General features: G+C 63.7%; 63 protein-coding genes and 1 pseudogene (1 of these 64 running past the window's edge). 11 read left to right on the top strand and 53 right to left on the bottom strand.

Annotated elements, in window-relative coordinates:
• A protein-coding gene (gene pmbA, locus AAGA68_08775) for a metalloprotease PmbA (protein MEM9385141.1) crosses the window boundary here: on the bottom strand, nt 1-1,130 show its 5' portion. The gene continues 241 nt to the left of window position 1, outside the view; only the first 1,130 of its 1,371 coding nucleotides appear in the window; its start codon is at nt 1,128-1,130; its stop codon lies off the left edge, out of view.
• A gap of 16 nt (nt 1,131-1,146) precedes the next feature.
• On the opposite strand from pmbA, the pseudogene yjgA reads away from it, so the two are divergent.
• The 3 genes and pseudogenes from yjgA to AAGA68_08760 all read left to right on the top strand — a co-directional run bounded on the left by yjgA (nt 1,147) and on the right by AAGA68_08760 (nt 3,333).
• Nucleotides 1,147-1,641: pseudogene (gene yjgA, locus AAGA68_08770) on the top strand (ribosome biogenesis factor YjgA).
• 93 nt (nt 1,642-1,734) lie between these two features.
• Entirely contained in the window at nt 1,735-2,238 is a 504-nt protein-coding gene (purE, locus tag AAGA68_08765; GenBank protein MEM9385140.1) for a 5-(carboxyamino)imidazole ribonucleotide mutase, read from the top strand.
• 3 nt (nt 2,239-2,241) lie between these two features.
• Nucleotides 2,242-3,333, top strand: coding sequence for a 5-(carboxyamino)imidazole ribonucleotide synthase (locus AAGA68_08760; GenBank protein MEM9385139.1), 1,092 nt, complete (start codon nt 2,242-2,244; stop codon nt 3,331-3,333).
• A 3-nt stretch (nt 3,334-3,336) separates the two neighbouring features.
• Here AAGA68_08760 and AAGA68_08755 read toward each other — a convergent pair whose 3' ends face one another.
• On the bottom strand, nt 3,337-3,513 hold the full coding sequence (locus AAGA68_08755) for a hypothetical protein (GenBank protein ID MEM9385138.1): 177 nt from the start codon (nt 3,511-3,513) through the stop codon (nt 3,337-3,339).
• 170 nt (nt 3,514-3,683) lie between these two features.
• Here AAGA68_08755 and AAGA68_08750 point away from each other — a divergent pair, with 170 nt between their 5' ends.
• On the top strand, nt 3,684-4,481 hold the full coding sequence (locus AAGA68_08750; protein MEM9385137.1) for an alpha/beta fold hydrolase: 798 nt from the start codon (nt 3,684-3,686) through the stop codon (nt 4,479-4,481).
• Between the two features lie 29 nt (nt 4,482-4,510).
• On the opposite strand, the gene AAGA68_08745 is transcribed toward AAGA68_08750, so the two are convergent.
• Together AAGA68_08745 and AAGA68_08740 are read right to left on the bottom strand one after the other, a co-directional pair.
• Nucleotides 4,511-4,957, bottom strand: a complete 447-nt coding sequence (locus tag AAGA68_08745; GenBank protein MEM9385136.1) for a PDZ domain-containing protein — start codon at nt 4,955-4,957, stop codon at nt 4,511-4,513.
• Between the two features lie 75 nt (nt 4,958-5,032).
• Nucleotides 5,033-5,986: a pirin family protein gene (locus AAGA68_08740; protein ID MEM9385135.1), complete on the bottom strand. Its 954-nt coding sequence runs from the start codon at nt 5,984-5,986 to the stop codon at nt 5,033-5,035.
• 180 nt (nt 5,987-6,166) lie between these two features.
• On the opposite strand from AAGA68_08740, the gene AAGA68_08735 reads away from it, so the two are divergent.
• From AAGA68_08735 to AAGA68_08725, 3 genes are all read left to right on the top strand, one after another.
• Entirely contained in the window at nt 6,167-7,399 is a 1,233-nt protein-coding gene (locus AAGA68_08735) for an FAD-binding domain-containing protein (protein ID MEM9385134.1), read from the top strand.
• Between the two features lie 9 nt (nt 7,400-7,408).
• A complete protein-coding gene (locus AAGA68_08730; GenBank protein MEM9385133.1) occupies nt 7,409-8,560 on the top strand; it encodes an AraC family transcriptional regulator in 1,152 nt (383 codons plus the stop codon).
• Nucleotides 8,561-8,626: 66 nt separating this feature from the next.
• The gene (locus tag AAGA68_08725) at nt 8,627-10,123 is read left to right on the top strand and encodes a S41 family peptidase (GenBank protein ID MEM9385132.1); all 1,497 of its coding nucleotides are present in this window, start codon (nt 8,627-8,629) and stop codon (nt 10,121-10,123) included.
• A gap of 9 nt (nt 10,124-10,132) precedes the next feature.
• On the opposite strand, the gene tldD is transcribed toward AAGA68_08725, so the two are convergent.
• The 10 genes from tldD to lptE form a co-directional block, all read right to left on the bottom strand.
• The gene (gene tldD, locus AAGA68_08720; protein MEM9385131.1) at nt 10,133-11,575 is read right to left on the bottom strand and encodes a metalloprotease TldD; all 1,443 of its coding nucleotides are present in this window, start codon (nt 11,573-11,575) and stop codon (nt 10,133-10,135) included.
• A gap of 25 nt (nt 11,576-11,600) precedes the next feature.
• Entirely contained in the window at nt 11,601-15,647 is a 4,047-nt protein-coding gene (locus AAGA68_08715) for a YhdP family protein (protein MEM9385130.1), read from the bottom strand.
• Nucleotides 15,648-15,677: 30 nt separating this feature from the next.
• Entirely contained in the window at nt 15,678-17,162 is a 1,485-nt protein-coding gene (gene rng, locus AAGA68_08710; protein MEM9385129.1) for a ribonuclease G, read from the bottom strand.
• A gap of 82 nt (nt 17,163-17,244) precedes the next feature.
• Complete coding sequence (locus AAGA68_08705; GenBank protein ID MEM9385128.1) at nt 17,245-17,853, bottom strand: nucleoside triphosphate pyrophosphatase; 609 nt, start codon at nt 17,851-17,853, stop codon at nt 17,245-17,247.
• A gap of 28 nt (nt 17,854-17,881) precedes the next feature.
• The gene (gene rlmH, locus AAGA68_08700) at nt 17,882-18,379 is read right to left on the bottom strand and encodes a 23S rRNA (pseudouridine(1915)-N(3))-methyltransferase RlmH (protein ID MEM9385127.1); all 498 of its coding nucleotides are present in this window, start codon (nt 18,377-18,379) and stop codon (nt 17,882-17,884) included.
• A 3-nt stretch (nt 18,380-18,382) separates the two neighbouring features.
• Nucleotides 18,383-18,745: a ribosome silencing factor gene (rsfS, locus tag AAGA68_08695; GenBank protein MEM9385126.1), complete on the bottom strand. Its 363-nt coding sequence runs from the start codon at nt 18,743-18,745 to the stop codon at nt 18,383-18,385.
• Entirely contained in the window at nt 18,739-19,431 is a 693-nt protein-coding gene (nadD, locus tag AAGA68_08690) for a nicotinate-nucleotide adenylyltransferase (protein MEM9385125.1), read from the bottom strand. Before nadD ends, rsfS begins: the two co-directional genes overlap by 7 nt.
• Complete coding sequence (gene holA, locus AAGA68_08685) at nt 19,428-20,435, bottom strand: DNA polymerase III subunit delta (protein MEM9385124.1); 1,008 nt, start codon at nt 20,433-20,435, stop codon at nt 19,428-19,430. The genes nadD and holA overlap by 4 nt, the downstream gene beginning before the upstream one ends.
• A gap of 69 nt (nt 20,436-20,504) precedes the next feature.
• Nucleotides 20,505-20,918, bottom strand: coding sequence for a hypothetical protein (locus AAGA68_08680; protein MEM9385123.1), 414 nt, complete (start codon nt 20,916-20,918; stop codon nt 20,505-20,507).
• A 79-nt stretch (nt 20,919-20,997) separates the two neighbouring features.
• The gene (lptE, locus tag AAGA68_08675; protein MEM9385122.1) at nt 20,998-21,489 is read right to left on the bottom strand and encodes an LPS assembly lipoprotein LptE; all 492 of its coding nucleotides are present in this window, start codon (nt 21,487-21,489) and stop codon (nt 20,998-21,000) included.
• A gap of 375 nt (nt 21,490-21,864) precedes the next feature.
• Here lptE and AAGA68_08670 point away from each other — a divergent pair, with 375 nt between their 5' ends.
• A complete protein-coding gene (locus tag AAGA68_08670; GenBank protein MEM9385121.1) occupies nt 21,865-23,049 on the top strand; it encodes a GGDEF domain-containing protein in 1,185 nt (394 codons plus the stop codon).
• 58 nt (nt 23,050-23,107) lie between these two features.
• Here AAGA68_08670 and AAGA68_08665 read toward each other — a convergent pair whose 3' ends face one another.
• The 10 genes from AAGA68_08665 to AAGA68_08620 form a co-directional block, all read right to left on the bottom strand.
• Nucleotides 23,108-23,398 carry a hypothetical protein gene (locus AAGA68_08665; GenBank protein ID MEM9385120.1) on the bottom strand — a complete coding sequence of 97 codons (291 nt, stop codon included), beginning with the start codon at nt 23,396-23,398 and terminating at the stop codon, nt 23,108-23,110.
• A gap of 26 nt (nt 23,399-23,424) precedes the next feature.
• Complete coding sequence (locus AAGA68_08660; protein MEM9385119.1) at nt 23,425-26,370, bottom strand: S8 family serine peptidase; 2,946 nt, start codon at nt 26,368-26,370, stop codon at nt 23,425-23,427.
• A gap of 153 nt (nt 26,371-26,523) precedes the next feature.
• A complete protein-coding gene (lnt, locus tag AAGA68_08655) occupies nt 26,524-28,068 on the bottom strand; it encodes an apolipoprotein N-acyltransferase (protein MEM9385118.1) in 1,545 nt (514 codons plus the stop codon).
• A 7-nt stretch (nt 28,069-28,075) separates the two neighbouring features.
• Complete coding sequence (locus AAGA68_08650; protein MEM9385117.1) at nt 28,076-28,945, bottom strand: transporter associated domain-containing protein; 870 nt, start codon at nt 28,943-28,945, stop codon at nt 28,076-28,078.
• Nucleotides 28,946-28,951: 6 nt separating this feature from the next.
• Complete coding sequence (gene ybeY, locus AAGA68_08645; protein MEM9385116.1) at nt 28,952-29,452, bottom strand: rRNA maturation RNase YbeY; 501 nt, start codon at nt 29,450-29,452, stop codon at nt 28,952-28,954.
• Nucleotides 29,449-30,510 carry a PhoH family protein gene (locus AAGA68_08640; GenBank protein MEM9385115.1) on the bottom strand — a complete coding sequence of 354 codons (1,062 nt, stop codon included), beginning with the start codon at nt 30,508-30,510 and terminating at the stop codon, nt 29,449-29,451. Before AAGA68_08640 ends, ybeY begins: the two co-directional genes overlap by 4 nt.
• On the bottom strand, nt 30,507-31,868 hold the full coding sequence (miaB, locus tag AAGA68_08635) for a tRNA (N6-isopentenyl adenosine(37)-C2)-methylthiotransferase MiaB (GenBank protein MEM9385114.1): 1,362 nt from the start codon (nt 31,866-31,868) through the stop codon (nt 30,507-30,509). Before miaB ends, AAGA68_08640 begins: the two co-directional genes overlap by 4 nt.
• 213 nt (nt 31,869-32,081) lie before the next feature.
• On the bottom strand, nt 32,082-33,794 hold the full coding sequence (locus tag AAGA68_08630; GenBank protein MEM9385113.1) for a bifunctional sulfate adenylyltransferase/adenylylsulfate kinase: 1,713 nt from the start codon (nt 33,792-33,794) through the stop codon (nt 32,082-32,084).
• Nucleotides 33,795-33,867: 73 nt separating this feature from the next.
• Nucleotides 33,868-34,356, bottom strand: coding sequence for a single-stranded DNA-binding protein (ssb, locus tag AAGA68_08625; protein MEM9385112.1), 489 nt, complete (start codon nt 34,354-34,356; stop codon nt 33,868-33,870).
• 317 nt (nt 34,357-34,673) lie between these two features.
• Nucleotides 34,674-35,888 (bottom strand): MFS transporter, encoded by a 1,215-nt coding sequence (locus AAGA68_08620; protein MEM9385111.1) that lies wholly within the window; start codon nt 35,886-35,888, stop codon nt 34,674-34,676.
• Nucleotides 35,889-36,079: 191 nt separating this feature from the next.
• Between AAGA68_08620 and uvrA the strand changes: the two genes are divergently transcribed.
• The 3 genes from uvrA to AAGA68_08605 all read left to right on the top strand — a co-directional run bounded on the left by uvrA (nt 36,080) and on the right by AAGA68_08605 (nt 41,329).
• A complete protein-coding gene (uvrA, locus tag AAGA68_08615; GenBank protein ID MEM9385110.1) occupies nt 36,080-38,947 on the top strand; it encodes an excinuclease ABC subunit UvrA in 2,868 nt (955 codons plus the stop codon).
• A 132-nt stretch (nt 38,948-39,079) separates the two neighbouring features.
• Entirely contained in the window at nt 39,080-39,496 is a 417-nt protein-coding gene (locus AAGA68_08610; GenBank protein MEM9385109.1) for a hypothetical protein, read from the top strand.
• 54 nt (nt 39,497-39,550) lie between these two features.
• Nucleotides 39,551-41,329, top strand: coding sequence for an SLC13 family permease (locus AAGA68_08605; protein MEM9385108.1), 1,779 nt, complete (start codon nt 39,551-39,553; stop codon nt 41,327-41,329).
• A gap of 200 nt (nt 41,330-41,529) precedes the next feature.
• Here the strand turns inward: AAGA68_08605 and rplQ are convergent, their stop codons facing one another.
• The 29 genes from rplQ to tuf all read right to left on the bottom strand — a co-directional run.
• The gene (gene rplQ, locus AAGA68_08600) at nt 41,530-41,928 is read right to left on the bottom strand and encodes a 50S ribosomal protein L17 (protein MEM9385107.1); all 399 of its coding nucleotides are present in this window, start codon (nt 41,926-41,928) and stop codon (nt 41,530-41,532) included.
• A 22-nt stretch (nt 41,929-41,950) separates the two neighbouring features.
• Nucleotides 41,951-42,952, bottom strand: coding sequence for a DNA-directed RNA polymerase subunit alpha (gene rpoA, locus AAGA68_08595; GenBank protein ID MEM9385106.1), 1,002 nt, complete (start codon nt 42,950-42,952; stop codon nt 41,951-41,953).
• Between the two features lie 8 nt (nt 42,953-42,960).
• A complete protein-coding gene (gene rpsD / locus AAGA68_08590; protein MEM9385105.1) occupies nt 42,961-43,581 on the bottom strand; it encodes a 30S ribosomal protein S4 in 621 nt (206 codons plus the stop codon).
• Between the two features lie 13 nt (nt 43,582-43,594).
• On the bottom strand, nt 43,595-43,978 hold the full coding sequence (gene rpsK, locus AAGA68_08585; protein MEM9385104.1) for a 30S ribosomal protein S11: 384 nt from the start codon (nt 43,976-43,978) through the stop codon (nt 43,595-43,597).
• Between the two features lie 14 nt (nt 43,979-43,992).
• Nucleotides 43,993-44,349, bottom strand: coding sequence for a 30S ribosomal protein S13 (gene rpsM / locus AAGA68_08580; protein MEM9385103.1), 357 nt, complete (start codon nt 44,347-44,349; stop codon nt 43,993-43,995).
• 69 nt (nt 44,350-44,418) lie between these two features.
• Nucleotides 44,419-44,535: a 50S ribosomal protein L36 gene (gene rpmJ / locus AAGA68_08575; protein ID MEM9385102.1), complete on the bottom strand. Its 117-nt coding sequence runs from the start codon at nt 44,533-44,535 to the stop codon at nt 44,419-44,421.
• A 10-nt stretch (nt 44,536-44,545) separates the two neighbouring features.
• A complete protein-coding gene (secY, locus tag AAGA68_08570; GenBank protein ID MEM9385101.1) occupies nt 44,546-45,910 on the bottom strand; it encodes a preprotein translocase subunit SecY in 1,365 nt (454 codons plus the stop codon).
• Between the two features lie 96 nt (nt 45,911-46,006).
• Nucleotides 46,007-46,456 carry a 50S ribosomal protein L15 gene (gene rplO / locus AAGA68_08565; GenBank protein ID MEM9385100.1) on the bottom strand — a complete coding sequence of 150 codons (450 nt, stop codon included), beginning with the start codon at nt 46,454-46,456 and terminating at the stop codon, nt 46,007-46,009.
• Nucleotides 46,457-46,488: 32 nt separating this feature from the next.
• Nucleotides 46,489-46,683: a 50S ribosomal protein L30 gene (rpmD, locus tag AAGA68_08560; GenBank protein MEM9385099.1), complete on the bottom strand. Its 195-nt coding sequence runs from the start codon at nt 46,681-46,683 to the stop codon at nt 46,489-46,491.
• Between the two features lie 16 nt (nt 46,684-46,699).
• Nucleotides 46,700-47,203: a 30S ribosomal protein S5 gene (rpsE, locus tag AAGA68_08555; GenBank protein ID MEM9385098.1), complete on the bottom strand. Its 504-nt coding sequence runs from the start codon at nt 47,201-47,203 to the stop codon at nt 46,700-46,702.
• Nucleotides 47,204-47,248: 45 nt separating this feature from the next.
• Nucleotides 47,249-47,602, bottom strand: coding sequence for a 50S ribosomal protein L18 (rplR, locus tag AAGA68_08550; protein MEM9385097.1), 354 nt, complete (start codon nt 47,600-47,602; stop codon nt 47,249-47,251).
• A 42-nt stretch (nt 47,603-47,644) separates the two neighbouring features.
• Nucleotides 47,645-48,172, bottom strand: a complete 528-nt coding sequence (gene rplF, locus AAGA68_08545; GenBank protein ID MEM9385096.1) for a 50S ribosomal protein L6 — start codon at nt 48,170-48,172, stop codon at nt 47,645-47,647.
• A gap of 47 nt (nt 48,173-48,219) precedes the next feature.
• The gene (gene rpsH, locus AAGA68_08540) at nt 48,220-48,618 is read right to left on the bottom strand and encodes a 30S ribosomal protein S8 (protein ID MEM9385095.1); all 399 of its coding nucleotides are present in this window, start codon (nt 48,616-48,618) and stop codon (nt 48,220-48,222) included.
• 14 nt (nt 48,619-48,632) lie between these two features.
• Nucleotides 48,633-48,938 carry a 30S ribosomal protein S14 gene (gene rpsN / locus AAGA68_08535; GenBank protein ID MEM9385094.1) on the bottom strand — a complete coding sequence of 102 codons (306 nt, stop codon included), beginning with the start codon at nt 48,936-48,938 and terminating at the stop codon, nt 48,633-48,635.
• An 18-nt stretch (nt 48,939-48,956) separates the two neighbouring features.
• A complete protein-coding gene (rplE, locus tag AAGA68_08530) occupies nt 48,957-49,496 on the bottom strand; it encodes a 50S ribosomal protein L5 (GenBank protein MEM9385093.1) in 540 nt (179 codons plus the stop codon).
• 10 nt (nt 49,497-49,506) lie between these two features.
• Nucleotides 49,507-49,836 carry a 50S ribosomal protein L24 gene (gene rplX / locus AAGA68_08525; protein ID MEM9385092.1) on the bottom strand — a complete coding sequence of 110 codons (330 nt, stop codon included), beginning with the start codon at nt 49,834-49,836 and terminating at the stop codon, nt 49,507-49,509.
• A 25-nt stretch (nt 49,837-49,861) separates the two neighbouring features.
• Nucleotides 49,862-50,230, bottom strand: a complete 369-nt coding sequence (gene rplN / locus AAGA68_08520; GenBank protein ID MEM9385091.1) for a 50S ribosomal protein L14 — start codon at nt 50,228-50,230, stop codon at nt 49,862-49,864.
• A 116-nt stretch (nt 50,231-50,346) separates the two neighbouring features.
• Nucleotides 50,347-50,595, bottom strand: a complete 249-nt coding sequence (rpsQ, locus tag AAGA68_08515; protein MEM9385090.1) for a 30S ribosomal protein S17 — start codon at nt 50,593-50,595, stop codon at nt 50,347-50,349.
• A 42-nt stretch (nt 50,596-50,637) separates the two neighbouring features.
• Complete coding sequence (rpmC, locus tag AAGA68_08510) at nt 50,638-50,841, bottom strand: 50S ribosomal protein L29 (protein ID MEM9385089.1); 204 nt, start codon at nt 50,839-50,841, stop codon at nt 50,638-50,640.
• A gap of 10 nt (nt 50,842-50,851) precedes the next feature.
• Entirely contained in the window at nt 50,852-51,265 is a 414-nt protein-coding gene (gene rplP / locus AAGA68_08505; protein MEM9385088.1) for a 50S ribosomal protein L16, read from the bottom strand.
• Between the two features lie 6 nt (nt 51,266-51,271).
• Complete coding sequence (rpsC, locus tag AAGA68_08500) at nt 51,272-51,967, bottom strand: 30S ribosomal protein S3 (GenBank protein ID MEM9385087.1); 696 nt, start codon at nt 51,965-51,967, stop codon at nt 51,272-51,274.
• 16 nt (nt 51,968-51,983) lie between these two features.
• Entirely contained in the window at nt 51,984-52,319 is a 336-nt protein-coding gene (rplV, locus tag AAGA68_08495) for a 50S ribosomal protein L22 (protein ID MEM9385086.1), read from the bottom strand.
• A 14-nt stretch (nt 52,320-52,333) separates the two neighbouring features.
• The gene (gene rpsS, locus AAGA68_08490; GenBank protein ID MEM9385085.1) at nt 52,334-52,606 is read right to left on the bottom strand and encodes a 30S ribosomal protein S19; all 273 of its coding nucleotides are present in this window, start codon (nt 52,604-52,606) and stop codon (nt 52,334-52,336) included.
• Nucleotides 52,607-52,618: 12 nt separating this feature from the next.
• A complete protein-coding gene (rplB, locus tag AAGA68_08485; protein ID MEM9385084.1) occupies nt 52,619-53,446 on the bottom strand; it encodes a 50S ribosomal protein L2 in 828 nt (275 codons plus the stop codon).
• A 37-nt stretch (nt 53,447-53,483) separates the two neighbouring features.
• Nucleotides 53,484-53,783 carry a 50S ribosomal protein L23 gene (rplW, locus tag AAGA68_08480; protein MEM9385083.1) on the bottom strand — a complete coding sequence of 100 codons (300 nt, stop codon included), beginning with the start codon at nt 53,781-53,783 and terminating at the stop codon, nt 53,484-53,486.
• Nucleotides 53,780-54,388: a 50S ribosomal protein L4 gene (rplD, locus tag AAGA68_08475; protein MEM9385082.1), complete on the bottom strand. Its 609-nt coding sequence runs from the start codon at nt 54,386-54,388 to the stop codon at nt 53,780-53,782. Before rplD ends, rplW begins: the two co-directional genes overlap by 4 nt.
• Nucleotides 54,388-55,035 (bottom strand): 50S ribosomal protein L3, encoded by a 648-nt coding sequence (rplC, locus tag AAGA68_08470; GenBank protein MEM9385081.1) that lies wholly within the window; start codon nt 55,033-55,035, stop codon nt 54,388-54,390. The genes rplD and rplC overlap by 1 nt, the downstream gene beginning before the upstream one ends.
• A 304-nt stretch (nt 55,036-55,339) precedes the next feature.
• On the bottom strand, nt 55,340-55,660 hold the full coding sequence (gene rpsJ, locus AAGA68_08465) for a 30S ribosomal protein S10 (GenBank protein ID MEM9385080.1): 321 nt from the start codon (nt 55,658-55,660) through the stop codon (nt 55,340-55,342).
• Nucleotides 55,661-55,699: 39 nt separating this feature from the next.
• A partial coding sequence (gene tuf / locus AAGA68_08460) for an elongation factor Tu (GenBank protein MEM9385079.1) occupies nt 55,700-55,838 on the bottom strand: 139 nt, incomplete at its 5' end.

Raw genomic sequence — 55,838 nt, 5'->3', positions numbered from 1 at the left:
AAACCACGATCCATACGCGCCAGGAGCGCCTCGAAGTCGAGCTCCTCTCCCTCAGCGGTAGCCGCTGGAACCAGGGTGTTCCACGCGCCACCGCAGTGGCCTGTAGTGTGCAATCCCAGCTTACGTGCGGAATAGCTGGAGAGCAGGTAGCCCATCACCACCCCATCGCTAAGCAAGTCTCGATCGCGAGTAGCGACGCCCTCTTGATCGAAGCTTGCGCTGGCCAAGGCGCCCGGTAGGTGAGGCCGCTCCATCATCTGCACGAAGGCGGGGAACACCTGCTCGCCCGCAGCGTCGAGTAGAAACGATGCTTCGCGGTACTGGGCGCCGCCCCGAAGGGCGCCGAGGAACGAGCCGATCAAACCGCGCGCGTGCTCTGGCGGCAGCAGCACCGGCGCCTTGGTGGTGGCGATCTTGCGGGCCCCCAGGCGGCGGAGCGTGCGCTGCGCCGCCCTGAGCCCCACAGCTTCCGGCGACTCCAAGTGTTCCGGCGCCCGCGCCACCGAGTACCAGTAGTCCCGCTCCATGTTGCCGTCACTGCTCGCGAGCACGCTGCAGCTGAGCGAGTGGCGAGTGCTGGTTCCGCTGCCGACAAACCCCCAGCTGTTGCCGTAAACGCGGCAGCCGCGGCTCGTGTGCACGGACCCTCCTTCGGAGTTGTCGACTCGATCGTCCGCCTCCAGGGCAGCCGCCTCGCAGCGCCGAGCCAGCTCGATCGCCGCATCCGGCTCGAGGGACCAGGGGTGATCGAGGCCTAGATCAGGGGACTCGACAGCCATCAACTCTCGATCGGCCAGCCCCGCACACGGGTCCTCAGCGGTGAACCCAGCGATGCTGCACGCCTTGCCCACCGTGTCTTCCAAGGCCGCGTCGGCGAAGTCGGCGGTGCTGGCGGTGGCCTTGCGTTGGCCGAAGTAAACCGTCACCGCGACACCGCGGTCGCGAGTTTGCTCGAGGGTCTCCACCTCCCCGAGCCGGACGGTCACACCTAAGCCGGCGCCGGCGCTGGCAGCGGCCTCTGCTTGCGAGGCGCCACGCGCAACCGCCATCTGCAGGACTCGTTCGACGACCCGCTGCAACTCATCGGCATCCGCCGACGGTTGCGTGACAGCCAGGGCGGTTTCGTTCATACGGTTCTTCCCAACGATGCGGACCGGTAGGATTCTACCCATGGAGGACCTTGAGCACGACGACGGACCTAGCAAGTCGCAGCGCAAACGGGACGCGCAGGCGCTGCAGGCGCTCGCCGTGTCGCTGGTGGAGCTTTCCGACGAGCAGCTGGCACGCATCCCGCTGCCGGAAAAACTCTACGACGCAATTCGGGCGACGCGACGCATCACCTCCCATGGCGCGCTACGTCGCCAGCGCCAGTATCTCGGCAAGTTGATGCGCCGCGCCGACCACGAACCGATCCGTGAGGCCCTCGCCCAACTGGAGCGTGAAGCGAACGGGCAGACCCAGCATTTCCACACCCTTGAGCACTGGCGCGACCGTCTTCTAGCCGAGGGTGACGTGGCGATCGACGAACTCCTAGCGAGCTTCCCTCACCTCGAGCGGGCGCCCTTGCGGCATTTTGTGCGCCAAGCACGACAAGAGCGTGAAGCGCACCTTCCACCGCGGTCTGCCCGAGCCCTCTTCCGCCACCTGCGCGAGCGCATCACACCGCCAGCGCCAGAACAGGACGAGAGCGCCCCCCTGCCTGAGACGCCCATTGCTGGTGCTACACTTCAAACGATGCAAGCACGAGTAGGCATCATCATGGGATCGCGCTCCGACTGGGAGACCATGCGATCGGCCAGCGAGACGCTGAGCGCCCTCGGCGTGGCCCACGAGAGCCGTGTGGTCTCCGCCCACCGCACACCGGACTTACTTTTCAAGTACTGCGAGCAGGCGCGCGGGCGCGGACTCAAGGTGATCATCGCCGGAGCGGGCGGCGCTGCCCATCTACCTGGCATGGCCGCCGCGAAAACCGAGCTGCCGGTGTTGGCAGTGCCGGTGATGTCGAAGGCCTTGGCAGGAATCGACTCCTTACTCTCCATCGTGCAAATGCCTAAGGGCATCCCCGTCGGCACGCTCGCCATCGGCCCAGCCGGCGCCCAAAACGCCGCTTTGCTAGCCGCCGCCATCCTCGCCAACGAGGATGACGAAGTGCATACAGCGCTCACTGCGTTCCGTCGTCAGCAGACCGAACGCGTGCTTGCTGACCCAGATCCCAGCCAACCACCCCCCGCGGACTGACCCATGAAAATAGGAATCGTCGGCGGCGGTCAGCTCGCCCGAATGATGGTGCTTGCCGGCTATTCGCTGGGCCAAGAGTTCCTGATCCTAGACCCCAACGAACGCACGAGCGGCGGCCAGGTCGCGCCTATGATGCTCGGCAACTACGGCGATCCCGAACGCCTCAGGGCTATGGCAGGCCGGGTCGACGTGCTCACCTTCGATTTGGAGAATGTGCCGGCCCCCGTGCTTCGCCAGGTGGCGGCCCCGCACCTCTACCCTCCCGTCGACGCACTCGAGACCTGCCAGGATCGCCTGAACGAGAAAACACTGTTCGACGAGCTTGGAATCTCGGTGGCAGGCTACCGCCCGGTGAATGAGCTCGACGAGCTGTTCGATGCCGTGAGTGAGCTCGGCTTACCCCTGGTGCTAAAAACGCGTCGCCTCGGCTACGACGGCCGCGGCCAGCGGGTGCTGAGGGAAATCGACGACATCGAGCCGGCCTGGCAAGCCTTGCGCGGCGTGCCCTTGCTCGCGGAGCAGTTCGTTCCCTTCGATGGCGAGGTGTCCATCGTCGGCGTGCGCAGTAGGCAGGGCGAGATCCTGACCTACCCCCTAAGCCTGAACAAGCATCGCGATGGCATCTTACGTACGTCGATCGCTCCGGCTCCCGTAGACCCAGCGCTAGAGGTAACCGCTCGGGAGCAGCTAGAGCGGGTAATGACCCGCTTCGACTACGTGGGCGTACTGACGATAGAGTACTTCGTCAAGGATGGGCAGCCGCTCGCCAATGAGATGGCACCGCGAGTGCATAACTCAGGCCATTGGACTATCGAGGGGGCAATTACCAGCCAATTCGAGAACCATATCCGGGCCGTCGCCGACCTACCTTTGGGCAGCGTCGCCTTGCGCTGTCCGAGCGCCATGGTCAACTTCATCGGCACCATGCCCGCCCCGGATAAGGTGCTGGCTATACCAGGCGCCAACCTGCACGACTACGGCAAGTCGGCTCGCCCGGGGCGCAAGCTGGGCCATTGCACGGTCATCGGCGTGGACGAAGCCGAGCTGCACGAGCGCCTAGCGCGAGTGGAGGGACTAATCGCTGATCAGGCCTAGCCGCTAGGCACTCTCATCACCTAACGCTTTCTTTTGCTCTACCGATAAGGAGTACACGGAACGCGGCCCCTTGCGATGCTCGACCTTTAGGGCCCTAAGCCAGCGCGTGTAGGCAGACCACCCATCGCGCGCGCTACCGACAGTGCGGCAGGCGTGGCCGTTGGGCGTGAAATCAAACACCGTTTCTTCCTTGCTTTGGTCTTCCAATTGCCCTGAGTCCCTTGGTGTGCCTGTGCGATGTTACTAGAGACTAGCGTTGCCGCGGCGCGGACACTGTGAGGTTCATCACAAGGCCGCTCGTAGCGCAGCGCACAACTCAATCAGCGAAAACGTGTTCGAGGAGAAGCCTCATGGGCGTTCACCGTTACTCCGTACCATCGCCAACGCTAGTTGAGCTCGAAGTCGATGCGCGTGGCGTAGGGGATGATGCCGTCCTGCTGCTGCCATCCCTCGGCCGCGGTCGCGGTGACTTCGATGGGCTCGTCGAAGCATTGACTCGCGAGGGCTTTCGCACCTTGGCACTAGACCCTCGCGGAATAGGTCATAGCGACAAGGCCACCTTCGAACACCTCACTTTGCATAGCCTGGCAGACGATGCGGTGGCCGCGTTGGATGCGCTCGCCATCGAACGCGCGCACGTGATCGGTCACGCCTTCGGCAATCGAGTCGCGCGCTGTGTGCAAGCCGATCACCCCGACCGGGTGCGTTCGCTGATCTTGCTGGCGGCTGGCGGAAAGGTGCCACCGGTGGAGGAAGCCGTGGACGCCTTCCGTCGCTTCGTCTCTACGCCCTTAGCGCCAGACGCCTTTTTGAGCGAGGTGGCGCAGGCCAACTTCTCACCGGCGGGTGACCCCAGCGCGTGGGCCGACGGATGGTGGCTGGAGACGGCGCGTGGCCAGGCGACGGCCGCCGGCCGCGCGTCGCTCGAGGATTGGTGGCTACCGCGCGGCGAGGTGCAGGTGTTGATCGTGCAGGGGCTTGACGACCGAATGGCACCCCCGGAAAACGGCCGTTCGCTACGCGATAGCCTTGGCGCGCGCGCACGTTTGGTGGAAGTGGAGCGGGCAGGCCACGCCCTACTGCCGGAGCAACCTGCCAAGGTGGAAGCAGCGGTGCTCGCGTTTCTGCACGGTCAGCGACCTAGCTGAGGCGACCGGGTCAAACCCCCAGAGTGGATTTACTGGCTGCGCGGGCGTGGCGCCGCTGCGGGTTGGCACAGGTCTCCGACCAACTTGCCCAAAACCCCCCGGGCGCGCAGGAACTCTCCGCGCCGGTAGATCTCGATCTCTACGCGCTCGCCGATCTGCAACTCCCGCACGCGCGACACGAGCTCGCCGGCCAGGTAAATGGCTCGGCCGTCCATTGAGACGATGAAGTCACCAATGCGCAGGCCAATCAACGCCGCCGGTGACCCACGGTTTACGTTAACCACCGGCACGCCATTTTTGACGCCCTCGTACTCCCAACTCCCAGCCGCGTTCCCAAAGATCACGTCTTGCAAGTCGCGTACGTTCACGCCGAGGCAAGGCGTCGGGGGATCGGCGTCGAAGTCCTGCGCGAGTACGGCACAGCTGAGGAACATAAGCCCGAGGGGGCTCCACAAGCGGTAGCGCTTCGCGCTCATCGAACAGTCTCCTTCGCACGGGATTTGGCCGGGGAGGGGCAGCCCACCTGTCGCAAGACCCTAGTGTAGGACCGATTACGTCGGCAAAGGAATGAACTCCTGGTCATCTCCCGGCACCTTTTCGAAACGACCGTCGCGCCAATCGCGCTTAGCTTGCTCGATGCGGTCGGGATCGCGGGCGACGAAGTTCCACCACAGGTGGCGGGGGCCGAGTGGCGATCCGCCCACCACGATCAATCGAGCGCCGTGCGCTCTCCCACGCACGGCTAGATCGGCGTTCTCAGCAGTCACGCCCATCACGCCGTCGGCGATCTCATCCTGCTCGTCCACGGTAATCGCACCTGATGCCACGTAGACGGCAAGTTCTTGTGCCTCGCGGGGGATGCTAAGGGCTTGGTCCGCCGCAAGCGTCACATCGAGGTAGAGCGTCGGGGATAAGGTGCGCACGGGGGACGTAACTCCCAGGGCGTCTCCCATCACCACCCGGACCGTCACGCCAGCTACGTCGACCGAGGGAATCGTCTCGGCAGGGTAGTGGTCGAAGGCGGGGTCCGCCTCCTCGTGCGCATCAGGCAAGGCCATCCACGTTTGGATACCGTCCAAGCGCGAAGGCTCCGACAGATCGGGCCCTGCCCGCTCCGAGTGCACGATGCCACGCCCCGCGCGCATCAGGTTGACCGCGCCCGGGCGAATCAGCTGCGCGTAGCCGAGGCTATCGCGATGCATGATCTCGCCTTCGAACAGGTAGGTCATGGTAGACAGACACACGTGGGGATGAGGGCGTACGTTGATCCCCTTGCCTGGGGCGAAGTTGGCCGGCCCCATGTGATCGAAGAAGATAAACGGCCCAACCGATCGGCAGCGACCCGCCGGCAGCACCCGTCGTACCTCGAACTCACCGATATCCTTTGCCTTCGGGCGAATGAATCGGCTGAGCGTGTCACTGCGCGGCGTCGCGGAATCGTCTGGCGATGAGCAGGAATGAGCGGTCATGGCGAGGATGTCCGAGCGTTGTGCGTACGTAGTCATGACCGGATTGACCGGTCACCCTGAAACAGGTCACCAGGCTACCGCTCACCGCGTGTCTCGAGGCTACCCTAAGGGCCGGTCACCGTGTCGCGTGACGCGGCACCTCGTGTGCCCGCGGGGACTCCGCCGCCACGTGCCGAACGAAAGCTCTTCAGCAGTAGCGACCTCGACGGTGTTTGGATGATCCCTCTTTCCTGGCAACCCACCCAGCAGGCGGCCCGCGAGGGGCTCGCCCGCTTTATGCCCAACGCAGGAACGCAGTACGCGCGCCTTCGCAACCACGATGAAGGTCCTGAACAGCGCCGCAATGTCTCCGGCCTGTCGCCGTGGCTACGTCACCGCCTGGTGCTGGAACAGGAGGTCATCAAGGCGGCCGTGGCCCGCCATGGGCTGGGAGATGCGCAGAAGTTCGTGCAAGAGGTCTACTGGCGCACCTACTTTAAGGGATGGCTCGAACAGCACCCCGACACATGGACCAGGTGGTTGGCCCAGCTGACGGAGGATCAAGCAGGTCTCGACGCCGATCGGGCCCTGCGCGAGCGCTACGTGCAAGCGCTATGCGCGCGCACCGGAATTGACTGCTTCGATGCCTGGGCGCAGGAGCTGGTGCAGACCGGTTACCTACACAACCACGCGCGCATGTGGTTCGCGTCGATTTGGATCTTCACCCTCCAGCTGCCGTGGTCGCTCGGCGCAGCTTACTTCTACGAGCACCTGCTGGATGGGGACCCAGCCTCGAATACGCTCTCCTGGCGCTGGATCGCCGGCCTGCACACGCGCGGCAAGCACTACCTGGCGCGGCCGGACAACATCGCCAAGTACACGGGCGGCCGCTTCAACCCGTCAGGCCAGCTGAACACCCACGCGCAGGCACTCGAGGAATCGGATGAGGAGCGTCCACAGCGGGTGCCGCTCACCCTCGCGCCGACACCGCCAGCCCGAGATGTTCGCCTCGCGCTACTGGTTACCCAGGAAGACTGTCACCCCCAATCTCTGCCATTGCCCAGTCAACCCATCGCTATTGGCGCGTTGCCGGTAAGCGCTGGCGCGGCCTCGGCACCGCCTCGAAGTCCCGAGCAACTCGCCTTCAGCAAAGGCGCCGTCGCCGAGGGCTTGCGCGCTGGGGCCGACCACTACGGGCTCGAAGCCATGACCTTCGATTCGAAGGATTGGTCGAGAGGTGTCCTATCCTGGGCGCAGGCACATTCGCTGCAGGCCGTGGTCACTGCCCACGCACCGATCGGACCCACGCGCAGCGTGCTGGACAACCTCACGAAAGAGTTAGCAGCGGCCGACATTGCATTGATCCAACTGCGGCGCGACTACGACACGCTCGCTTGGCCTCACGCGAAGGCGGGATTCTTCGGATTGAAGAAGAAGATCGCCAGCTTGATCGACGCGCTTCCCGCCTAGGGCGACCCCGTGGACGGCTCGGCACAACCGCTCATCATGAGCTGGCGCAGCACTGCCCTAGCGCTGCCCCTGTTGTGTGGCGCCGTGTGCCTAGGGCACCTCTATGCGAGAGAGCTAGAGCGGCGTTCCGTCGGCTGGCTGATGGTCTTTTTCGCTTGCGCCACCGTGACGGTGATACCTCAGATCATTGGCTTCGCTGGCGCTTACGATCGATGGCCCGACCTTACCTTCGCGCCGCTCGATTTGGCTATGTGGTTTGGTCCCACGCTGTACCTGCACGCCCACAGCCTCGTCCACCGCAAGCCCCCGCCGTGGCATTGGTGGCTGTTCGCTCCAGGCGCCGCCTATGTTCTCTACCAGAGTTGGGCCTTCCTACTGCTGCCCGACGTACCGACCAAATGGGCCTTCAACGACGCTGTGCACGAGCCCTACGTGCTGCCCATGGTATTCCTCGGGGCGCTCGCCCTGGTGATCTTCGCACTGGTACAGATCTGGAGGCTGCGGCGAAGCTACCTGCGCTGGTTGGCGGATCATCACTCCGACGGCGATCGCTTCGAGCCACGCTGGCTCCTGCGCTTCGTGCTTGTCGGCACGCCACTGGCGGTGGTGTGGGCGCTGGAGTACGTGCTCGGCAGCGCCTTCGGACTGGACTACTTCGAGCGCTACTGGGGCAACTTCGCTGCCGTCGTCCTGCTGTTCCTTCTCTGCAGCGAAGCGCTGGCACGCATCGACGCGCAGTTTCCAAAGATCGACACCAAGCAGGCAAGCGCCCCGCCAACCAGCGAGGAAACTAGAGACTGGCAGGCCGAGGGGGAACGCTTGCGCGAGGCCGCCTTGGCCCAGGGGTGGCATCTGCAGGCGGGTCTCTCGCTGCAACGCCTGTCGCGACTATTTGGCATGAACCAGTCCTACCTCTCGCGCACGCTCAATCAAGGGCTGGAGCAAACCTTCTCCCAATTCGTGAACGGCCTGCGCGTGGAGCATGCGAAATCCCTGCTGAGCAACCCCAACCTGTCTTTGCTCGAGATCGCCCACGACAGCGGCTTCGGTTCGAAGGCCAGCTTCAATCGTGCCTTTCGCGAGCATGCAGGCACCACACCTAGCCAAATGCGCCAAGAGTTGACGTCTCAAAGGAGCGAAACGCGTCCGAATACCGGGTGATGCGGCGCCTTGACCGTGGCACTCGAGTGAGAGTCACGGGGTACTCGCCACTTGGATGACTCTCCCATGACGCGTCGTTCTTCCCCTAGCGCGCTGCGCACGGTGCTACTTTGCTTGGCCTTAGTCGGCATGAACCACCTAACCGCCACGGCGGACATTCCTGGCGATAGGCAACTAAGTGCGGATCAAGTCGTGGCCGACGTCGCCCTAGCCGAGCGCGCTTACGCAAGGGTTCATCCGGGATACACACGGTATGCGGATGAGGACACGCTAGCGGATGCGTGGGAGGCGCTGCGCGTCCACGCCCAAAAGGAAGGCGGCATGCGCACCTCCGCGCTCTACCTGGCTATCTCGCGCATCCTGCCCCTGATCCGCTGCGACCACACTAAAGCGGAGCTGCCCGTTGCCCTGCGCGAGGGGCGATCCGCAGCTCCCTTGTACCTACCGCTGCGCTGGCAGTGGGTCGATGAGCGGGCGCTGGTGCGCTACGCGCCACCAACCCTCGGCATCGACGCGGGGGATGAGCTGCTCGCGATCGATGGCGTACCCATAATCCAACGCGTGGCCGAGGTGGCAGCCCTTGTGCCCGTGGACGGCTACACCGACCACGCGCGCGCCGGCGAGATGGGGGCGTCCTTGGAGTTCATGGGAGGCGCGGTGGAACACTTCGGAGCCCTGCTGCGCCCCCCTCAGGTCACCGCGCGGTTGACCGTGCAAGGCCCTGAAGGGGTTGAGCGCACGGTAGACGTGGCACGTGTCGATCACAGCGCCTGGACCGCCATCGGCACGGCGCAAGGCCGCGCACGCAACTTTAAAGATGCGGTCACCTTCGAGCGTATCGGAGACACTGCGGCGTACCTGCGCGTCGACACCTTCGTCAACTACCGCGACCCCGTCGATCCACACTCGCTATACGCACCGATCTTCCGATCGCTCGTGGATGAAGCGCGCGAGACCTTGATACTCGACCTCAGGCGCAACGGCGGTGGCTCCAACGACGCCGCACAGGGCCTGCTCGCCTACCTGATCGAGAGCCCCATGCGCATGCACACGGACATGCGGGTGGCGACCCTCGATCTTGACGATCTACGCGACCACCTGAGCACCTGGGACAAGCGCGCCCTTAAGCCGAACCGCTTGGGCTTCCGCAAGCGGGAGGACGGCACTTACTCCCTGCGCACCTTTGTCTCCGACGACCTCAAACGCATCAAGCCGCGTCGACCCTCCTTTAGAGGAAGGCTCCTGGTGCTGATCGGCGCGGACAATTCCTCTGGTAGCACCAACCTGTCGGCGATCCTCGCCGAGCAGGACCGCACGACGCTCATCGGCGAAGCCACGGGGGGCAGCGCGGAGGGACCGACGGCGGGACTGCTATTCACTCTTACCCTACCGAATAGCGGCATTCGCACGCGCCTGCCGTTCTTCCGCTACAGAAACAACGTCAGCAGCTTTGAGCCTGGCATGGGACTGGCGCCAGACATCGCGGCTCCACAGACCTTCGCGATCGCGCGTGCGGGAGGCGACCCGGCGATGGAGGCCGCCCTAGAGCTCATCGAGCGCTGAGCGTTTGCATTAGCCCGTCCCACCCACGGTTAGACCATCGATCTTCAAAGTGGGTTGACCCACGCCGACGGGCACGCTTTGCCCTTCCTTTCCACACACGCCCACACCACGATCGAGGGCCATATCGTTACCCACCATGCTCACCCGCGTCAGCACGTCCGGGCCGTTACCGATCAGGGTTGCGCCCTTCACGGGGCGAGTGAGCTTGCCGTCTTCGATCAGCCAGGCCTCGCTGGCGGAGAAGACGAATTTGCCCGAGGTAATGTCCACCTGACCGCCGCCGAAGTTGCTGGCGTAGAGGCCGCGATCGACGGAGGCGAGGATCTCCTCAGGATCGTGTTTACCGGAGAGCATAAAGGTGTTGGTCATGCGCGGCATGGGCACGTGCGCGAAGGACTCGCGGCGTCCGTTCCCCGTCGGCTTCATGCCCATCAGGCGCGCGTTCATCTTGTCCTGCATATAGCCGCGCAGAATGCCGTTCTCGATCAACACGGTTTCGCCGGTTGGCGTTCCTTCGTCATCGACATTGAGAGAGCCGCGACGATCGGGGATGTTGCCCTGATCCACCACGGTGCACAGGGGAGAGGCGACCTGCTCGCCGAGACGACCAGCGAAGGCTGAGGTTTTCTTCCGGTTGAAGTCGCCTTCCAGGCCATGCCCAATCGCTTCGTGCAGCAGCACGCCCGGCCAGCCTGGGCCCAGCACCACGGTCATGGTGCCCGCAGGTGCCTCCTCGGCCTCGAGATTCACCAGCGCCTGCTCTACGGCACGGCGCGCGTAGTCCATGGCGCGATCGTCGGTCACGAAGTAGTCGTAGCCAAAACGTCCACCACCGCCGGCACTGCCGACCTCTCGCCGCCCGTCGCTCTCGGCGATGACGGTGACGTTGAAGCGCACCAGGGGTCGGACATCCGCCGCAAAGGTGCCGTCGGTGGCAGCAACCAACATGGTCTCCAACTCGCCGGATAGGCTCACCATCACCTGCCGCACGCGCGGATCCAGAGCTCGGGTACGCTTGTCGATGTCCTCGAGCAAGGCCACCTTGGCATCGTCCGAGAGCGTATCGAGGGGATCGACGGGCACGTAGAGCTGCGGACGATCGGGCGAGCGCCACGCCTGCACGGCGCCGGCGTCGCCCGCTGCGGCAATGGCGCGGGCCGCGCGTCCAGCCTGCTCCAGCGCCTTCGGCGCGATTTCATCCGAATAGGCAAAGCCGGTCTTCTCCGCGCTCACTGCGCGTAGTCCCGCGCCGTGATCGATGCTGTGGCTGGCGTCCTTGACCATGCCGTCCTCAAGCGACCAACCCTCGCTACGCGAGGCTTGCAGGTACACATCGGCGTAGTCCACCTGCCGATCTAGCATGCCTCCCAGCAGCCTTTCTAGCCGGGTCTCATCGAGGCCGGACGGCGCCAGCAGCGTGCGCCGTGCGGTCTCCAGCGTAGCGTCAGTCATCGTGTCCTCACTTAAGTCAATTCCATCAGCGGCCGCGTGGCCTGGGCGCCACTGGGCTCTCATCCGCTTCGCGCCGCGCGGCCTCGCCGCGCGCGCTTGGCAGCGCCACCCGCTGCACGGTCGGCTCCGCCCAAGGGCCGGTGATCCGGTACTCCGTACGCGACAGATCCTTCAGGGGCTCTTTCATCAGCTCGGTGAAGATGAGAAGCGCCGCACCGACCACCGGGCCACCGGCGAGAGCGCCGGCGACCGGTAGGGGCGATCCCACGTTGGCCACCACCACTGCAGTCTGATCATAGTCTCGACTGACCAGGCCCGTCCGCCCGCTGATGCGCACATCAGCGGTTTGCCCGAGCAGCTGAAGGTCGTCGGTATAGGCATCGCCGTCGGCGATCGTGAAGGTGCCGGAGATCTCGTCGAAACCGAGACCCTTATCGAACACATCCCGAAAATCCAACTCTAGGCGCCTAGGTAAGGCGGCCACGCTCATCAGGCCGAACACCTTGCCCGCCCCCGGACGCACATTCATGAGCTGACCCGATTCGATCTTCACCGCGATTTCACCGGCCAGCCCATCATCCAGAGCCAAACGCGGTGGGCCGGTCCAGCGGAAGTTCGCATCCAAACTCGCGGCACTCGCGCTCATCGATCCGGCGAAACCGAGCCGCTCGAGGGTTGACAGGAGATCGGTGCTACCGATGGCGAGCGTCAGCGATGACGCTTGCTTGCTGCTCTCGCGTGCCAGCCATTCGCCCTCACCCTCCAGGCGGTAGCTCTCCGCCTCTACCGTTAGGTGCGGCAGGCGCACACCTGACTCTACCGCCTGCAGCTCTAGGGCCACGCGGCCCAAGGCGAGCTGTCGCCAAGCGAAATCATCGATCTCTAGCACCAGTGCGGGCAGGCGTCGAGGGTCGAGTGTAGGCGAGGCAGAGGTTGGCGCTGCGACTCGCTGCTCGGGTGCCTCAGGGGTGGTCTCCGTGATCGAACTGGGTGCTTGGACTGGGGGCGCAGGCAGGTGCAGCTTGCTGAAGCGTGCCACGAAGGGGCCACTATCGACCTGCGTGGGCACGAATATCTCGCCCGCCACGTCTTCGCTGCGCAGGTCGAGAGCCCAACGATCATCACCGCTGCGAAGCGCCACTGACATGTCCTCCAGCGTCTGCCCGGCCACCTGCAGGCGCGCGATCTCCAAACCCAACGCGTTCAGGGGCGGGAGCACCAACACGTCCGCACCTCGCGGGGAGGCTCCTTCGACATCGAGCGCAGCGCCACTCCCTACGCGCGCCAACACCGTCCCCCATCCGGTCAGGTCAAGCTCGTCGATAGCTCCGGAAACGTCCAGCCCTCTCGCCTGTGGCAGCACCGGCGGCGCCCCTCCGAAGGTCACCGCACCGCGCTCCAGCGACAGCACGCCAGCCTGCATGGTGCCGTCGACGCGAGCGCGAAGCAGCTGCCCGATCGCCAGGCTGAGGCCAGCCGTCCCATCACCCGCATGGCTGATCTCCACCGACGTGGGAAGCGCTTCGGCGAAGGGCTTGGCAAGGGGCGCCGGCAAGGCCATCAGTGCGCCCACAAGATCTGACTCGATCACCAGCGAACGCACATCTTCGTTCGCCTGCGGCAGACGAAGGCTCGCGACGTATTCCGTCGTGCCTTCCAGATATCCATCCACCGCCGGCAGCATCGCGCGAACGGCCTCTGCCACATCGAACCGCCCTCGGACCTCGAGCTGAGAGGTCACTGCCTTGCCGCGCTGATCGTAAAGCGGCGTCAGACGCACCCCAACGGCACCACCGAGGACTGCGCCGCGGATATCTTCGCCAGACAGGCCATTGGCTCGGTCGTAGCGCAGGGTGCCCTCTAGGCGCTCCAACGGCATCGGCAACCCCGACAACTTCAGGAAACCCTCTTGCGCTTCGAGCTCTGCAAAAAACGTGGCGTCCTCCCGCTTGCGCAAGGGCAAGGTGAAGTCCAACAACACCTCGCCGCGACCACGCACCTCCTCCAGCGGCTCTACGTGAGGGGAGAAGGGGCTATTGCGAAGGTAGTCGGTCAGGGCGGCGAGGGTGCCTCGTGTGCGGCTGCGGTACTCGAGAACGCCAACGCGCAGATCCTTGATACCCACCTCGAGCGTGCGCACCGAATTGCCTGCCGTGCTGCCGGAAAAGCCCTCGGCATCCAACCGAACGTTGTTGATTGCTACCACACCCGTTAGGTCAACTGCATGTGGGAAGGCGTCAGCGTAGGCCAGCTCCACATCCTGAATCTGCGCCCGCACCAGAAACTCACCCTCGCCGTCGTCGAAGGGAAAGGCCTTCAGGGGACCGGTGAAGGCGACGCTCGCCCTCGGCATGGTGCCGCTGACCATCGAGGTCTCCAGCCACCTGCCGACGCTCGGCGCCAGCACCAAAGACGGCACGTAGCGACGAAACTTGGCCATATCCGCGTCTGACACGGCCAGCTGGAGATCGAGAATCGGGCCTACCCCATCCCCATCCCCACCTACTGCTCCCCGCGGTAGGCGCACCTCAGCCTTGCCCTCCACGTTGAAGGCGGGGCTGCTCAACGCCAGATCGGGCACCGTCAACGTGCGCTCACCCTCGCTGTCGGTGCTCCAGGTGAAGGTGCCCCTCGAGGCCATGGGCGGTAGCGCCTGGCGGAACAGCCGTGGCACCTCGATGACCAGCGCCTCCGCATCGAGAGTCAAGCTGCCTTCGCTACCGCGTATGTTGAGCGAGCCGGTCACTCCGCTGACCCCAGGACGTTCCTCGCTCACCGTGACGGCGAGCCCATCGAATTTCGCTACCACCATGGGACCGTCAGGGGTCTCGCGCTCGAAGCGCAGGGCCGACAGCTCACCGCGAGGTTCCATCGACAGGACTTGGCCGCGGAGCGGCGAACGCTCCGCAGGATCGAGCGACAGGGCTAGGTTCGCGAGGGGGAGTAGATCGTCGATGCGCAGATAGTCGGCGCGCGCCGCCCGCACACCGTCCCCATCGAGCTCTACGGAGAAGCTACTCTTGGGCCAGCGATGGCCGTTTCGGGCCAGCTCCACATCGCGCCCCAGGAGCGCCCAGCCGTCAGCCTCGGCAGTCAGGTTGAAGCGCCCGGCTAAGCGATCGTACTGCACCGCATGATCACCGTCCCCGGCAAGTAGCAGATCGTCCAACTCCACGGTGAGGCTGGCCTGCTCGATGCGTCCACGGGCACGCGACGCCCACATGGTGATGCTGCCGATACCGTGCAGTGCGGTCGGCCGCAAACCGACCGTGGCGCCAATGGCGCCGAGATCCACCCGAGTGCCGCTCAGGAAGAACTGCCAGCGTCCCTCAGGTGCTGCCTGATCGAGATCGCGCCCTTCCACCGAAAAGGAGACCTCGCCACCCTCACCGGGCGCCTGCAGGGCACCCTCGAGGAACAGGGATCCCCGCTCGTGCGCGAAGTCCAGATGTACCCCGGAGATCCGGGTGGGCCCCGCTTCAGGGTCGTTTCGATCATCGGTCACGACGATCGTCGCGTCGTCGATCTCCAGCCGCCCACGGGGCAGCGCCTGGGCGCCGCGAGGTCGCTGTGGAGGCGCCTGATCGGACCGCTGGGCCGTGGCCGCCACAGCCCGCCCCAACACCTGCCAGCCGCCCTCGTCGGAGCGGTGCTCGACGTCGATCACCACGCCTTGAAGAAGGACGTCGCCCGGTTGCACGGAGAAGTTGGTCACCAGCTCCATGAGGTCGAGAGCAACGCTACCTCGCTCGGCGCTTAGCAATAGGGCCTCGCCGTCGGGCGACCAAAGGGCCGCGTCCTCGAAGATCAGCTCAGGTCCCGATAGAAGCGGCCAACGCGCATCAAGCTCACTCAGGATTACACGCACGCCGAGAGCCTGCCCCGCCCAGCGCTCGATTTGCGCGTGGTAGGCGGGCGCCAGCGGCAGGGCGAGGCGAAACACGCCAACCAGCAGGGCCAAGCCGATCACAAGACCGGCCACCGTACGCATCAGCAGGCCGAACACCCGAGCGACCGGTCCGCGCCCCTTGCGCAACGGCTCGCCTGGCGAGTGGGTAGCTGCTTCGCTCAAAGCAACCTCGCCGAGGCCTGCCTGGCGCAACTACATGAGCACGACATCGTACTGGTCCCGCGCGTAGCTATCCTCTTGCTGCAAGCGAATGGGACGCCCGGTCCCTTCCTCAAGCGATGCAAGAGCGGCAGATTCCTCGTCCAATAGCACCTCGATCACCTCGGCGCTCGCCAGCAGCATGATCTTTTGGAAGTCGAAGCTATTCGACTGGCGGGCGATTTCACGAAATATCTCGTAGCACACGGTCTGGGCAGTCTTGATCCGTCCCTTTCCGTCACAGGTTGGACACGCCGCACACAGCAAGTGTTCCAGGCTTTCCCGCGTGCGCTTACGGGTCATCTCGACCAAACCGAGGGGCGAGACCTCACAGATCTGGGTACGCGCATTGTCCGTGCTCAAATGGCGCTCGAGCGAGTGCATCACCTGGCGCTTGTGCTCCTCATCCAGCATGTCGATGAAGTCCACGATGATGATGCCGCCGAGATTGCGCAGGCGCAGCTGTCGGGCGAGGGATTCGCTGGCTTCGAGATTGGTGCGGAAGATCGTCTCTTCAAGGTTACGATGCCCGACGTAGGCACCCGTATTGACATCGACGGTAGTCATCGCCTCCGTCTGGTCGATCACTAGATGTCCGCCACTTTTCAGGGAGACACGTCGATCGAGAGCTCGCTCCAGCTCGTCTTCTACTCCATACAGATCAAAGATCGGGCGCGGCCCATCGTAATACTCGATGCGCTCGCTGAGCTCAGGGGCAAAGGTGCGGGTAAAGCTGACCATCCGCCCATACGCAGACTCGTCATCCACCAGCACTCGCTCCATCTCCGTTCCTAGACAATCCCTTAGCAATCTGGAAGCGAGAGGCAGATCCTCGTGCACGAGCTCGCCGGGTGCGGTCTCGATCGCTCGCTGCGAGATCAAGCCCCACAGGCGACGCAGAAATAGCATATCCGCCCTCAGGGACTCGACGCTCGCCCCTTCGCCAACGGTCCGGACGATGTAACCACCGAGCTGCTCGCGCTCGCCTGAGACGTTAATGAGATCGCCTACCACTTCGCGCAAGCGCTGACGCTCGGTCTCATCCTCGATGCGCGAGGACACCCCGATCCCCTGGCCCTTGGGCAGATATACAAGATAGCGAGACGGTATGGTGATGTACGTGGTCAGGCGCGCACCCTTCGTACCGATCGGATCCTTTAGCACTTGCACCAGGATCTCTCGCCCCTCGCTAACCAGCTCGCGGATGCTCTCAGCGCGGGGACTCTCGATACCGTCCTCATCCAATTCCGGCGGCGCGATGTCGGAGGCGTGAAGAAAGGCTGTGCGCTCGAGTCCAATATCGATGAACGCCGCCTGCATCCCCGGCAGCACACGCGAGACGCGCCCCTTGTAGATATTGCTCACCAAGCCGCGGTGGCTTGCGCGCTCGATGAACACCTCGTGCAGCAACCCGTTCTCGAGTAGGGCTGCACGGGTCTCACGCGGCGCAACGTTGACCAGCACCTCCTTCGCAACCACACGTCGGCCGCTGACGCCAGCCCCGCCGGTGACGATGGTGTTCGGCGCGGTGGCGCTACGGACCGGAGGATTTACAGGCGCATCAGACAATGCGAACTCCCACTTTGGCGAGCAACTGGACGGTCTCGAACAGGGGCAAGCCCATCACTCCCGAATAGCTCCCATCAATGCGCTCAATGAACGCGGCGCCGAGGCCCTGAATTGCGTAGGCACCGGCCTTGTCGCAAGGCTCACCACTCGCCCAGTAGCGCACCCACTCGGGCTCTTCAACGGTGCGAAAGCACACCTGCGTGACCGACGTCGCCCGATGGACGGCGCCCGAACAGTCCGCCACTGCCACGTGCGTAAAGACCTGGTGCGGGCGCCCGGACAAGCGCTTAAGCATCCCCAGGGCGTGGGTTCGGTCGCGCGGCTTCCCTAAGGCCTCGCCGTCGAGCACTACTGCTGTATCGGCCGCTAGCACCGGCTCCGAAGGGTCAGCCTGCTCATCCGACAGGCGCGACACAGCTGTCTCCAACTTCAGCGCTGTTACACGCCTAACGTAATCTGCAGCATCCTCGCCCTCGTGAGCGGATTCGTCGACATCTACCGGGTATTGACGCGAACGCAAACCGAGCTGGGAGAGAAGAGTGGCACGCCGGGGCGACGCCGACGCTAGCCATACATCGAATCCGACATCGTCAGCGTGCATTGGTGCCATGGAACTAGAGAGTACCCGCTCACCGCGATATGGCACTGGCCGCCGCCGCGCGATGGTACGGGTGACCCGCGGTAATCGTCCAGGCGCGATAAAGCTGCTCGATCAGCACGACTCTGGCGATCGCGTGGGGCAGGGTCAGGGGGGACAGAGACAGGCGCTCCTGAATACGCGATGTTAATGAACAGTCAAGGCCGTCGGCACCGCCGATCAGAAACGCTAGATCTTGGCCCTGCTCGCGCCGCCCTTGTAGCCACTTGGCCAGGGCTTGCGTGTCGAGCTGGCGCCCATCAACTTCTAGAGCCACCACGTGGTCTCGCGAATCAAGCTTGGCGGTGAGCCGTTGTGCCTCTTGCCCCATCGCCTTGGCCGCATCGTAGCGTGTTCCGCCGCGCGCGCCGGGAGCTATCTCCACGAGCTCTAGGGATAGGTCGCGGGGAAAGCGACGACGGTACTCGTCGACTGCGATGTTGACCCAGGCGGGCATGCGCGTGCCCACGGCGAGGAGACGCATGCGCATGAGCTAACGCGAATCGTTGGCGAGATCTGCGCCGCCGAAGCGCTGCGCATCCCACAGCTTCTCAAGCTGATACAGATCGCGGATCTGAGGCAGCATGATGTGCAACACCAGATCGCCAAGATCCACCAGCACCCATTCGCCCTGGGTTTCGCCCTCCATACCGAGGGGCGGCACGCCAGCCGCCTTGGCAGCTTGCACTACCTTGTCTGCCAGAGCACGTACGTGTCGATCCGACGTACCACTAGCCACCACCATGGTGTCCATGATGCTCGTGAGCCCGCTCACATCGAGCACGCGGATGTCCCGCGCCCTAAGCTCCTCGAGCGCGCCCTCGACCAAGTCCGCCAGCGCCGCTTGCGTCACCATGCCGTCCCGTCGCCCTCCCCGGTGCTCACCGATTCGCCCGGCCCCTTGCCCGGCTCCCGGTAACAGCCCGTTTCGAAGATGATCTTCCTTACCGCCTCAGGCATCAAAAACCTGGGGTCCTGCCCGCGCGCGATCAGCGTGCGAACGCTCGTCGATGCGATTTCCAGTTGGGTAACCGCGTGGATGTAGATGTGGCCACCGACCGATTCGTGTAGGTCGCCTACGGTACCGGTTCCCCTATCGAGCAGCAGCTCGCCCAGGGGACCGGTCGCAGGCGTACGCCAACCGGGCCTGTGAGCAACAACCACGTGAGCCAGCTGCAAGATCTCGCGCCAGTGATGCCACTTCGGTAAACCGATAAAAGCGTCCATCCCGACGATCAACAGCAGGGGGCGAGTGGGGAACTCCGCGCGCAAATCGCCCAATGTGTCGACCGAGTAGGACGGGCCTTCGCGACGAAGCTCGCGATCGTCCACGGTAAATCCCGGCAAATCGCGCACCGCTGCTTGGACCATCGCCAAGCGCAGGGCCGCGGCCGCCATCGGCTGACCGCGATGGGGCGGCGTCCCGGCGGGCATGAAGCGCACCTCGTCCAACCGTAGGGCCCGCAGCAACTCGAATGCGGTCCGCAGGTGGCCGTAGTGCACAGGATCGAAGGTGCCGCCAAAGACGCCGATGGCACTCACGCCGCAACTCCGCAAACGCTCACTACCAAGCCAGTGACAACAGTCCAGGGATCCACGCCCGGTCGAGCACCTTTGACGACTTCATCCGCGTACCCAGCCTGGTGTAAGGCGCGGTGGATGCCAGGCAAGGTCAAGCGCCGCGCCGCGCTCGCCAGCAGACGCTGGCGTCGGGGCCAGACCCCGCGCATAGCCTCTGCCTCTGGGCGCCCTGTCGCCAGGGCCCAGGCGATAGCGGCGAGGGAGCGCAGCTCGCGCGTCAGCGCCCACAGCACGAGTGTGGGCTCAGCGCCCTCGGCGCGCAGACCGCCGAGCACGCGCAATGCACGCGGAGCGCGCGCCGCAAGGGCCGCGTCGGCCAAGGCGAAGACATCGTAGCGGGCGCTGTCCGCAACAGCTTCGCGCACGGCCTGCTCATCGAGTGTGCCGGGCGAGTGGAGCAAGGAGAGCTTGTCCACCTCTTGGGCAGCGGCAAGTAGGTTGCCTTCCACTCGGTCGGCGATCAGCGCGGTTGCCTCCCTGCTAGCCTCGAAGCCGCGCGAACGCAAGCGCTGCCCTATCCAGGTCGGCAACTGCTGAAGCTCCGGTGGCCAGAGCGCCAGGTGCCCGCCCGAACTCGTCAAGGCCTTTACCCAAGCAGCCCTGGACGCCGTCTTGTCGAGCTTAGGGGCGACCACCAGTAACAGGGTATCCGTGGGCTCCGCCGCCATAAAGTCGCAGATCGCTTTGTCGCCTGCCTTGCCCGGCTTGGCCGAGTTCATGCGCAGCTCAATGAGGCGTCGCTCGGCGAAGAGGGACAGGCTGGCACCCTCGGCGAGCAGCTGCTGCCAGTCGAAACCTCGGCCGGTAGTGAAGGTGATACGCTCAGAGAACCCTTGCTTCCTCGCTGCCTGGCGGATCGTGTCGCAGGCCTCCATGACCAGCAGGGGCTCATCTCCGCTCACCAGATAAGCGGGCTGAAGGTTCTGCTGAACGTGAGTGGCGAGGTTGTCGGTGGTCAGCTTCAAGCGGTCATCCGTGGAAGTCCCGAACACCCATCATAACGTCGCGTCCGCGCGGACGCACCGCATAGCGAGTCAGTCGCGATCTATGGCGCCGGACGGGGGCACGAGGCGTTTGGCCACGAGCCATTGGCGGGCCTCCTCCGCCTCCGTGTACCACCAGCGCCGGGCAGATCCGAGGCGAAAGGTGTACCCCCATCGGTCCATATCGCTCAGCATCCGCTCGCGACCAACCTCAGCCAGCTCATCCGCCAGGAGCACCTGCAGCGCGCAGACGGCGCACTCCTCCTCATCATCCCCGCCTGCGTCCGTATGTAGATTGGCCCGTCGGTGTCGATCCATGCAGAGGTAGTGACACGCTTCGTGAAGGACCGAATGCACAGGCGTATCGGGCCGAGCAAGCAGGCGCTGGCCGACGAGTCCGGCCTCGGCCTCGCCCCAGTAGGAGCCTGGCACCGCCTGCTGTAGCTCCAGCAGCTCGAAGCTCATGCCAAGGCGCGACAGGAGTGCACCCAAGGGCCCGGGGTCGATGTCACCAACGCGGAGCACGTCCGGCGGGCCAGGGCGATTAGCCATTCTCGCGAGCGAGTAGGTCCAAGCGTCGAAAGAACCGGTTGACGAGGTCTGCGACCAACGCGTCCTTGAGCAGTTGCGCTTCGCGGCGTTTGCCCAAAATGTCATTCGGATCGAAGCGGTAGTCGCGGGTCACGGTGATCTGCTCTTCGCGGATAAGCACGCGATTGCCTGCCCGCAGCTGGAAGCGCACCGTGTGGTAGAGTTCCAACTCCTCGGGCACGCCCGTGGCCGAAACGGACAGGATCCTCTCGCCCGCCTCATCCTGGAGCAGGCGCAGCACTGCGGAGGCCTGGGCGCGGTTCGCTACCAACGGCTGACCACGGGAGTCCAAGGTTCGTCGCAGGGCTTCAGCGAACTCACTGCGTGGGTCAGCCGTCTCGAGGTAAGTTGCGCGCATCTCATCCGGCAGCTCCCCGGCGCCCTGCAGCGTGAAGCCGCAGCCGGCGAGTATCGGACAGGCTGTCAAAACTGCAATCAAGCCCATCGCCCACCCTCGTCGCCACGCGCTCATCCGCTCACCACCTCTTGGCCGGCATGCAGGCCTGTCAATCACCTTACGAATCTGCTCACCTCCCAGGTCAAGCGACAGGACCGTTGAGGCGCGCATCTACCTTTCTTTGGCACGCGGATCGGCGCCGTACGTCTCGCTCCGCTAGAAATAGCAGCGTTTCGCCGTTCTCATGCGTTTTCCGGTACCGAAACCGCCTCTCGCCTCTTTGCGCAGGGCGTTAGCGGGCAATCGGATAGACGCAGAGCATAGCACCGGCCGGTGCTCGCAGGGCCGTCGCCTGCCGCTGCAGCTTGCTCCTGCAGGCCGAATCCGGTTCACTGGCCAGTCTGCTAGGGGGAGGGACGTCAGGTGACTCCCAAACAATCTGGTCGTTTGAAGGCAGCCCTGCAGGAACGGCTGATCGCCATCCTGTACTGCCATATCCCAGCGACGGTGCTCGGAGCACTCACGGTGTTCGGCATCAACCTGGCCTACTACGGCGGCGAGCTGCCGGCCGCTTCCCTGTACTGGTGGGTCTGCTTGACGCTGCTGTTCGCCATCACACGCACTGCGCTCTACATGGCCCACCGCCGCCGCTCCGGCCTCTTTAGCCCGGTCACCTGGCGGAATCTGCACGCGGGGACAACGTTATGTCACGCGACTGCATGGATCGTCAATGTGGCGGCCGTGGTCTCACTCGGATCCCCGCCCGAGCTCACGATCGCCGTGATCTCCGTCGCAGGCGTCGTGGGTGCAGCCATCGCCACCACTTCGGCCTCTATCGTGTCCTTCGGCTGCTTCACGATCCCCCTGGCCCTCTCCCTGCCGCTGCTCATGTGGCCGCTCGAAAGCGGTTTCCACTACACGCTGGTCGCCGAGTGGATCGCCTGGTTCGCCTTCATGCTCATCTCCGGCCATCGCGTGCACCACACGCTGATCACCTCCGAGCAAAACCGCTTGGAGAAGGAAGCGCTAGTCGACGAACTCAAGATCCTTTCCGAGCGCGATCCGCTGACCAATCTCTACAACCGGCGCCGCTTCGCCTCACGCTTGGACGACGCGTGGCAGGAGGCCCGCGCCAAGGGTTGCGCCGTTGGGCTACTGGTCGCCGACATCGACTACTTCAAGCGCTACAACGATGCGGTCGGCCACGGCGCGGGGGACGAGTGCCTACGCGCCGTAGCCGATGAGCTAGAGCGCTTCTGCGAGAAACGTTCAGCCGAGACCCTCCTGGCGCGCTACGGCGGCGAGGAGTTTGTGGTGCTGCTGCCGAACACCGACCTGCGCGAGGCCACGAAGCTCGGCGAAGCCCTGCGCTGTCACCTAGAGCAGTGCGAGATACCACACCCGGATTCCAGTATCTCTGCCTACGTCACCCTCAGCGTCGGCGTAGCCACGCTACCTCCGGAGGAGGAGGAGCGTGAGCCGCTATCACTGTTCCGCGAAGCGGACCTCGCCCTCTACCGAGCGAAGTCAAGGGGTCGCAACTGCGTCGTCGCCGCCGAGCTAACGGCGCCATTGGTAAGCAGCCCAGAAGAACGCGCAACGGGCTAGGCGCAAAGGGGCCATCGGGTTTCCTCGGTGGTCCCTGGCATCCCAACGCCATTGATCGCTAACGCAGCTGCACGCTTTCCAAGCGCGCCAAGGCGCTTCGCTGCCCCAGCGTAAGGGGAGCAATTACTCCGTGAGCACTGTGCTCGATGCGGCTTGGATCAACGCCCAGGCGCAGCAGAATGATCTCTGCATCGTCCCTGGACACCATATCCACCATCACCCGCTCGACGGGATGAGGGGAAGGTGCGCCCTGCGCGACCTGCTCAGCGCTAAATGCACCAAGGACAGGTGCGCCGGCAGCGCCTGAGACCCCAAAGGCCAACACGATCGACATGGTCAGCTTGGTCATCGCTTTCACTCCTGTCGCTCGAGGGCCTAGTCGCCGCGGCCAACAGTATCCTGGGTGATGGTGCCATCACTCCAGAGGTATCCGTCGCTCCACAGGTACGCATCACTCCAGAGATAGGCATCGCTCCACAGGTACGCATCACTCCAGAGATAGCCGTCACTCCAGAGGTAGCCATCGCTCCAGAGGTAGCCGTCGCTCCACAGATAAGCATCGTTCCAGAGGTAGCCATCGCTCCAGAGGTAGCCATCGTTCCAGAGGTAGCCATCACTCCAAAGGTAGGCAGCGCCCCACTGAGTGGAGCCCCACAGCTCGCCGGTGTCCTCGATAAGAATGACCGAGCCCTGCTGCGAGCGAGACATCTTCGGCGACGGCGCGGTCGCGGCGAAACCACCCTGCGCAAGCGCGGCCTGCACATCGAGTACACCCGCACCGACCTCCACTGGATCGCCTGCGATCTTCCGCGCCGAGCGCATCAAGCGTGCCTTGACGGTGGCGGGGTTGAGGGAAGGATCCTCCGCCAGCATCAGGGCTGCAGCACCGGAGACCACACCGGCCGCCATGCTGGTGCCTGACATCTCGAGGTAGCTGCCACCGTCGCAGTCGAGGAGACACTCGACCACGCCTTCAGGCAGTTGCTCCTTCAGATTGGCGTGGCCCGCGACCGCGGCGACCACGCGGTTGCCCGGCGCGAGCAGGTCCGGCTTCAGGAAGTGGTCGTACATGGTGGGGCCGCGAGAGGAGTAGCTCGAGACGTAGTCATCGGCGAAGTTCAGCCCAGTCCCCCCATCCGTTACCGAGCCCACCGTGATGATGTTACGCGCGATTCCCGGGCTGGTGATGTAGAAGTTGCCAAGAGAACCGTAGTTGCCGGCAGAGGCCACTACCACGATGCCATCAGCCCAGAGCGCCTCTACGGCCTGCACGAGCGGATCAAACTCCGCTGCCGCCTCTACGGCTTTACCCAAGCTCATGTTCACGACGCGAATGTCGTACTGCGTCGCGTTGTTAGCCACCCAATCGAGGGCGGACAACACGGCACTCACTGTGCCTTTGCCTTCCCCATCGAGAACGCGCAGGTCGAAGATCGGCGCTTGGGAGGCAACCCCGCGGTACTGACCGAGGGAGCCGAGCCCATTGCCAGACAGGGCACCAGCAACGTGCGTGCCGTGACCTGCCGGGTCACGGTCGGTAATGAAGGCGTCGGGGCCCTCTGCGTAGAAGCTCCCGGCCGTGGAGTTCTGCTTGTTGTCACAGTGCACGGCAAGCAGGTTGTACTCTCCGGCCCAGGCCCTCGTCGTATCGTACAACCCGAGCTGTAGACGGCCCTGCTCCGGCCAGCTGTCGAGCTTGTGGGACGAGCTCACGTACTGGCTAAAGACTTGCTGCGCATCGACGAAGACGCGCAGGTAGCGATCAGCACCGAGCTTCGCGACGATGTGCTGGGGCACTGCGTTTCGGTGTGGGGGCATCCACCTGGCGACCAAGTTGCCCCGTGTGGTCTTGATGCTCAACTCCATGCCGTTCGAACCGAGGTCTTCAAGCTCGAAGGAGTTGTTCGATCCCACGCCGTGGCGTAGTACGGTCACCTCGCCGTGCACCAAGCTCGCGGGCGGTAGTGTTAGCCACGCCTCCACCGCCATGAAGTCCGTCTTGCGACACTCGGCGGTGATGCGGCTGACCCCGGAGAACTGCGCACGCAGAGAGCCGTTGGCGACGCTCGCGCCCTGGCCGTGCCAGGTGATGGGGTTGCCGTGAAAGTCGTTGTAGGGCGAGTCCGTGGGCGACTCGATGACGCTCAGGTACTCCCCCGTCACGGCATCGGCGATGATCCAGGGGTGGGCGGCGCGGGTCTGCCAGCTCTGATAACCGAAGGGCGCCACCGTGTGGTAATGCTCTGGCTCGCCCTCGAAGTTCACCCACAGCACTTTCAGCGCCTTGTTGCTGTAGTTGAGCAGATCCATGAAGCGCGCCGCCCCTCCACCGACGGAGCGCAGGGACTTCAAGGACACCTGATCGGGGTGCACGCCGCCCGGGTAGTAGCTCGACACGAGTGCGTTGTACTCCGCGTCGTTCAGGAGCGATACGTACTCCAGATGAGCCGGTTGCCCACCGTGGTCAGCACGGTCGAACACGCGAGCACCCTGCCCTTCATCGAAGATATACAACGCCTGCGGGCCTGACTCGCTGCGCGCGCCCTGCTGGCGAGTGGAGGGTTGAATGAAGTTTGCGTGGCGCTGCACGTTGACATCCCGGTGCTCGAAGACACCGCCGTCGATCACGGCTATGCCGATCCGCGAGGAGGCGGACGTGGCGGTGGGCACGTTGGCGGCTTCGAGCATGGCACTACGGCTACCCGAACCAGCGCCACTCCAAGCCATTTCGACAACCTCATCCTCGACTGCACGTTGGATGCCATTGTCAGCCAAGAAGGCGGCTGCGTCCTCAGCGGGCAACCGTACCGCAACCATGGCGAAGTTGCCGTAGGCTCGAAGCACCTCACCGCCCGCGGCGTCGAGCTCGCGCTCCAATTGGGCCAGGGTGAGCCCCGGAGGCATAGAGATCACCTGATCCACTTGCCCCACAGCGGGCGGCACGAAGGCCCCTGCACGGACGGACAGCTGGCCATGGCTGCGATCACCAGGCGCAGCTGCAGGAGCTTGCCCTGTCGTGGCACGGTATTGACGATCAGCCGCTCGAGCCTGTTCAGCCCGCGCGAGCGACACAGCGAGTGGCGGAGGAACTTCAGTCGCCACCGCCTGCGAAGCGGTGCGCGCCCCGGGGACAGTGGGCGCAGCCGGGCCCTGGGGAACATCGATCGAGGCAGCGACCGGGCGGGCTACCGTGTTGTCTAGAGCAGGCACAGGCGTCACCGCCTCGCCTGCGAATACATCCGATCCCGTCGGCGCTTTAAGCCCGACGATCGCTGCGATCGCGATCGTGGTGGCGCCGAGCAGACTGGCTGCGCGCTTCATGATGACTCCGCTCCTCCGCGAGAGAAAACACAAGCCCCTAACGGGACGATGGCCAAAGTCTGCGGCAGCGCAAGCGCGGCAACGTTGTCGCTCGACGATCCTCCTCGCTGCAGAGCGAGAAGTGCGTCACATAAGCGTTGGGTAAAGCGCAGGCTAGGATCTCATCGACAGGAGGCGAGCGAAGGGCGCGATTAGCAGCATGAGTACAACTAATGAAATCGTCGGCCAGTCCCCCCAGCGGACATAAGGGGTCAGACCTTCCCGGGGCTGTACCTGGCCACGCAGCACGACAGCATCGAACAAGCCCGTAACCTCACGTAGGGCCCCGTCGTGCTCGATATAGGCGGAGATTCCGCTATTGGTGGATCGCACCATAGGTCGGGCCACCTCGATGGCGCGCATCCGCGCGATCTGCAGGTGCTGGTAGGGCGCCACGGAGCCTCCGAACCAGGCATCGTTGCTCACGTTCGCGAGGAAGCTGGCCGCGGGCAGCATGGCGCGAAGCTCGTTGCCAAAGACGTCTTCGTAGCAGATCGATACGCCCACCCGCTGCCCGGCCACCTGCAGGGGTGCCTGCCCGGCAGGGCCGGACTCGAAGTCCGAGTAGGGCAGATTGAGGCTTCTCATCCAGCGCCGCACGAAGTGTGGCACGGGAAAGTACTCGCCGAAGGGCACGAGGTGGCGCTTGTGATACTCGGTTACACCCAGCCGGTTCACGCCGAACACGCTGTTGTAGTAGCGCCGATCATCGCGCGGCCCCTTGGCCTGAATCGCACCGATCAAAAGCCCGGTGTTCTGGCGCCGGGCGGTGTTGAAAAGATCGGCGAAGTAATCGCGCTCACGATTGGCGAGAGCGGGTATCGCAGCCTCCGGCCAGATCAGCAGATCAGCATCCCAGTGCTCGTCCGTCAGGCGGCGGTAGAGCGCCTTAGTCTTCGGCAGCTGCTCCGCTTGCCACTTCAGATCCTGGGAGATTCCGCCCTGGACCACGCCGACCTCTAGGGCAGCGCCGAGAGGTGTGGACCATTCGACGCGCTCCAGTGCTAGTCCCCCTAGCCATACGCCGAGCAAAACGCCAAGCGCCAACGCTCGCTGCGTCACGCCTCGGCCAACGGCCAACAGAGCCAGCGTGCCGGCGCTCAGTGCCACGGCGAGGCTAACCCCGAGCACGCCGAAAACGGGCGCCCAACCGATCAACGTCGAGTCTGTTTGCGAGTAGCCCCAGGCGAACCAGGGGAACCCCGTGGCCACCCAGCCCCTCAGCCATTCCGTGAGAACCAACGCACCAGGCATCAGCGCGAGCAGGGAGAGCGCCGAACCACCTCCAGCCAAGCGCTGTAGCCAGCACACCAGCCATCCCGCGAATGCGAAGTAGCTCGCCATCACGGCCACCAACCCCAGCATCATCGGAATGGCTATGAACAGCGGCGCCTCACCGAACTCGTGCAGGCTGATGTACAGCCAGTAGGTGCCACCTAAAAATCCCGCAGCACCGAACAGAAATCCTCGCCAAGCGGCGCGGCGCGGCATTTGCTCCAGCCAACTCAGGTAGAGCACCGCCAGGGACGCGATGGCGACAACAAACCACCCAAAGGGTGCGAAGGCGAAGGTGAGGGGGGCACCCGCGATGAGCGCCAGCAGATCGCCGCGCCGACCCTCCATGAGGCGCGTTAGCCAGAGCGGCAGTTCCGCATCCATCGGGTGATCAATCGCCCTCGTCGCTTTGCGGGATCTCGGCGCGAATCACCTGGAGCAGATCGATCCGGCGACGGGTCGCCCGCATCACCCTAAAGCTGAAGCCGCCAACGACGACGCTCTCGCCACGGCGAGGTAGTCGACCGAAGCGATGGATGACCATACCGCCAATCGTATCGTAGTCCTCGGCGGCGAAGTCGGTTCGGAAGTAATCGTTGAAGTCGTCGATGCGGGTGACAGCACGCACGGCGAAGCGGTCGTCGCCATCGGCGGCGATGTCTTCATCCTCTACATCGTGCTCGTCGTCAATATCACCGACGATCTGCTCGATCACATCTTCAATAGTGACCAGACCAGACACGCCACCGTACTCGTCCACCACGATCGCCATGTGATTCTGGCTGTCGCGAAACTCCTTGAGCAGCACGTTGAGGCGCTTGCTCTCCGGGATGAACACCGCCTTACGCAGGTAGTCGCGGATGTTGAACGCGGCGTCGCTGCCCTCCGCAAAGTAGCGCAGGAGGTCCTTGGCAAGCAGGATACCGACGACCTCGTCGCGGTGTTCACCGATGACCGGAAAGCGCGAGTGGCCGGAATCGATGATGATGGGCAGCAGCTCCTGAGGTTTGGCGTCGCGCTCGGCCACCACCATGTGCGGGCGCGGGATCATAATGTCCCGCACCTGCATTTCGGACACCTCGAGTACGCCCTGGATCATACCGAAGGCGTCCGCATCGTAAAGACCGCGCTGCTGCGCATCCTCGAGGATTTCGACCAGTGTTTCACGGTCCCGGGGCTCGCTACCTAAGGCCTGAGTCAGGCGCTTGAGCCAGCTGCGCGGGCCGGAACCGTTGCTACTAGGAGGTTGGTCGTCGCTCATCGTCGCTCAGGGGTCCTCGTGTCTTGATCGGTAAGGGTCTTCGAAGCCGGCACGCGCCAGAAGCTCCGATTCACGTGCTTCCATCACGGCAGCCTCTCCATCAGCCTCGTGGTCGTAACCGAGCAGGTGTAACGTGCCGTGGATCACCATGTGCGCCCAGTGCGCTGCCGGCTCGATTGCACCAGCTCGCGCTTGCTCGGCCACCACCTCGGCACAGACCACCACATCGCCCAGGGGTCGCACAGGCAAGGGCGCGGGGACATCCGCCGGAAAGGACAACACGTTGGTGGCCTTGTCGCGGTCACGGTAGTGGGCGTTCAAGATCTGAATCGTCTCACGGTCGACGATCTGCACCCCCACTGAGCTCGCACCCGGCGCCGACTCTAGGGCCAGGCGAACCCAAGACGCCAGCTGCGCTGGCGACACGGGCAGCGGCTCCAGCTCGCCCGCGACGTCGATCTCGTGCTCAAGCGCCGTGTCCATAGAGAAGGTCGCGTCTTGACTCAACGGTGTTGCTCGCTGTCGAGCGGCGCTGATGGGGGGCTATCGTTTCCCTCGCGCCCCCCGCTATCCGCCTTCGGGGCGCGCTCGTAGGCTTCCACGATTCTCTGCACGAGGGGATGACGCACCACGTCGGCCACGGTAAACCGCGTCACGCGTACTCCCTCCACCTCACGTAACACCTCGAGCGCATGGCGTAGGCCCGAGAGCTGTTGGCGCGGCAGATCAGTTTGCGTGACATCGCCGGTCACGACTGCCCGAGTACCGAAGCCGATACGCGTTAGAAACATCTTCATCTGCGAAACGCTGGTGTTCTGCGCCTCATCCAGAATGACAAAGGCTTCGTTCAGGCTGCGCCCGCGCATAAAGGCCAGCGGTGCGATCTCGATCACGTGGCGATCGATAAGCTTAGCCACCCGATCGAAGCCGAGCATCTCGTAAAGCGCATCGTAGATCGGTCGTAGATAGGGATCGACCTTCTGAGACATGTCACCTGGCAGAAAGCCAAGACGCTCACCCGCCTCCACTGCTGGGCGCACCAGCACCAATCGGCGCACGGTCTCCGTCTCCAGCGCCTCCACGGCCGCCGCCACGGCGAGGTACGTCTTGCCCGTACCCGCGGGGCCGACGCCAAAGTTGAGGTCCGCGTCGCGGATGTTGCGTAAGTAGCGACGCTGGTTGTCGCCCCGACCCCGTATCTGCAGGCGGCGCGCCCGCACCACCACATCATCATCGATGGCGGACCTCGCAGCGCTACCCGAGGTCTCTGTGGGGCCCATCGTCGCCTCTCGAGCGCCAATCTCCTGGAGAGCGAAGTGCACGTGTTGTGGCGTGAGGTCTTCGCGACCCGCCTGGGCGAAGAGGCGCTCTATCACTTTGGTGGCGAGGAGCGTACCGTCCTCGTCGCCGTCGACGCGAAACTGCGCGCCACGGTATGCGATCTCCACCCCCAGGCGCTGCTCGATGTGGCGCAGGTGTTCGTCGAGCTGACCACACAGGTTCGCGAGCCGGGCGTTATCGGCCGGCTCCAAGGTCAGTTCTCGCGATGTTCGGGTGACGTTCAAGAGCGTTCGAGGGCCGCTACGCTGGCAATCTCAGGGGCACGCTCCGTGGCCAGGCGTCCACGCAGAGAGTTGGGCAGGGCCTCGGTAATGACTACATCGACGAACTCACCAATTAGGTACTGTGGTGCATCGAAGTTAACCCAGCGCATGTTCTCTGTGCGCCCAGTCAGCTGCTGCTCGCTCTTGCGGGACTGGCGCTCGACCAGCACTCGCTGTCGAGTGCCCACCATCGCCTCACTGATCGCCAACGCCTGCTGATTGAGGCGGGCCTGGAGTAACGCCAGCCGCTCTTTCTTGACGGATTGGGGCATGTCGTCCGGCAGTCCCGAAGCAGGAGTACCGGGTCGCGCGCTGTACACGAAACTAAAAGACTGGTCGAAACCGACGCTTGCAACCAGATCCATTGTGGCCTGGAAGTCACGATCCGTCTCGCCGGGAAATCCGACGATGAAGTCAGAGGATAGGCTGATGTTTGGGCGTACTTCGCGGAGGCGGGAGACCTTGTGCTTGAACTCCAGGGACGTGTAGCCGCGCTTCATCGCCGACAGGATGCGATCGGAACCGCTCTGCACCGGCAGGTGCAGGTAGTCCGGTAGTTCGGGAACCAAGGCGTACGCCTCGATGAGACTGCTGGAGAACTCCACCGGATGGGAGGTGGTGAAGCGCACCCGGCCGATCCCGTCGATACCGGCGACATAGTAGATCAGCTCGCCCAGATCGACGACGCGACCGTCGGCAGGCCCTCGGTAGGCATTGACGTTTTGCCCTAGCAAGGTAACTTCGCGTACACCCTGCGCCGCGAGTTCGGCCACTTCCGCCAGCACCTCGTCGAACGGACGCGAGATCTCCTCACCGCGCGTGTAGGGCACGACGCAGAAGCTGCAGTACTTGCTGCAGCCTTCCATGATGGAGACGAACGCAGTCGGGCCGTCGGCCCGCGGTTCGGGCAAGCGATCGAACTTCTCGATCTCCGGGAAGGAGATATCCACCTGCGGGCGTGCCTGGCGGCGACGCTCGGCGATCAAGTCAGGTAGGCGATGAACCGTCTGAGGGCCAAACACCAGGTCGACGTAAGGCGCCCGGCGCAGAATTGCATCCCCCTCCTGGCTGGCCACACACCCGCCCACGCCGAGGATCATGTCCGGCTTGGCCACCTTCAGGGGTTTCCAGCGCCCCAGCTCAGAGAACACCTTCTCCTGGGCTTTCTCTCGGATCGAGCAGGTGTTGAACAGGACGATATCGGCCTCCGAAGGCTCGGAGGTGACCTCGCAACCGTGAGACTCCCGCAGCACGTCCGCCATGCGCGCGGAATCGTACTCGTTCATCTGACAGCCGTAGGTCTTGATGTACAGCTTCATGGAGTTAGATGTCTAGGCGCCACAAGGCGGCAGATCTTGGGGGTCATGCCGCCAAGACAGGACCCGAAATCCCTTCGATAGCGCGGGAAACGGCTACCTCATAAACGCAGACGACCCGGGCGCGGACGCCCGGGTCGGCTAGTTCTGCCACCAAAGTTTACCCGTAATCGCCCCCGCCCGCTCTACTGGGCGGCTGGCGATCACACGGCCACCCTATTTGATGAAGCCGAGGCTCTCGAGCTTTACCAGGATCAGGTGGGCCGCGTGGTCCGGAGTAATGTCCTGTGTATCGATCGCAAGCTCGGGGTTCTCGGGCGCCTCGTAGGGATCGCTGATGCCGGTGAATTCCTTAATCACGCCAGCGCGAGCCTTCGCGTACAGGCCCTTGCGATCACGTGCTTCGCACACCTCAAGTGGCGTGGCGACGTGCACTTCGACGTAGCCTCCACCGGCAGCGATCATCTCCTTCACGGCGCGACGGGTGGCAGTGTAAGGGGCGATCGGTGCGCAGATAGCGATACCGCCGTTCTTGGTGATCTCACTGGCCACGAAGCCGATACGCATGATGTTGAGGTCGCGGTGCTCGCGGGAGAAACCGAGCTCGCTGGAGAGGTGCTTGCGCACGACGTCGCCGTCGAGCAGCGTGACCTTGCGCCCGCCCATCTCCATCAGCTTTACCATCAGGGCATTGGCGATGGTCGACTTACCGGAACCTGACAGACCGGTCAGGAACACCGTAAAGCCCTGTTGGTGGCGCGGCGGGTGGGTCTTGCGCAGCTCGGCGACTACCTTCGGGTAGGAGAACCACTCGGGAATCTCCAGGCCTTCCTGCAGGCGGCGACGGAACTCCGTGCCGGAGATGCTGAGGATGTCATCACCCTCTTCGCACTCGTCGCGGGGCACGTACTGGGCCTTGTTGGAGACGTAGACCACCTGGCGGAAGGGCACCATTTCGATCTCGAGCTCGTTCTGGTACTCGACCACCATCTCCTGGGCGTCGTAAGCGCCGTAGAAGTCCTCGCCCTTGCTGTTCTTGCCCGGGCCCGCGTGGTCGCGGCCGACGATGAAGTGCGTGCAGCCGTAGTTCTTGCGGATCAGCGCGTGCCAGACCGCCTCGCGGGGACCGCCCATGCGCATGGCCAGGGGCAGCAGGGTCAGGGCCGTGGTCTGCTCTGGGTACTCGTCGAGCAGGTGCTCGTAGCAGCGCACGCGGGTGAAGTGATCGATGTCACCCGGCTTGGTCATGCCGACCACGGGCTGGATCAGGAGGTTGGCTTCCACCTGCTTGGCGGCGCGGAAGGTGAGTTCCTGGTGCGCGCGGTGCATGGGGTTGCGGGTCTGGAAAGCCACGACCTTGCGCCAGCCGAGCTTCTCGAAGCGAGCGCGTAGCTCCTTCGGCGAGTCACGCAGGTGCTTGAAGTCGTAGTGCACGGGCTGCTGAATGCCGACCAGGCGACCGCCCACGTACACGGGGTTAGCGTGGTTGTGGAGGAAGTTGACCGCCGGGTGCGCCAGGTCGTCAGCACCGAAGACCTTCTCGGCTTCCAGGCTCTTGTTCGGCGTCCAGACGTCGGAGACCTCAAGGACGGCGATCATCACGCCCTCCTGGTCGCGCAGGGCGACGTGACCGCCTGATTTCAACTGCTCCGCAAAAGCCTCGGTGACGTCCAGCGTGATCGGCATCGGCCATAGGGTGCCGTCGGCAAGGCGCATTTCCTCGACCACGCGGTCGTAGTCAGCCTGGCCGAGGAAGCCTTCGAGCGGCGAGAACGCGCCGTTCAGCAGTAGCTCGATATCGCACAGCTGGCGCTGGGTGAGATCCCAAGAGGGATAGTCGAGCGCGGCCTTCTTGTACTCCTCCAGCTGAGCTTCCGGGAGGTAGAGATCCTTGAGCTCGCCACCGTGTGGCTTGATCAGGTCGGGCATGTGCGCAGACTCCTTATTTTGATTGATTTATGCGGGCGATCACTTGCGACACCAGGCCCGGCCCGGCGTTCGCCTAGAACGGAATGTCGTCGTCAAAGCCCTCGCCACCCGCGGCGGGGACTGCCGCACCAGCCGGGGCGGCACCGGGATTACTCTGTTGTGCTGGCGCCTGGCGCCGAGGACTGTCGTCGTAAGACGGCTCTCCACCGCCCATACCGCCGCCACCTCGGCCGCCCAGCATCTGCATCTCGTTGGCCACGACTTCCGTGGTGTAGCGGTCGTTGCCGTTGTTGTCTTGCCACTTGTTGGTGCGCAGGCTGCCCTCGATGTACACCTGAGAACCCTTACGCAGATATTCCTGACCAATCTCTGCGAGTCGCGCGAACATCACCACCCGGTGCCACTCGGTTCGCTCCTGGCGCTCACCGCTCTGCTTATCGCGCCAGCTCTCGCTGGTGGCGACGCTGAATTTCGTTACGGCGCTGCCGCTCGGCGAGTAGCGCGTCTCTGGGTCTGAACCCAGGTTGCCCACCAGAATTACCTTGTTGATTCCTCTTGCCATATCGACCTTCCTCCTTGAGCGCTGCGCAATCATGCGTCGCGCGGTAACGACGGCAACCCGCTTAGAGCTCCCGCGAACAGCGTCGGCGATGCCGCCATCGCCAGCTGGTGACGCGGCAGTTCCGTTGCCCTTCGCATAATAGCCCCGGCACCGCAGCCACAGTGCTCAGCGTTTTTTGGTGCCGCCGCGCGATAGCGCGCTTGGATGGCAGCTCATTGCCGGCCGGCTGGTCGAGGAAGGCAATTATATTCCGATGCAGTGCAAAACTCACGGCCCGCTTGACACAACGTGGGGGACTCCGTCGCGTTTACCGACAGTCACCTCGACAGATCGACCGGAGCCGACTCACCAGCCTCGCCCAGAAGCCCCAACCAGAGAGCTGCAGCGGCGGCCCCGAAGGCGAACACGGCACTCGGACCGCCGTATCCGTAGAGCAGACCCCCGACGCTGCCGCCGACGAAAGCGCCGAAGAACTGGCTGCTGGCGTAGACGCCAGTCGCCGCACCCCGCAAGTCCCCGGGTGCCTCCCGGGTGACCTCGGCAGGCAACCTCGCTTCGATGAAGTTGAAACCGACGAAAAAGAGTATCAGCGCACCGATGAGCACCGGAAGACTGCCGAAACCGAGGGCGAGCAGTGCCTGCGAGACCGCCAGGGCAATGAGGGCCAGCACCCAAAGGCGTCGAGCACCCGTGCCTCGCTCTAGCGCACGGATCATCGGCACGGTGGCCAACAAGGAGGTGAGGATGGCCAGCACGTAAACCTGCCAGTGGCGACCTGCCGCTAGGCCCAGCTCATCGCGCAGCACCAACGGCACCGCCACGAAGAGAGCGGTCAGCTGCATATGGACTAGGAATACCCCGGCATCTAACCGCAGGAGGGAGGGCGAGGCGAACACTTCCGCCAGTCGAGCACGATCGAGCAGAGCAGCGCTTCGGGCATGCGTCGGCGGGTTTGGCACAGCGCCGAGCACGAGCACCACACCGCCCAAGGCGAGGGCGCCGGTGAGCCAGAAGATGGAACGAGCACCGAGCCAGGCGCCCAGCAGCGGCCCCAGGACGAGCGATAGCATGAAGGACGCACCGATGCTCGCACCCAGCAGCGCCATCGCACGGGTGCGCACCTCAAAGCGCGTGAGGTCAGCCAGCAACGCCGTGGCGGCTGCGGAGATCGCACCGGCACCCTGCAACACGCGCGCTACGATCAGCACCGGCAGCGTTTGCGCCGTCGCCGCGAGCACGGACCCCGCCGCCAACAGGCATAAACCGGCCACGATGACCGGCCGACGCCCGATGCGATCGGACAGAAGACCAAAGGGTATCTGCAGAGCCGCTTGGGTGATGCCATACGCACCAATGACCAGGCCGATCAGGGCGGGCGTCGCGCCGGCGTAGTCTGCCGTGTGCACTGCTAGCACGGGCAGAATCATGAACAAGCCGAGCATGCGGCACACCACCACCAGTGAGAGGACACCGATGGCGCGGCCTTCGGCTGGGAGAAGCCTGGTCTGAGTCGCGTCGGCGGGGGTGGCCAAAAGGTGATTCCGTGTATGGAGCTGCAAGCGGGCGCGTATGGTAGCAGCTGCCTCGGTCATCGCCCCGGCCTAGGCCGAAACGAACCAAATCCCCAGACGATCAAAGCAATCGTCCTGCGCTTTGGCAGCGGACAGCTCCCGGTCGTATAGTCGGGGGTTTGCCCTGCGCTGGCGCCAGCCCTGCGAAACGCATGTCCGTCATCAACGTCCGGGGTGCCCGCACCCACAATCTGCGCGACGTCGACGTCACGTTGCCGCGAGATCGATTGATCGTCATCACGGGCCTTTCTGGCTCGGGCAAGTCGTCGCTCGCCTTCGACACGATCTACGCCGAGGGTCAACGACGTTACGTGGAGTCCCTATCCGCGTACGCGCGCCAGTTCCTCTCGTTGATGGAAAAGCCGGACGTCGACCATATCGATGGACTATCGCCAGCGATCTCCATCGAACAGAAGTCCACGTCGCACAATCCCCGATCGACTGTTGGTACGGTCACGGAGATCTACGACTACCTCAGACTTCTCTTCGCTCGCGCGGGCATCCCGCGCTGCCCCGAGCACGACGTCGATCTCGTGGCTCAAACGGTCAGTCAGATGGTAGACCAAGTGCTCGCCCAACCGGAGGGGCAGCGCATGATGCTGCTCGCGCCGATGGTGCGCGGCCGGAAGGGCGAGCACGCCGCACTGTTCGATGAACTTCGGGCGCGTGGCTTTGTACGCGCCCGCATCGACGGCGAGCTCTTCGAGTTGGATGAAGCGCCGTCGCTTGATGCGCGCAAGCGCCATGACATCGACGTCGTGGTGGATCGCTTCCGCGTGCGGGAAGACCTCAAGCTCCGCCTCGCCGAGTCCTTCGAGACGGCGCTCGCCCTCGGCAACGGCGTCGCGAGCGTGATCAGCCTTGAGCGCCCCGATGATGCCCCAATCGTCTTCTCTGATCGTTTCGCCTGCCGGTACTGTGGATTCAGCATCCCAGAGCTCGAGCCACGCCTGTTTTCCTTCAACAACCCAGCCGGCGCCTGCCAAACCTGCGACGGTCTAGGGGTCACCCGCTACTTCGACGCCAACCGCATCGTCACCCACCCGGAACTGTCTATCGCAGGCGGCGCGATTCGCGGATGGTATCGACGCAACGCCTACTATTTCATGCTAATGAAATCGTTAGCATTGCACTACGGCTTCGATTTGGAGGCACCATTTTCATCACTGGACGAACGTCACCAAGACCTCGTACTAAACGGCAGCGGCGATGAAGAGATCGACTTCCACTACCTCGATGGCCGTGGCAAAACCACCTCGAGACGGCACAGCTTCGAGGGCATCCTACCGAACATGGAGCGGCGCTACCGAGAGACTGACTCGGCGAACGTACGCGAGGAACTTGGGCGATTCCAAACTACCCGGCGCTGCCCCTCGTGCCACGGCACCCGCCTGAACGAGTACGCCCGCAATGTGTTCGTGGGCGATTCCTCGCTCCCCCAGATCACCGCTCTTTCCATCGAGGATGCCTGCGCATTCTTCGATGACTTAAAGGTGCAGGGATGGCGAGGCGAGATCGCCCAGCGGGTGGTGAAGGAGATTCGCAGTCGCCTGGGTTTTTTGGTCGATGTAGGACTCAACTACCTATCGCTCGACCGCAGCGCCGACAGCCTCTCAGGCGGCGAAGCCCAGCGTATCCGCCTGGCGAGCCAGATAGGCTCAGGCTTGGTCGGCGTCATGTACGTATTGGATGAACCTTCCATTGGACTGCATCAGCGCGACAACGAGAAGCTTCTTGGCACGCTCGAGCACCTACGAGATATCGGGAACACGGTGATCGTCGTAGAGCATGACAGCGAGGCAATCCTGCACGCCAATCACGTCGTAGACATGGGCCCGGGCGCCGGCGTTCACGGTGGACAGGTCGTGGCACAGGGATCGCCCCAAGAAGTACTCGCGAACCCTGCATCCCTGACAGGTCAGTACCTTAGCGGGAAGCGCAAGATCGAGGTCCCCAAGGACCGCAAGGCGCCTGGCGACGCGCAGCTGCTTCTCAAGGGAGCTAGTGGCAACAACCTCAAGCACGTAGACATTGCGTTCCCAGTTGGACTGATGTCTTGCGTTACCGGCGTCTCGGGGTCCGGCAAATCGACCTTGATCAACGAGACCCTGTTCCGCGCTGTAAAGACCGGCCTCGGCCAGAAGGAAGACGAGCCCGCCCCTCATACGGCGTTCGAAGGCCTCGATCTAATCGACCGTGTGATCGACATCAGCCAGGCCCCCATCGGCCGCACGCCGCGCTCGAACCCTGCAACCTACACCGGTGTACTCACGCCCATTCGCGAGCTCTTCGCCGGCACCCAGGAGGCTCGTAGTCGGGGCTACAAGCCAGGTCGCTTCAGCTTCAACGTTCGTGGCGGCCGGTGCGAGGCCTGCCAGGGTGATGGCGTAATCAAGGTTGAAATGCACTTCCTGCCCGATGTGTTCGTGCCCTGTGATGTCTGCAACGGCCGACGCTTCAACCGCGAGACGCTGGAGGTCACCTACAAGGGAAAGAACATTCACGAAGTCCTGGAAATGAGCATTGAGGAGGCCCGCGACTTCTTCGCCAACGTCCCTATCATTGCCCACCGCCTGCAGACCGTGCTCGACGTAGGCCTGTCCTACGTCAAGCTCGGCCAGAGCGCCACCACCCTGTCTGGCGGTGAGGCTCAGCGAGTCAAGCTAGCACGTGAGCTGGCCAAGCGCTCCACGGGGCGCACCCTCTACCTGCTGGATGAGCCGACAACGGGCCTACACTTCCACGATGTGGCACAACTCCTTGCCGTACTCCACCGCCTGCGTGACGCGGGTAATACGGTCATCGTGATCGAACACAACCTGGACGTGATCAAAACCGCCGACTGGGTGATCGATCTCGGCCCTGAAGGTGGGGCGGGCGGCGGTGAGGTACTGGCAACCGGTACGCCAGAAGCTCTTGCGCAAGTGGAGCACTCCTACACGGGTGCGTTCCTGCGACAGCTACTTACCCAAGGGGAGCGGCCTGCCCGAAGTGGAGACAGTTCGGTCTCAAACGCTTAGGCGGCCAGGCACGCGCCATCTCGTTTTGTGACCTGTACCCGTTGCACGACAGGTTCGCTCGTGCAAGCTTTCCCATGTCGCCCGGAAGCGACGAATTTCCCTGCAGCACCACACCTCAAGGAGCGAGAACGGGTGTTGAATTCACTTCGCAAAGTGGCTGCGCGCCTCCTCGGTACACCGGGGGGACGTGAGCCTCGCCGACTGGCGCTGGATGACATCCCGCAGCTAGGTACCGTGTACCCCGAGGTTGATACGGTCGCCATGACCCTGCGCTTCTCCTCCCCTGACGGCGAGCACGGCACACGTCCACACACGCGTACCTTCGATGCAAGGTCCCGCGCCAGCCTGAGTTTCCGCTGTAAGAATCCCAGCTGCCGCCAGGGCGGTTTCGAACTACTCGGGCTCATCGATCGCGCCATGTCCGCTAGCCGCACCAAGGTGGTTGGTACAGGTGTGTGTGCTGGCGTAGAGTCACCTCCCGGCGCCTCGCAGCGCCGCTGCCTTCACGAGCTGCACTACCGTATCGAGATCCGCTACCGCCAGCACTGACCGCTATACTCCCGAGGCTGCCGCCAGCAACGCGGCGCGTTGCTTGGAGCTCCTTTGACTCTCGATCTTCTGGTGACCGTTGCCGTCCTGTTCGGATGCGTCGGCACCCTCGTCTTCACCCGCGCCGCTCCTGACATCGTGCTCATGGGCGGACTGACCGTATTGCTCGGCGGCGGCGTCATCGGCGCAGCGAGCGGCCTGGCGGGCTTCGCAAACGAGGGAACAATCACCGTGGCCGTGCTCTACGTGGTCGCCGCCGGCTTGCGCGAGACCGGCGCTTTGGATGTCGTGGTGCGTGGCCTGTTCCACCGAGCTCGATCGGTAGCATCTGCCCAGCTGCTATTGATGCTCCCGGTCACGGTCGCTAGTGGTTTCGTCAACAATACACCGGTCGTGGCCTGCTTTATCCCCGCGGTGCTGGACTGGGCCAAAAAAATGCGCATTTCGCCATCGCGTTTGATGATGCCCATGTCCTACGCCGCCATCCTCGGCGGGAGCTGCACGCTCGTAGGCACCTCCACGAACCTAATCGTAAATGGTCTACTGCTGGCGCAGCCACAGGTGCGCGGCCTCGCCTTCGCTGAGCTCGCCCTGGTGGGTGTCCCGTCGGCGATCATCGGCATCGCCTACGTACTGCTGACATCTCATCGCCTGCTGCCCGACCGCGATGCATCGGTGGAAGAGCTTCGCAATCCACGCGAGTACACGGTAGAGATGATCGTCGAGCCCGAGGGCCCGCTCGTGGGGCAGACCGTGGAGCAGGCCCAGCTACGAAATCTCCCAGGCCTGTATCTGATCGAGATCGATCGCGACGGCGACGTGTTGCCAGCAGTGACCCCAAAAGAGATGCTCCACGCTGGCGACCGACTGGTGTTCGCGGGGGTGACCGAGTCCATTATCGACCTACAGCGGATTCGCGGCCTTCAGCCGGCTACGGATCAGCTGTTTAAGCTCGATTCCCCTCGCAGGTCACGCGAGTTCATCGAGGCCGTGGTTTCGCCCACCAGCCCAACAGCCTACAAGACAGTGAAGGAATCGCGCTTCCGCCGGCGCTACGGCGCCGTGGTCATCGCCGTCGCCCGCGACGGTCAGCGCATCGCGCGCAAGCTAGGAGACATCCGGCTGCACGCTGGGGACACGCTGCTGCTGGAAGCCGAGGAAGGCTTCTCGCGCCGCTACCGCAACTCCCGCGATTTCCTGCTCCTGCGCCCAATCCATGACGCACGGCCGCCGCGCCACGAGCGAGCCGGCGTCGCGTGGCTGATCCTGTGCGCCATGGTGCTGCTGGCAGCAACCGGCATCACCAGCATGCTGCAGGCAGCGTTGCTCGGGGCTGGCGCAATGGTGCTGACGCGATGTTGCACGGGATCCATCGCACGCAACAGCGTCGATACTCAGGTGGTCGTAGTGATCGCCGCAGCCTATGGCATCGGTCAGGCAGTGGAAGCATCCGGGGCGGCAGCCTGGCTAGCCACCACCATGTTGACGGTCACCGACGGCAACCCTGTGCTGCTGCTAGCTGCGGTCTACGTGATGACGGTGTTGATGACATCACTCATTACCAACGCCGCCGCTGCGGTGCTAATGTTCCCTATCGCCGTGGCGGGTGCTGAGTCGCTGGGCGTCAGCGTGCTGCCGTACGCCGTCGCCATCGCCATGGCTGCCTCCGCCAGCTTTGCCACACCGATAGGATACCAAACGAACTTGATGGTCTACGGCCCCGGCGGCTACCGATTCTCAGACTATCTGCGCTTCGGTATCCCGCTGAACCTATTACTAGGCGCTACGGCGATCGCGCTGATCCCCTTGGTGTGGCCGCTGCACCCAAACTAGACCTTCGTGGGCATAGGGTGACAGGTACCTATCTTTCTTATTCGCCTGCGCGACCTTCATTCACCACCAGCCCACAGTGACCGCATCTGTCGCGCGCCGATTGGCTCCACGAAAAAAGGGGCCTAAGCCCCTTTCTCTCGATTAATCATCAGCTCATCATCAGCGCGGAGTACACCAGCGCTCCAGCGGCTGACCAGTCGCTAGGCTTCGGCCGCCACGTCCGCGCCTTGCGTCTGCGGCTCGCCGAGTTCGACAAGCTGCACGAGCGCCATCGGCGCAGCATCCCCCGGGCGTGGGCCCAGCTTCAGAATGCGCAGGTAACCTCCAGGGCGGTCCTTGAAGCGGGGCGCGATGTCCGTGAAGAGCTTAGCGACCACTGCCTTGTCACGCAGGCGATCGAAGGCAAGGCGACGGTTGGCAACGCTGTCGGTCTTGGCCAGCGTGATAAGCGGCTCGACGTGACGGCGCAGCTCTTTCGCCTTCGCGAGGGTCGTACGAATCGTCTCGTGGGTGAGCATGCTGGCGGACATGTTGCGGAACATCGCCTTTCGGTGCGACGAGTTGCGGTTCAGTTGGCGGCCGGAATGACGATGGCGCATGGTCTTCTATCCCGTTAATCGGTCAGATCCGTGAGAACGGATCGTCCTGGCTCAAGTTCGATGGCGGCCAGCCGTCCAGGCGCATGCCGAGTCCAAGGCTGTGGCTTTCCAGCACTTCCTTGATCTCGTTGAGCGACTTCTTACCGAGGTTGGGCGTGCGGAGCAGCTCCACCTCGGTGCGCTGGACCAGGTCACCGATGTAATTGATGTTCTCTGCCTTTAGGCAGTTGAGCGAGCGTACGGTGAGCTCGAGCTCGTCCACCGGACGCAGCAGCATCGGGTCGATCGTATCCTGCTTGGTTTCCACCTCTTCCGGCTGCGTCGGCAAATCGACGAATACGGAGAGTTGGTCCTTTAGGATGCCACCGGCGCGACGAATGGCTTCGTCAGGCTCGATGGTGGCGTTGGTTTCCACGTCCAGGATCAGCTTGTCCAGGTTCGTGCGCTGCTCGACGCGAGCGGACTCCACCGTGTAGCTGACTTTGCGGATCGGGCTGAAGCTGGCATCGAGGAGCAGGCGACCGATCGGGCGCGAGACCTCGTCGAAGCTGGCGCGCTGGGCCGCCGGCTGGAAGCCGCGACCCTTCACAACGCGCAGGTTCATGTTGATCGAGCCACTCTCGTTGAGCGTGCAAATCACTAGCTCTGGGTTGACGATCTCGATGTCATGACCCGTGTCGATGTCGCCCGCGTAGACCGGCCCCGGGCCGCTCTTGGTCAGAGTGAGCATCGCCTCGTCGCGCGCGTGCATGCGGATCGCCACAAGCTTGAGGTTCAGCAGGATGTCGACAACATCCTCCTGCACGCCCTCGATGCTCGTGTACTCGTGCAGAACCCCTTCGATCTCAGATTCGACGATCGCGCAGCCCGGCATGGAAGAAAGCAGGATGCGGCGCAACGCGTTGCCTAGCGTGTGGCCAAAGCCACGCTCCATCGGCTCGATCACGATCTTCGCATGATGATCGGTGATCTTGTCGACCTTGACGACTTTCGGACGAAGGAACTCTGTCAATGCTGCTGCCATGTAGCGGTTTACCTCGAGTAAAGCTCGACGACCAGGTTTTCGTTGATGTCCGGCAGGATGTCATCGCGTTCGGGCGCCGCCTTGAAGACGCCGCTCATCTCCTGCTCGTTCACCTCTACCCACTCGGGCAGACCAACCTGAGTTGCGATCTCGCGCGCAGCCTGCACGCGGGACTGCTTGCGGGCACGTTCCCGCAGCTGCACCGTGTCACCCCCTGCGCACTGGTAGGAAGGCACGTTGACGGTGGTGCCGTTGACGGTCACACCACGGTGGTTCACCAACTGGCGCGCCTCGGCACGCGTGGTAGCGAAGCCCATGCGGTAGACCACATTGTCGAGGCGACACTCGAGCATGCGCAGCAGGTTCTCACCGGTGGAGCCCCTCTGCCCCGCAGCGCTCTTGTAGTAGTTGCGGAACTGCTTCTCCAGCACGCCGTACATGCGGCGCAGCTTCTGCTTCTCGCGCAGCTGCAGGCCGTAGTCGGACAAGCGAGTACGACGCGCCTGGGCACCGCCCGGCAGCACTTCAGACTTGCACTTCGACTCGAGCGGCTTGATGCCACTCTTCAGAAACAGATCGGTGCCCTCACGACGGGAGAGCTTGCACTTCGGACCGGTGTACTTAGCCATACCTTAGATATCCTTAAACCCGACGCTTCTTCGACGGGCGACAGCCGTTGTGCGGAATCGGCGTGACGTCTTCGATGCTGGTGATGCGGTAGCCCACGGCATTCAACGCACGCACGGCGGACTCGCGGCCAGGACCGGGCCCACGCACGCGAACTTCCAGGTTCTTTAACCCGTAGTCCTGTGCGGCCTGGCCGGCGCGTTCGGCAGCCACCTGCGCGGCGAACGGCGTGCTCTTGCGCGAACCGCGGAAGCCGCAGCCTCCCGAGGTCGCCCAAGAGAGTGCGTTGCCCTGACGATCGGTGATCGTGATGATGGTGTTGTTGAAGGAGGCCTGGATGTGGGCAATGCCATCGATGACCTGCTTCTTGACCTTCTTCTTCGTTTGCTGCTTCGCCATGGCTTATCGCTGCCTTACTTCTTGATGATGCGACGCGGGCCCTTGCGGGTGCGCGCGTTGGTGCGAGTGCGCTGACCACGCAGCGGCAGTCCACGACGGTGACGGATGCCGCGGTAGGTCCCGAGGTCCATCAGTCGCTTGATGTTGAGGTTGACCTCACGTCGCAGGTCACCCTCCACCGTGTAACGCCCCACCTCGTTACGCAGGAGGCTAACCTCCTCCTCGGTGAGATCGCGAATCCTGGTGCTCGGCTCCACGTTGGCGCTCGCGCAGATGTGCTTCGCCGTCGTACGGCCGATGCCGTAGATCGACGTCAGCGCGATCACCGTGTGCTTGTGGGCCGGAATGTTGATGCCTGCGATGCGGGCCATTTACCTGACTCCTGGTCTTCCTCTAACCGTCGTGCCCCTACACGGCGCACGATCGGAACGCGCTGGGGATTAGCCCTGGCGCTGCTTGTGCTTGGGCTCCGAACTACAGATCACCCGAATGACGCCGTTCCGCTTGATTATCTTGCAGTTACGGCACATTTTTTTGACCGACGCGCGGACCTTCATGACGCTCTCCTTACCTCACCTGACCGGCGCCCGAACGGCTGTAGCCCTTCAGGTTTGCCTTCTTCATCAGGCCTTCGTACTGGTGCGACATCATGTGCGCCTGAACCTGCGCCATGAAGTCCATTACGACCACCACAATGATCAGCAGAGAAGTACCGCCAAAGTAGAACGGTACCTGGAACTGCATGATCATGAACTCCGGCATCAAGCACACGGCGGTCACGTACAGGGCACCCCAGAGGGTAAGACGCGTAAGCACTGTGTCGATGTACTCGCCAGTTTGGCGACCCGGCCGAATTCCGGGGATGAATGCTCCCGACTTCTTCAAGTTGTCGGCCGTCTCACGGGAATTGAACATGAGGGCGGTATAGAAGAAGCAAAAGAATATGATTAGTGCGCCGTAGGTCAGCGTGTAGATCGGCTGGCCCGGGGCGAGCGTTGCCGCAAAGCGCTGCAGCCAACCGAGACCGTCAGCACTAGAGCCGCTGACCCAGCCTGCGATGGTGGCCGGGAACAGGATCAAGCTCGACGCGAAGATCGGCGGGATAACACCACTCATGTTCAGTTTGAATGGCAGATGGCTCTGTTGGCCTTGAAACACGCGGCGCCCCTGCTGGCGCTTCGCGTAGTTGACGGTGATGCGGCGCTGCGCGCGCTCGACAAACACCACGAAGGCCGTGACCGCGAGCACTAGCACAAAAAGAATGATGGCAACCCAGTTCTGCATCTGGCCGGTAGCCACGAGGTTGATCGTTCCCCCGACCGCCGCGGGAAGGCCGGACAGGATGCTGGCTAGAATGATCATGGAGATACCGTTGCCGATACCCCGCTCAGTGATTTGCTCGCCCAGCCACATGAGGAACACGGTGCCGGTGACCAAGGTCACGGCCGCGGTGAACACGAAGGGAACGCCCGGGGTGATGACCAGGTTCTGGCTCTGCAATGCTAACGCGGCCGCCACGGACTGGAAGGTCGCCAGCACCACCGTGCCGTAGCGAGTGTACTGAGTGATCTTGCGTCGACCGGCTTCGCCTTCCTTCTTCAGGGCGGCCAGGCTGGGCAGGATCACAGACATCATCTGCATGATGATGGACATGCTGATGTACGGCATGATCCCGAGGGCGAAGATGCTAAGACGCTCGAGGGCGCCGCCGGAGAACATGTTGAAAAGGTTCAACACCGAGCCGCTGCCCTGGTTCTCAAACAGCTGCGCGAGCGCTTCCGGATCGATCCCCGGCACCGGAATGAACGTGCCGATGCGATAGACGATCAGGGCGCCGATCAAAAACATCAGGCGCTGGCGCAGCTCCGTGAGCTTGCCGCCCGTGGCACCGCCAGCGGCGGCGGCCATAGCTGCCTGGTTTTTACCTGTCATCGAACGTGCCACTTACGTACTCCCGGGCCCTCGCCCGTGTCGACACCCTGTGCCGGCCTTTGTGCTTAGTTCTTTCTTGCGTAGCTCAGCGATGGGTCAATCTTCGACCTTGCCACCGGCCGCCTCGATCGCGGCGCGGGCGCCCTTCGTCACCTTCAGGCCGCGAACCGTCACCGCGCTCTCCACGCTGCCGGAGCTAATCACGCGCGCCTCACGGATGAGAGAGGTGATCAGGCGGGCCTTGCGTAGAGAGAGAAGGTCCACGGTCGTACCGTCTTCCGACGCTGCAGCCGCCTTGGCGAGCTCGCCGAGACGAATCTCGTCAACGAAACGCTGCGTGCGCGAGCGGAAACCCACCTTCGGCAAGCGCCGCTGCAGGGGCATCTGGCCGCCCTCGAAACCCACCTTGTGGAAGCCACCGGAGCGGGCATGCTGGCCCTTCACACCGCGGCCACAGGTCTTGCCCTGGCCCGCCGACTCGCCGCGACCTTTGCGCTTGCCAGGCTTACGTGCGCCCTCACCGGGCTTGATCGTATTCAGGTGCATCGTTTGCTTGCCCCGTTAACAGCCACGAGCACTCAGCTCGCCGCCTCCTCCACCTTGAGCATGAAGGAGACTCGATTGATCATGCCCCGATTCTCGGGGGTGTCGGCCACTTCCACCGTATGGTGGATGCGCCGCAGCCCTAAGCCCATCAGACAGGCTTGGTGCGCCTTCAGGCGGCCGTGCTTGCTGCGGATCTGCGTGATCCGGATCTTCTTCGCGTCAGTCACGATTCTCGTCTCCCGCTCAACCCACGATCTCTTCGACCGCTTTGCCGCGTTTGGCGGCGACGGACTTGGGCGATCGCATGCTGGCAAGGGCATTCACGGTCGCGCGCACCACGTTGATCGGGTTGCGCGAGCCGTAGGACTTAGCGAGCACGTTGCGCACGCCAGCCGCTTCGAGCACAGCGCGCATCGCACCGCCGGCGATGATGCCCGTACCGTCAGAGGCGGGCTGCATGAACACGCGCGTGGCGCCGTGGCGGCCGTGCAGCTCGTGCTGCAGGGTATCGTCGCGCAGGGGCACGGAATGCAAGCTCTTGCGAGCAGCCTGCATCGCCTTCTGGATGGCGCCGGGCACCTCGCGAGCCTTGCCGTAGCCGAAGCCGACCTGGCCGTTGCCATCGCCGACCACGGTGAGAGCCGTGAAGCCAAATTGGCGACCACCCTTAACCACCTTCGCTACGCGATTCACGGCGACGAGCTTCTCGATGAAATCGTCGCTTGCGTTCTGTTCGCCCCTAGCCATATTCGATGCTTACCTTGAGATGTTCTTGGTGTTGCCTGCGCTCGCTTAGAACTGCAGACCGCCCTCGCGCGCGGCTTCCGCCAACGCCTTCACTCGCCCGTGGTAACGGAACCCAGAGCGATCAAACGCGACCGCAGTAACCCCGGCTGCAACCGATGCCTGGGCGACGGCCTGACCTACCGCGCGCGCCGCGTCGACGTTGCCACTCTTGTCGATCCCCTCGCGTAGCGCCTTAGCCACGGTGGACGCGCTGGCAACAACCTGCCCGCCGTCGGCCGAGATCACCTGAGCGTAGATATGACGCGGCGTGCGGTGAATCGACAGGCGCGGCTTGGCGAGGGTGCGGATCTTCGCGCGGGTCTTGGTCGCGCGGCGCTGACGAGCATTGCGTTTGTTCATGACTGACTCTGACGGTTGGTTCCGTAAGGGCGCATGGCCTACTTACTTCTTCTTCGCTTCCTTAATCGCCACGTACTCATCGGCGTAGCGGATACCCTTGCCTTTGTAGGGCTCAGGCGGGCGGTAGGCACGGATGTTGGCGGCGGCTTGACCGACCTGCTGCTTGTCCGCTCCCTTGATGACGATCTCGGTCTGGCTCGGCGTCTCGATGGTCAACCCCTCTGGCACCGGAAAATCCACCGGGTGCGAGAAGCCAACGGCGATGTTCAGGCTCTTGCCCTTCGCCTGGGCACGATAGCCGACGCCCACGAGCTGCAGCTTGCGCTCGAAGCCCTCGCTCACGCCCTTGCACATGTTGGCAACGAGCGCCTGCATGGTGCCCGCGATGGCCATCGAGTCGGGTTTGCGCGGGGCGACCTTCAGCTGCGCGTCTTCCTGGGTAAGCTCCACCTGAGGGTGGACCTCCTGGGTCAGCGCGCCTTTCGGGCCCTTCACGTGCACCACGTTATCCCTGATGGACACTTCGACACCCTTCGGGATGTCGATAGGCTTCTTCGCTACTCTAGACATTGCTCTGCTGCCTTAACGCTGTGTTGCGGGTACTACTGCTAGCTGCATCAGGAAACGACGCATAGCACCTCGCCACCCTGACCCTTGGCGCGGGCCGCTCGATCGCTCATCACGCCTTGAGACGTGGAGACGATGGCGACACCCAGTCCGCCGAGGACCTTGGGCAGATCATCTTTGCCGCGGTAGATCCGCAGGCCTGGACGGCTTACCCGATCGAGGCGATCTATCACAGGCTTACCTTCGAAATACTTAAGCTTCACCGTGAGCTTGCTGAGATTATTGCCGGCATCAGCCGCCATGAAGTCCTCGATGTAGCCTTCATCGCGCAACACGGCGCAGATGGCGAGCTTGGCCTTCGAGGAGGGCAAGGTGACGCTCTGCTTCGACGCGCGCTGACCATTACGAATGTGGGTCAGCAGATCGGCGATAGGATCAGACATGCTCATTGTTCGTAGCTCCCTTACCAGCTCGCCTTGCGCAGACCCGGGATTTCACCGTGCATTGCCGCTTCACGCAGCTTGTTCCGTGCGAGACCGAACTTGCGGTAGTAGCCGTGCGGACGACCTGAGATGCTGCAGCGATTGCGCTGACGCGTGGGTCCGGCGTCGCGTGGAAGCTTGTGCAGCTGCGCCATCGCCTCCATGCGCTCATCGTCGGTGCTCATCGCCGACCCAATGACCGCCTTCAGCTTCGCGCGCTTGTCGGCGAACTTTGCTGCCGTCTTGCGGCGCTTCACCTCACGCTGAATCATCGACTTCTTAGCCATGCTCTTCGGTACCTTCCCTTACTTGCGGAACGGGAAGCTGAAGGCTTCCAGCAATGCGCGCCCGTGTTCGTCGCTGTGGGCGGAGGTGGTGAAGCAGATATCCATACCCCGTATCGTGTCGATCGTGTCGTAGTCGATCTCGGGGAAGATGATCTGTTCCTTCACACCCATGTTGTAGTTGCCGCGACCATCGAATCCCTTGGGATTCAGGCCGCGAAAGTCGCGGATACGAGGAATCGCGATAGCGATCAGGCGATCAAGGAACTCGTACATGCGCTCGCGGCGAAGCGTAACCTTGCATCCGCATGGGTAGCCGTCGCGGATCTTGAAGCTGGCGACAGACTTGCGCGCCAGCGTGATGACAGGCTTTTGGCCCGACAGCGCCGTCAGGTCGCCTACGGCGTGCTCCATGACCTTGCGGTCGGCAACCGCTTCGCCGACGCCCATGTTCACGGTGATCTTCTCGAGCCGTGGCACTTCCATCACGTTCTCGATCTGCAGCTTCTCGCGAAGCTGGGGGACCACGGTCTCTCTGTAGAACTCTTGCAGCCTAGCCATCGCCGTAACCTCAGATGTCCACGACTTCGCCGTTGGACTTGAAATAGCGCACCTTGCGCGAACCACCGTCGCCGTCGTCGAGCACGCGGATGCCCACGCGGTCACCCTTGGAGGTGGCCGGGTTGAACAGCATCACGTTGGAGATGGACATGGGCATCTCCTTCTCGACGATCCCGCCAGCCACGCCGGCCTGCGGGTTCGGACGCTGGTGCTTCTTAACCATGTTGATGCCTTCAACGAGCACGCGGCCGTTACCCAGCACCTGAGTGACGGAACCGCGCCGCCCCCTGTCTTTGCCCGTGATGACGATCACCTCGTCACCCTGTCGGATCTTGTTCATCGTCTCTTCCTCTCGCCGCGCCCGCTTACAGCACTTCCGGTGCGAGCGAGATGATCTTCATGAAGTTGCTGGTACGCAGTTCGCGCGTAACCGGGCCAAAGATACGCGTGCCGATCGGCTCGAGGCGGTTATTCAGCAGCACGGCTGCGTTGCCGTCGAAACGGATCAGCGAACCATCTGGACGGCGCACGCCCTTGCGCGTGCGAACCACCACAGCGTTGTAGATCTCGCCCTTCTTCACCTTGCCGCGAGGGATGGCGTCCTTGACGCTCACCTTGATGATGTCACCGACCCCGGCGTAGCGACGCTTCGAGCCGCCCAGCACCTTGATGCACATGACCTTGCGGGCACCGCTGTTGTCGGCCGCGCTCAACACTGTCTGCATCTGAATCATCTGTCCGCTCCCGGCTGGCCTCGGTCGCCCTTCGCGTCCGCTCGGCCTTGCTGTCCAGTGAGCGACTCAGCCGCGCCTCGTTCGCAAGAGGCAGCGAGTCACTCGTTACCCTGCGATCACCGCTCCGGTGCGCGCTCCACCACGTTCACCAGCTGCCACGACTTATGCTTCGACATCGGTCGGCACTCGCGGATCTGCACGACATCGCCAATCCGGCAGTCGTTGTCCTGGTCGTGGGCCATCAGCTTAGTGGTCTGACGCACGAACTTGCCGTACAGCGGGTGCTTCACGCGGCGCTCGATCGCCACCGTGATCGTGCGATCCATCTTGTTGCTGACCACACGTCCCTGCACTGTGCGAATCACCTTGTTGTCGGTGCCAGTGTCGTTGCCGTCGCTCACGTCGCTTTACTCCGTTGCCGCTGCGTTGTGCAGATCGGTCATTACCGTCTTGACCCGCGCGATGTCGCGGCGGACCTTCTTGACCTGATCGGTCTGGGCCAGCTGGCCCGATGCCTGCTGCATGCGCAGGTTGAACTGCTCACGACGCAGCTCCAGCAACGTCTCATTGAGTTCTTCGCGCGACTTGCCGCGCAGCTCGTCAATCTTCACGACAACCGCCTTACAGGATCTGTCGAGACACGAAAGACGTGGCGAACGGCAGCTTCGCAGCGGCGAGGCGGAAGGCCTCACGCGCGACGGGCTCGCTCACACCTTCCATCTCGTAAAGCATGCGCCCGGGCTGGATCTGGCAGACCCAGTATTCGACGCTCCCCTTGCCCTTACCCTGACGAACCTCGAGAGGCTTCTTGGTAATCGGCTTGTCCGGGAACACGCGGATCCAGATCTTGCCGCCACGCTTGATGTGACGGGTGATCGCGCGACGACCCGCCTCGATCTGTCGTGCGGTGATCTGCCCGCGCTCCGTCGCCTTCAGGCCGAACTCGCCGAAAGACACGGTGGAGCCGCGATGAGCCAGACCGCGGTTGCGGCCCTTCATCTGCTTGCGGAACTTGGTTCTCTTGGGCTGAAGCATGTGGGCTTACCCCTGAGCAGCAGCGGGGGTCGGAGCCTCCGCCTCGGGTTCGGCAATTTCGAGCTCGTCGAAAACCTCACCCTTGAAGATCCACACCTTCACGCCGATCACACCGTAGGTGGTATTGGCTTCGGCGAACCCGTAGTCGACCTCAGCGCGCAACGTGTGCAGCGGCACGCGGCCTTCGTGCGTCCACTCGGCGCGAGCGATCTCAGCACCGTTCAGGCGACCGGCGACGCGAATCTTCACGCCGCCCGCGCCGAGGCGCATGGTGTTGGTCAGTGACCGCTTCATGGCGCGACGGAACATCACGCGACGCTCCAGCTGCTGGGCCAGGCCCTCGGCCACCAGCTGCGCGTCGAGCTCAGGCTTGCGGATCTCCGCGATCGAAATGCGCACGTCACCCAGGCCCATGCCCAGGAGCTTGGCCGTCTCGCGACGTAGCTTCTCGATGTCCTCACCCTTCTTGCCGATCACAACACCCGGACGCGCCGTGTGAATGGTGATGTGACACTTGCGAGCGGGACGCTCGATCTGGATGCGGCTCACGGACGCCTGCGACAGACGCTTCTTCAAGAACGTGCGGATGACGTGATCGCTGTGCACGTAATCGGGGAACGTCTTGGAATCGGCAAACCAACGCGAGGACCACTCGCGGGTGATGCCGAGACGCAGACCGATCGGATTGACCTTCTGACCCATCGTTTAAGCCCTGACCTTAACTATCGTCCGCAACGCGGATGGTGATGTGGCTGTTGCGCTTGATGATGCGCGTGCCACGACCCTTTGCCCGCGCCTGGTAGCGGCGGAAGCGGGGCGCCTCGTCGACCATGATGGAGGCCACGCGCAGCTCGTCGATGTCGGCCCCATGGTTGTGCTCAGCATTGGCGATGGCCGACTCGAGGACCTTGCGCACGATGCCGGCAGCCTTCTTAGGCGTAAACATGAGGGTCTGCAACGCCTGACCGACCGGCTTACCACGGACCATGTCAGCCACCAGGCGACACTTCTGCGGTGAGATGCGGGCGTAGCGGAGCTTCGCTGAAACTTCCATCGTTCCCACTCCTATCAGCGGGTCTTCTTGTCTGCCACGTGGCCCTTGTAAGTGCGCGTGGGCGCGAACTCACCGAGCTTGGGGCCGACCATGTTTTCCGACACCAGCACGGGCACGTGCTGACGACCGTTGTGCACGGCAATGGTGAGACCCACCATGTCCGGGAGAATCATCGAGCGCCGCGACCAGGTCTTGATCGGACGGCGATCGTTAGCGGAGACCGCTGCCTCCACCTTCTTCGCCAGATGCTCGTCGACGAAAGGCCCTTTTCTTACCGAACGTGGCACTTCACCAACCCCTTACTTCTTACGACGGCGACGGACGATCATGTTGTCCGTGCGCTTGTTGTTACGCGTCTTGTAGCCCTTGGTGGGGGTACCCCACGGGCTCACCGGATGACGACCACCGGAGGTACGACCTTCACCACCACCGTGCGGGTGGTCGACCGGGTTCATAGCCACACCGCGAACGGTTGGGCGAACACCGCGCCAGCGCGTGGCGCCCGCTTTACCAAGCTTGCGCAAGGAGTGCTCGTCGTTCCCGACCTCACCCACGGTCGCGCGGCACTCGGCAAGTACCTTGCGCATCTCGCCGGAACGCAGGCGCAGGGTGGCGTAGCGACCCTCGCGCGCAGCCAGCTGCACGCTCGCGCCGGCCGAGCGCGCGAGCTGAGCGCCGCAGCCAGGCTTCAGCTCTATGCAGTGCACGACCGAACCCACCGGGATATTTCGCAGCGGCAGGCAGTTGCCGGGCTTAATCGGTGCATCTGTGCCGGACATTATAGGCGTGCCGGTTTCCACACCCTTGGGCGCAATGATGTAGCGGCGCTCGCCGTCCGCGTAGAGCAGCAGCGCGAGGTTAGCGGACCGATTAGGGTCGTACTCGAGACGCTCCACCTTGGCCGGGATGCTGTCCTTGTCACGCTTGAAGTCGACGACGCGATAGCGCTGCTTGTGACCACCACCACGATGTCGGGTGGTGATACGACCTGCGTTGTTGCGCCCACCGCTGCGGGACTTGCTCGCTACGAGAGGCTCGTAGGGCTTGCCCGTGTGCAGCCCACTCGCCTTGACCTTGACGACGAAGCGCCGGCCGGCGGAGGTGGGTTTGGTCTTTTGAACTGCCATCGCTGCGACTCTCGCTATTCGTTACGTCGACGCGCTATTACTCGGCGGCGTCGAGGAAATCGATGTCGTGGCCCTCTGCTAGGGTCACGTAGGCTTTCTTCCAGTCCGACCTACGGCCGAAGCGGGAACCGAAGCGCTTAATTTTGCCGCGGTGGTTGACCACCTGAACGCTGTCTACCTTGACGTCGAACATCAGCTCGACCGCCTGGGCGATCTCGGGCTTGCTAGCATCGCGGCGCACCTTGAAGACCACCTGATTAGACTGATCCGCCACGCGCGTGGACTTCTCGGACACGTGCGGACCGAGGAGCAGGGTCATGAGACGCTCTTGGCTCATTGCCAGGCCTCCTCGATGTGCGTGAGTGCGGCCGTGTCGATGACCACGCGAGCATTGCGCAGGAGGCTGACGGGGTTGACCGCCTTAGCTTCGAGCACTTCGACGTGGGGCAGATTGCGGGCCGCGAGGACCAGCGCGTCGGGGGCTGCACCGACGATGATGGCGCAGTCTGCTGCCACGTCGACACCGGCCAGCCACGCGAGCAGGGCCTTGGTCTTGGGTTCTGCCACGGCGACGGACTCGACGACGTGCAATCGGTCCTGCCGCACGAGCTCCGACAGGATGGAACGCATGCCTGCGCGATAGGCCTTTCGGTTGACCTTCTGTTCGAAGTTCCGCGGGCGAGCGGCGAAGGCTCGACCGCCCCCGCGCCAGATGGGGCTGCGAATGGTACCGGCGCGGGCGCGACCAGTGCCCTTCTGACGCCAAGGCTTGATGCCGCCGCCGCTGACGTCGGAACGCGTCTTCTGCGCTTTGCTTCCGGCACGGCCCTTGGCCATGTAGGCCACGACCAGCTGGTGCACCAGCGCTTCGTTGTATTCGCGGCCGAAGGTGGTGTCGGAGATATCAACACTACCTTGACCGCCCGTGAGCTGAAGTTCCATCAGGCCGTCCTCGTCTTCACGGCCGGCTGCACGATGACGTCGCTGCCGGCGGCGCCCGGTACGGCACCCTTGATCAGCAGGAGGTTGCGCTCAGCGTCCACGCGAACGACCTCCAGATTTTGCGCCGTGCGGCGCTTGTTCCCCATGTGCCCCGACATCTTCTTACCCTTGAACACGCGGCCCGGCGTCTGATTCTGGCCGATGGAGCCAGGCGCCCGGTGGGCTAGGGAGTTGCCGTGCGTGGCGTCCTGGGTGCGGAAGTTGTGCCGCTTGATCGCACCGGCGAACCCCTTACCGACGGTCGTGCCGACCACGTCGACCTTTTGGCCGGCCTCGAAGGCCTCGACGGTGATCTCGCTGCCCGCCGACATACCCTCAAGCTCGGCATCGGAGACGCGGAACTCCCACAGGCCGGTACCCGGCGCCACGTCGGCCTTGGCGAAGTGCCCGGCGGCCGCCTTTGAAACGCGTGAGCGACGCTTCTCGCCCGCGGTAACTTGCAGTGCCGTGTAGCCGTCCGTGTCCTGCCCCTTGACCTGGGTCACCCGGTTGGGGGTGGCCTCGATCACGGTGACGGGCACCGACTCGCCGTTTTCAGTAAAGATCCGCGTCATACCGCGTTTGCGGCCGACTACACCAATGGGCATCGTCAAATCCTCGAATGTCACCGGCTGGCAGGCCGCCACACCCCTCTCGGAGGCGGCGCCAACGTCAGCGCAGGGGATCCATCCACGCGCAGAAAGGCGCGCCGACGGCGGTCAAAGCCGCGGGTAGATCTCGGTGATCAGCCAGTCTTAAGCCACGGCCTGGATAACGGAACTCGTGCCCGAGCCGGGGAGAGCCGGAAATGTTAGCACGATATTCGCCTACGTCAACGCCGAAGGCGCAGCGGAAGGCAGTTAAGGCGACCGCTCCCGGCAGGACGGTCGCCCCTCGCGTCGCCGGGGTTGTTTAAGCCCCGGCCTGCAGCTTGATCTGCACGTCCACACCGGCCGGCAGCTCGAGCTTCATGAGGGCGTCAACGGTTTTGTCCGTCGGGTCGACGATGTCCATCAGACGCTTGTGCGTGCGCAACTCGTACTGGTCTCGCGCGTCCTTGTTGACGTGCGGGGAGATCAGCACCGTGAAGCGCTCCTTCTTGGTCGGCAGGGGGATCGGGCCGCGGACCTGCGCGCCAGTACGACGCGCGGTTTCGACGATCTCCCGGGCCGAGCTATCGATCAGCTTGTAATCGAAAGCGCGGAGCCGGATACGGATGTTCTGATTTGCCACGTGTAGGTTTCCTTCAGTTCTCTAAGTGCAGGCGCGAGATCACTCGAGGATCTTCGCCACCACGCCCGCACCCACCGTGCGGCCACCCTCGCGGATGGCGAAGCGCAGGCCTTCCTCCATCGCGATCGGTGCAATCAACTCCACGCCAAGCTTGATGTTGTCGCCCGGCATCACCATC

This window comes from Pseudomonadota bacterium (assembly GCA_039193195.1).
In the GTDB taxonomy this organism is placed as follows: Bacteria; Pseudomonadota; Gammaproteobacteria; order Steroidobacterales; family JBCBZW01; genus JBCBZW01.
This window is presented reverse-complemented; position numbering and strand designations above follow the sequence as displayed.

Excerpts from the sequence above, each read along its gene's own strand:
- purE (MEM9385140.1), top strand. The coding sequence starts at position 1,735 with ATGCAAGCACGAGTAGGCATCATCATGGGATCGCGCTCCGACTGGGAG.
- AAGA68_08760 (MEM9385139.1), top strand. The coding sequence starts at position 2,242 with ATGAAAATAGGAATCGTCGGCGGCGGTCAGCTCGCCCGAATGATGGTG.
- AAGA68_08750 (MEM9385137.1), top strand. The coding sequence starts at position 3,684 with ATGGGCGTTCACCGTTACTCCGTACCATCGCCAACGCTAGTTGAGCTC.
- AAGA68_08745 (MEM9385136.1), bottom strand. The coding sequence starts at position 4,957 with ATGAGCGCGAAGCGCTACCGCTTGTGGAGCCCCCTCGGGCTTATGTTC.
- AAGA68_08740 (MEM9385135.1), bottom strand. The coding sequence starts at position 5,986 with ATGACTACGTACGCACAACGCTCGGACATCCTCGCCATGACCGCTCAT.
- AAGA68_08735 (MEM9385134.1), top strand. The coding sequence starts at position 6,167 with ATGATCCCTCTTTCCTGGCAACCCACCCAGCAGGCGGCCCGCGAGGGG.
- AAGA68_08725 (MEM9385132.1), top strand. The coding sequence starts at position 8,627 with ATGACGCGTCGTTCTTCCCCTAGCGCGCTGCGCACGGTGCTACTTTGC.
- tldD (MEM9385131.1), bottom strand. The coding sequence starts at position 11,575 with ATGACTGACGCTACGCTGGAGACCGCACGGCGCACGCTGCTGGCGCCG.
- AAGA68_08705 (MEM9385128.1), bottom strand. The coding sequence starts at position 17,853 with ATGCACGCTGACGATGTCGGATTCGATGTATGGCTAGCGTCGGCGTCG.
- rlmH (MEM9385127.1), bottom strand. The coding sequence starts at position 18,379 with ATGCGCATGCGTCTCCTCGCCGTGGGCACGCGCATGCCCGCCTGGGTC.
- rsfS (MEM9385126.1), bottom strand. The coding sequence starts at position 18,745 with ATGGTGACGCAAGCGGCGCTGGCGGACTTGGTCGAGGGCGCGCTCGAG.
- AAGA68_08680 (MEM9385123.1), bottom strand. The coding sequence starts at position 20,918 with ATGAGCTTCGAGCTGCTGGAGCTACAGCAGGCGGTGCCAGGCTCCTAC.
- lptE (MEM9385122.1), bottom strand. The coding sequence starts at position 21,489 with ATGGGCTTGATTGCAGTTTTGACAGCCTGTCCGATACTCGCCGGCTGC.
- AAGA68_08665 (MEM9385120.1), bottom strand. The coding sequence starts at position 23,398 with ATGACCAAGCTGACCATGTCGATCGTGTTGGCCTTTGGGGTCTCAGGC.
- AAGA68_08660 (MEM9385119.1), bottom strand. The coding sequence starts at position 26,370 with ATGAAGCGCGCAGCCAGTCTGCTCGGCGCCACCACGATCGCGATCGCA.
- lnt (MEM9385118.1), bottom strand. The coding sequence starts at position 28,068 with ATGGATGCGGAACTGCCGCTCTGGCTAACGCGCCTCATGGAGGGTCGG.
- AAGA68_08650 (MEM9385117.1), bottom strand. The coding sequence starts at position 28,945 with ATGAGCGACGACCAACCTCCTAGTAGCAACGGTTCCGGCCCGCGCAGC.
- miaB (MEM9385114.1), bottom strand. The coding sequence starts at position 31,868 with ATGAAGCTGTACATCAAGACCTACGGCTGTCAGATGAACGAGTACGAT.
- AAGA68_08630 (MEM9385113.1), bottom strand. The coding sequence starts at position 33,794 with ATGCCCGACCTGATCAAGCCACACGGTGGCGAGCTCAAGGATCTCTAC.
- ssb (MEM9385112.1), bottom strand. The coding sequence starts at position 34,356 with ATGGCAAGAGGAATCAACAAGGTAATTCTGGTGGGCAACCTGGGTTCA.
- uvrA (MEM9385110.1), top strand. The coding sequence starts at position 36,080 with ATGTCCGTCATCAACGTCCGGGGTGCCCGCACCCACAATCTGCGCGAC.
- rplQ (MEM9385107.1), bottom strand. The coding sequence starts at position 41,928 with ATGCGCCATCGTCATTCCGGCCGCCAACTGAACCGCAACTCGTCGCAC.
- rpoA (MEM9385106.1), bottom strand. The coding sequence starts at position 42,952 with ATGGCAGCAGCATTGACAGAGTTCCTTCGTCCGAAAGTCGTCAAGGTC.
- rpsD (MEM9385105.1), bottom strand. The coding sequence starts at position 43,581 with ATGGCTAAGTACACCGGTCCGAAGTGCAAGCTCTCCCGTCGTGAGGGC.
- rpsK (MEM9385104.1), bottom strand. The coding sequence starts at position 43,978 with ATGGCGAAGCAGCAAACGAAGAAGAAGGTCAAGAAGCAGGTCATCGAT.
- rpsM (MEM9385103.1), bottom strand. The coding sequence starts at position 44,349 with ATGGCCCGCATCGCAGGCATCAACATTCCGGCCCACAAGCACACGGTG.
- rpmJ (MEM9385102.1), bottom strand. The coding sequence starts at position 44,535 with ATGAAGGTCCGCGCGTCGGTCAAAAAAATGTGCCGTAACTGCAAGATA.
- secY (MEM9385101.1), bottom strand. The coding sequence starts at position 45,910 with ATGACAGGTAAAAACCAGGCAGCTATGGCCGCCGCCGCTGGCGGTGCC.
- rplO (MEM9385100.1), bottom strand. The coding sequence starts at position 46,456 with ATGCACCTGAATACGATCAAGCCCGGTGAGGGCGCACGTAAGCCTGGC.
- rpsE (MEM9385098.1), bottom strand. The coding sequence starts at position 47,203 with ATGGCTAGGGGCGAACAGAACGCAAGCGACGATTTCATCGAGAAGCTC.
- rplR (MEM9385097.1), bottom strand. The coding sequence starts at position 47,602 with ATGAACAAACGCAATGCTCGTCAGCGCCGCGCGACCAAGACCCGCGCG.
- rplF (MEM9385096.1), bottom strand. The coding sequence starts at position 48,172 with ATGTCTAGAGTAGCGAAGAAGCCTATCGACATCCCGAAGGGTGTCGAA.
- rpsH (MEM9385095.1), bottom strand. The coding sequence starts at position 48,618 with ATGAGCATGTCTGATCCTATCGCCGATCTGCTGACCCACATTCGTAAT.
- rpsN (MEM9385094.1), bottom strand. The coding sequence starts at position 48,938 with ATGGCTAAGAAGTCGATGATTCAGCGTGAGGTGAAGCGCCGCAAGACG.
- rplE (MEM9385093.1), bottom strand. The coding sequence starts at position 49,496 with ATGGCTAGGCTGCAAGAGTTCTACAGAGAGACCGTGGTCCCCCAGCTT.
- rplX (MEM9385092.1), bottom strand. The coding sequence starts at position 49,836 with ATGAACAAGATCCGACAGGGTGACGAGGTGATCGTCATCACGGGCAAA.
- rplN (MEM9385091.1), bottom strand. The coding sequence starts at position 50,230 with ATGATTCAGATGCAGACAGTGTTGAGCGCGGCCGACAACAGCGGTGCC.
- rplP (MEM9385088.1), bottom strand. The coding sequence starts at position 51,265 with ATGCTTCAGCCCAAGAGAACCAAGTTCCGCAAGCAGATGAAGGGCCGC.
- rpsC (MEM9385087.1), bottom strand. The coding sequence starts at position 51,967 with ATGGGTCAGAAGGTCAATCCGATCGGTCTGCGTCTCGGCATCACCCGC.
- rplV (MEM9385086.1), bottom strand. The coding sequence starts at position 52,319 with ATGGAAGTTTCAGCGAAGCTCCGCTACGCCCGCATCTCACCGCAGAAG.
- rplB (MEM9385084.1), bottom strand. The coding sequence starts at position 53,446 with ATGGCAGTTCAAAAGACCAAACCCACCTCCGCCGGCCGGCGCTTCGTC.
- rplW (MEM9385083.1), bottom strand. The coding sequence starts at position 53,783 with ATGAGCCAAGAGCGTCTCATGACCCTGCTCCTCGGTCCGCACGTGTCC.
- rplD (MEM9385082.1), bottom strand. The coding sequence starts at position 54,388 with ATGGAACTTCAGCTCACGGGCGGTCAAGGTAGTGTTGATATCTCCGAC.
- rplC (MEM9385081.1), bottom strand. The coding sequence starts at position 55,035 with ATGCCCATTGGTGTAGTCGGCCGCAAACGCGGTATGACGCGGATCTTT.